This is a genomic window from Nocardia sp. NPDC056611 (assembly GCF_042792755.1).
Lineage (GTDB): Bacteria > Actinomycetota > Actinomycetes > Mycobacteriales > Mycobacteriaceae > Nocardia.
This window is the reverse complement of the sequence record NZ_JBHTVV010000002.1, coordinates 110759-159111: the sequence shown is the minus strand read 5'-3', so window position 1 is coordinate 159111 and position 48353 is coordinate 110759. Positions and strand designations below refer to the sequence as shown.

At 67.1% G+C, this 48353-nt stretch carries 57 protein-coding genes and 2 pseudogenes (1 of these 59 cut by a window edge); 30 read left to right on the top strand and 29 right to left on the bottom strand.

The features are described from left to right. Positions 1 to 91: 91 nt before the first annotated feature. Positions 92 to 313 carry a DUF397 domain-containing protein gene (locus ACFRAQ_RS09075; RefSeq protein WP_357289539.1) on the bottom strand — a complete coding sequence of 74 codons (222 nt, stop codon included), beginning with the start codon at positions 311 to 313 and terminating at the stop codon, positions 92 to 94. A 225-nt stretch (positions 314 to 538) separates the two neighbouring features. Beyond that, on the bottom strand, positions 539 to 1453 hold the full coding sequence (locus ACFRAQ_RS09070) for an SGNH/GDSL hydrolase family protein (RefSeq protein WP_379096405.1): 915 nt from the start codon (positions 1451 to 1453) through the stop codon (positions 539 to 541). A 113-nt stretch (positions 1454 to 1566) separates the two neighbouring features. On the opposite strand from ACFRAQ_RS09070, the gene ACFRAQ_RS09065 reads away from it, so the two are divergent. Beyond that, the gene (locus tag ACFRAQ_RS09065) at positions 1567 to 1731 is read left to right on the top strand and encodes a hypothetical protein (protein ID WP_379096402.1); all 165 of its coding nucleotides are present in this window, start codon (positions 1567 to 1569) and stop codon (positions 1729 to 1731) included. Between the two features lie 15 nt (positions 1732 to 1746). Here the strand turns inward: ACFRAQ_RS09065 and ACFRAQ_RS09060 are convergent. The 3 genes and pseudogenes from ACFRAQ_RS09060 to ACFRAQ_RS09050 form a co-directional block, all read right to left on the bottom strand. After that, positions 1747 to 3400 (bottom strand): annotated as a pseudogene (locus ACFRAQ_RS09060) (AMP-binding protein). Continuing rightward, positions 3390 to 4331: an SDR family NAD(P)-dependent oxidoreductase gene (locus ACFRAQ_RS09055; protein ID WP_379096399.1), complete on the bottom strand. Its 942-nt coding sequence runs from the start codon at positions 4329 to 4331 to the stop codon at positions 3390 to 3392. Before ACFRAQ_RS09055 ends, ACFRAQ_RS09060 begins: the two are co-directional and overlap by 11 nt. Continuing rightward, a complete protein-coding gene (locus ACFRAQ_RS09050; protein WP_379096396.1) occupies positions 4328 to 5647 on the bottom strand; it encodes a TetR/AcrR family transcriptional regulator in 1320 nt (439 codons plus the stop codon). The genes ACFRAQ_RS09055 and ACFRAQ_RS09050 overlap by 4 nt, the downstream gene beginning before the upstream one ends. 216 nt (positions 5648 to 5863) lie before the next feature. Here ACFRAQ_RS09050 and ACFRAQ_RS09045 point away from each other — a divergent pair, with 216 nt between their 5' ends. Further along, positions 5864 to 7027 carry a DUF6236 family protein gene (locus ACFRAQ_RS09045; RefSeq protein ID WP_379096393.1) on the top strand — a complete coding sequence of 388 codons (1164 nt, stop codon included), beginning with the start codon at positions 5864 to 5866 and terminating at the stop codon, positions 7025 to 7027. A 4-nt stretch (positions 7028 to 7031) separates the two neighbouring features. On the opposite strand, the gene ACFRAQ_RS09040 is transcribed toward ACFRAQ_RS09045, so the two are convergent. Then, a complete protein-coding gene (locus tag ACFRAQ_RS09040; RefSeq protein ID WP_379096390.1) occupies positions 7032 to 8630 on the bottom strand; it encodes a GMC family oxidoreductase in 1599 nt (532 codons plus the stop codon). A gap of 352 nt (positions 8631 to 8982) precedes the next feature. Here ACFRAQ_RS09040 and ACFRAQ_RS09035 point away from each other — a divergent pair, with 352 nt between their 5' ends. The 5 genes from ACFRAQ_RS09035 to ACFRAQ_RS09015 all read left to right on the top strand — a co-directional run bounded on the left by ACFRAQ_RS09035 (position 8983) and on the right by ACFRAQ_RS09015 (position 14504). Further along, positions 8983 to 10011, top strand: coding sequence for a fatty acid desaturase family protein (locus ACFRAQ_RS09035; protein ID WP_379096388.1), 1029 nt, complete (start codon positions 8983 to 8985; stop codon positions 10009 to 10011). A gap of 149 nt (positions 10012 to 10160) precedes the next feature. Then, positions 10161 to 10646: a hypothetical protein gene (locus ACFRAQ_RS09030; protein ID WP_379096385.1), complete on the top strand. Its 486-nt coding sequence runs from the start codon at positions 10161 to 10163 to the stop codon at positions 10644 to 10646. A 79-nt stretch (positions 10647 to 10725) separates the two neighbouring features. Further along, positions 10726 to 13428, top strand: a complete 2703-nt coding sequence (locus tag ACFRAQ_RS09025; RefSeq protein WP_379096383.1) for a LuxR C-terminal-related transcriptional regulator — start codon at positions 10726 to 10728, stop codon at positions 13426 to 13428. Between the two features lie 103 nt (positions 13429 to 13531). Beyond that, positions 13532 to 13750, top strand: coding sequence for a hypothetical protein (locus tag ACFRAQ_RS09020; RefSeq protein WP_379096381.1), 219 nt, complete (start codon positions 13532 to 13534; stop codon positions 13748 to 13750). 82 nt (positions 13751 to 13832) lie between these two features. Continuing rightward, positions 13833 to 14504, top strand: a complete 672-nt coding sequence (locus tag ACFRAQ_RS09015) for an LppP/LprE family lipoprotein (protein WP_379096378.1) — start codon at positions 13833 to 13835, stop codon at positions 14502 to 14504. 15 nt (positions 14505 to 14519) lie between these two features. Here the strand turns inward: ACFRAQ_RS09015 and ACFRAQ_RS09010 are convergent, their stop codons facing one another. Beyond that, positions 14520 to 14882: a hypothetical protein gene (locus ACFRAQ_RS09010; protein ID WP_379096375.1), complete on the bottom strand. Its 363-nt coding sequence runs from the start codon at positions 14880 to 14882 to the stop codon at positions 14520 to 14522. A gap of 593 nt (positions 14883 to 15475) precedes the next feature. On the opposite strand from ACFRAQ_RS09010, the gene ACFRAQ_RS09005 reads away from it, so the two are divergent. After that, positions 15476 to 16192 (top strand): AraC family transcriptional regulator ligand-binding domain-containing protein, encoded by a 717-nt coding sequence (locus ACFRAQ_RS09005; RefSeq protein WP_379096372.1) that lies wholly within the window; start codon positions 15476 to 15478, stop codon positions 16190 to 16192. Between the two features lie 47 nt (positions 16193 to 16239). Here ACFRAQ_RS09005 and ACFRAQ_RS09000 read toward each other — a convergent pair whose 3' ends face one another. Further along, positions 16240 to 17268: an AraC family transcriptional regulator ligand-binding domain-containing protein gene (locus tag ACFRAQ_RS09000; RefSeq protein WP_379096369.1), complete on the bottom strand. Its 1029-nt coding sequence runs from the start codon at positions 17266 to 17268 to the stop codon at positions 16240 to 16242. 172 nt (positions 17269 to 17440) lie between these two features. Beyond that, positions 17441 to 17926, bottom strand: coding sequence for a peptidylprolyl isomerase (locus ACFRAQ_RS08995; protein ID WP_357097191.1), 486 nt, complete (start codon positions 17924 to 17926; stop codon positions 17441 to 17443). A 105-nt stretch (positions 17927 to 18031) separates the two neighbouring features. On the opposite strand from ACFRAQ_RS08995, the gene ACFRAQ_RS08990 reads away from it, so the two are divergent. Further along, positions 18032 to 19048 (top strand): TIGR03617 family F420-dependent LLM class oxidoreductase, encoded by a 1017-nt coding sequence (locus tag ACFRAQ_RS08990; protein ID WP_379096366.1) that lies wholly within the window; start codon positions 18032 to 18034, stop codon positions 19046 to 19048. A gap of 26 nt (positions 19049 to 19074) precedes the next feature. On the opposite strand, the gene ACFRAQ_RS08985 is transcribed toward ACFRAQ_RS08990, so the two are convergent. Next, complete coding sequence (locus ACFRAQ_RS08985; protein WP_379096363.1) at positions 19075 to 19638, bottom strand: PadR family transcriptional regulator; 564 nt, start codon at positions 19636 to 19638, stop codon at positions 19075 to 19077. 116 nt (positions 19639 to 19754) lie between these two features. Next, positions 19755 to 20180, bottom strand: coding sequence for a hypothetical protein (locus tag ACFRAQ_RS08980; RefSeq protein WP_379096360.1), 426 nt, complete (start codon positions 20178 to 20180; stop codon positions 19755 to 19757). Between the two features lie 527 nt (positions 20181 to 20707). Here ACFRAQ_RS08980 and ACFRAQ_RS08975 point away from each other — a divergent pair. From ACFRAQ_RS08975 to ACFRAQ_RS08960, 4 genes are read left to right on the top strand one after another with little or no spacing between them, the layout of a single operon-like run. After that, positions 20708 to 20812 (top strand): polyprenyl synthetase family protein, encoded by a 105-nt coding sequence (locus ACFRAQ_RS08975; RefSeq protein WP_379096357.1) that lies wholly within the window; start codon positions 20708 to 20710, stop codon positions 20810 to 20812. Then, complete coding sequence (gene mvk, locus ACFRAQ_RS08970; RefSeq protein WP_379096354.1) at positions 20812 to 21783, top strand: mevalonate kinase; 972 nt, start codon at positions 20812 to 20814, stop codon at positions 21781 to 21783. The genes ACFRAQ_RS08975 and mvk overlap by 1 nt, the downstream gene beginning before the upstream one ends. Beyond that, complete coding sequence (locus ACFRAQ_RS08965) at positions 21773 to 21937, top strand: hypothetical protein (protein ID WP_379096351.1); 165 nt, start codon at positions 21773 to 21775, stop codon at positions 21935 to 21937. The genes mvk and ACFRAQ_RS08965 overlap by 11 nt, the downstream gene beginning before the upstream one ends. A gap of 9 nt (positions 21938 to 21946) precedes the next feature. Further along, a complete protein-coding gene (locus ACFRAQ_RS08960; protein ID WP_379096349.1) occupies positions 21947 to 22570 on the top strand; it encodes an SMI1/KNR4 family protein in 624 nt (207 codons plus the stop codon). Positions 22571 to 22598: 28 nt separating this feature from the next. Here ACFRAQ_RS08960 and ACFRAQ_RS08955 read toward each other — a convergent pair whose 3' ends face one another. Next, positions 22599 to 23828 (bottom strand): acyl-CoA dehydrogenase family protein, encoded by a 1230-nt coding sequence (locus tag ACFRAQ_RS08955; RefSeq protein ID WP_379096346.1) that lies wholly within the window; start codon positions 23826 to 23828, stop codon positions 22599 to 22601. A 132-nt stretch (positions 23829 to 23960) separates the two neighbouring features. Here ACFRAQ_RS08955 and ACFRAQ_RS08950 point away from each other — a divergent pair, with 132 nt between their 5' ends. After that, positions 23961 to 24644, top strand: a complete 684-nt coding sequence (locus ACFRAQ_RS08950; protein WP_379096343.1) for a GAP family protein — start codon at positions 23961 to 23963, stop codon at positions 24642 to 24644. A 43-nt stretch (positions 24645 to 24687) separates the two neighbouring features. Here the strand turns inward: ACFRAQ_RS08950 and ACFRAQ_RS08945 are convergent, their stop codons facing one another. The 4 genes from ACFRAQ_RS08945 to ACFRAQ_RS08930 form a co-directional block, all read right to left on the bottom strand. Further along, positions 24688 to 25047 carry a VOC family protein gene (locus ACFRAQ_RS08945; RefSeq protein ID WP_379096340.1) on the bottom strand — a complete coding sequence of 120 codons (360 nt, stop codon included), beginning with the start codon at positions 25045 to 25047 and terminating at the stop codon, positions 24688 to 24690. 38 nt (positions 25048 to 25085) lie between these two features. Next, positions 25086 to 25490, bottom strand: coding sequence for a hypothetical protein (locus tag ACFRAQ_RS08940; protein WP_379096337.1), 405 nt, complete (start codon positions 25488 to 25490; stop codon positions 25086 to 25088). A gap of 34 nt (positions 25491 to 25524) precedes the next feature. Continuing rightward, positions 25525 to 25881 carry an immunity 51 family protein gene (locus ACFRAQ_RS08935; protein WP_379096334.1) on the bottom strand — a complete coding sequence of 119 codons (357 nt, stop codon included), beginning with the start codon at positions 25879 to 25881 and terminating at the stop codon, positions 25525 to 25527. Between the two features lie 61 nt (positions 25882 to 25942). After that, entirely contained in the window at positions 25943 to 26362 is a 420-nt protein-coding gene (locus ACFRAQ_RS08930) for a DUF4442 domain-containing protein (RefSeq protein ID WP_379096331.1), read from the bottom strand. A gap of 146 nt (positions 26363 to 26508) precedes the next feature. Here ACFRAQ_RS08930 and ACFRAQ_RS08925 point away from each other — a divergent pair, with 146 nt between their 5' ends. Beyond that, positions 26509 to 26967: a hypothetical protein gene (locus ACFRAQ_RS08925; protein ID WP_379096328.1), complete on the top strand. Its 459-nt coding sequence runs from the start codon at positions 26509 to 26511 to the stop codon at positions 26965 to 26967. A gap of 34 nt (positions 26968 to 27001) precedes the next feature. On the opposite strand, the gene ACFRAQ_RS08920 is transcribed toward ACFRAQ_RS08925, so the two are convergent. Then, positions 27002 to 27640, bottom strand: coding sequence for a hypothetical protein (locus ACFRAQ_RS08920; RefSeq protein ID WP_379096325.1), 639 nt, complete (start codon positions 27638 to 27640; stop codon positions 27002 to 27004). Between the two features lie 199 nt (positions 27641 to 27839). On the opposite strand from ACFRAQ_RS08920, the gene ACFRAQ_RS08915 reads away from it, so the two are divergent. After that, positions 27840 to 28673, top strand: coding sequence for an alpha/beta fold hydrolase (locus ACFRAQ_RS08915; protein ID WP_379096322.1), 834 nt, complete (start codon positions 27840 to 27842; stop codon positions 28671 to 28673). Positions 28674 to 28709: 36 nt separating this feature from the next. Here ACFRAQ_RS08915 and ACFRAQ_RS08910 read toward each other — a convergent pair whose 3' ends face one another. Beyond that, complete coding sequence (locus ACFRAQ_RS08910) at positions 28710 to 29168, bottom strand: SRPBCC family protein (RefSeq protein WP_379096319.1); 459 nt, start codon at positions 29166 to 29168, stop codon at positions 28710 to 28712. Positions 29169 to 29311: 143 nt separating this feature from the next. Between ACFRAQ_RS08910 and ACFRAQ_RS08905 the strand changes: the two genes are divergently transcribed. The 3 genes from ACFRAQ_RS08905 (at position 29312) to ACFRAQ_RS08895 (ending at position 31198) form a co-directional block, all read left to right on the top strand. Then, the gene (locus ACFRAQ_RS08905; RefSeq protein WP_379096316.1) at positions 29312 to 29902 is read left to right on the top strand and encodes a DUF4291 domain-containing protein; all 591 of its coding nucleotides are present in this window, start codon (positions 29312 to 29314) and stop codon (positions 29900 to 29902) included. A gap of 200 nt (positions 29903 to 30102) precedes the next feature. Beyond that, entirely contained in the window at positions 30103 to 30615 is a 513-nt protein-coding gene (locus tag ACFRAQ_RS08900) for a nitroreductase/quinone reductase family protein (RefSeq protein WP_379096313.1), read from the top strand. A 241-nt stretch (positions 30616 to 30856) separates the two neighbouring features. Further along, entirely contained in the window at positions 30857 to 31198 is a 342-nt protein-coding gene (locus tag ACFRAQ_RS08895) for a hypothetical protein (RefSeq protein WP_379096310.1), read from the top strand. A 116-nt stretch (positions 31199 to 31314) separates the two neighbouring features. Here ACFRAQ_RS08895 and ACFRAQ_RS08890 read toward each other — a convergent pair whose 3' ends face one another. Next, entirely contained in the window at positions 31315 to 32292 is a 978-nt protein-coding gene (locus ACFRAQ_RS08890; protein ID WP_379096307.1) for a hypothetical protein, read from the bottom strand. Between the two features lie 944 nt (positions 32293 to 33236). Between ACFRAQ_RS08890 and ACFRAQ_RS08885 the strand changes: the two genes are divergently transcribed. Further along, positions 33237 to 33386 (top strand): hypothetical protein, encoded by a 150-nt coding sequence (locus ACFRAQ_RS08885; protein WP_379096304.1) that lies wholly within the window; start codon positions 33237 to 33239, stop codon positions 33384 to 33386. Between the two features lie 321 nt (positions 33387 to 33707). Here the strand turns inward: ACFRAQ_RS08885 and ACFRAQ_RS08880 are convergent, their stop codons facing one another. After that, on the bottom strand, positions 33708 to 33923 hold the full coding sequence (locus ACFRAQ_RS08880) for a hypothetical protein (RefSeq protein WP_379096301.1): 216 nt from the start codon (positions 33921 to 33923) through the stop codon (positions 33708 to 33710). A 245-nt stretch (positions 33924 to 34168) separates the two neighbouring features. On the opposite strand from ACFRAQ_RS08880, the gene ACFRAQ_RS08875 reads away from it, so the two are divergent. Then, entirely contained in the window at positions 34169 to 34390 is a 222-nt protein-coding gene (locus ACFRAQ_RS08875; protein WP_379096298.1) for a hypothetical protein, read from the top strand. Continuing rightward, positions 34336 to 34749, top strand: a pseudogene (locus ACFRAQ_RS08870) (hypothetical protein); the annotation flags it as partial. The gene ACFRAQ_RS08875 and the pseudogene ACFRAQ_RS08870, both read left to right, overlap by 55 nt. Before the next feature lie 15 nt (positions 34750 to 34764). Here the strand turns inward: ACFRAQ_RS08870 and ACFRAQ_RS08865 are convergent. After that, the gene (locus ACFRAQ_RS08865) at positions 34765 to 34911 is read right to left on the bottom strand and encodes a hypothetical protein (RefSeq protein ID WP_379100298.1); all 147 of its coding nucleotides are present in this window, start codon (positions 34909 to 34911) and stop codon (positions 34765 to 34767) included. On the opposite strand from ACFRAQ_RS08865, the gene ACFRAQ_RS08860 reads away from it, so the two are divergent. Together ACFRAQ_RS08860 and ACFRAQ_RS08855 are read left to right on the top strand one after the other, a co-directional pair. After that, a complete protein-coding gene (locus ACFRAQ_RS08860) occupies positions 34889 to 35050 on the top strand; it encodes a hypothetical protein (protein ID WP_379100158.1) in 162 nt (53 codons plus the stop codon). The genes ACFRAQ_RS08865 and ACFRAQ_RS08860 overlap by 23 nt on opposite strands. Before the next feature lie 633 nt (positions 35051 to 35683). Further along, positions 35684 to 35965, top strand: coding sequence for a hypothetical protein (locus tag ACFRAQ_RS08855; RefSeq protein ID WP_379096295.1), 282 nt, complete (start codon positions 35684 to 35686; stop codon positions 35963 to 35965). A gap of 43 nt (positions 35966 to 36008) precedes the next feature. Here ACFRAQ_RS08855 and ACFRAQ_RS08850 read toward each other — a convergent pair whose 3' ends face one another. Then, positions 36009 to 36383: a hypothetical protein gene (locus ACFRAQ_RS08850; protein WP_379096292.1), complete on the bottom strand. Its 375-nt coding sequence runs from the start codon at positions 36381 to 36383 to the stop codon at positions 36009 to 36011. Between the two features lie 255 nt (positions 36384 to 36638). Here ACFRAQ_RS08850 and ACFRAQ_RS08845 point away from each other — a divergent pair, with 255 nt between their 5' ends. The 3 genes from ACFRAQ_RS08845 (at position 36639) to ACFRAQ_RS08835 (ending at position 39953) form a co-directional block, all read left to right on the top strand. Then, positions 36639 to 37331 carry a phosphatase PAP2 family protein gene (locus tag ACFRAQ_RS08845; protein ID WP_379096288.1) on the top strand — a complete coding sequence of 231 codons (693 nt, stop codon included), beginning with the start codon at positions 36639 to 36641 and terminating at the stop codon, positions 37329 to 37331. Positions 37332 to 37422: 91 nt separating this feature from the next. Beyond that, positions 37423 to 38142, top strand: coding sequence for a hypothetical protein (locus ACFRAQ_RS08840; protein ID WP_379096285.1), 720 nt, complete (start codon positions 37423 to 37425; stop codon positions 38140 to 38142). A gap of 923 nt (positions 38143 to 39065) precedes the next feature. Further along, positions 39066 to 39953, top strand: coding sequence for an LLM class flavin-dependent oxidoreductase (locus tag ACFRAQ_RS08835; RefSeq protein WP_379096283.1), 888 nt, complete (start codon positions 39066 to 39068; stop codon positions 39951 to 39953). Positions 39954 to 40063: 110 nt separating this feature from the next. Here the strand turns inward: ACFRAQ_RS08835 and mraY are convergent, their stop codons facing one another. From mraY to ACFRAQ_RS08820, 3 genes are all read right to left on the bottom strand, one after another. Then, the gene (gene mraY / locus ACFRAQ_RS08830; RefSeq protein ID WP_379096281.1) at positions 40064 to 41140 is read right to left on the bottom strand and encodes a phospho-N-acetylmuramoyl-pentapeptide-transferase; all 1077 of its coding nucleotides are present in this window, start codon (positions 41138 to 41140) and stop codon (positions 40064 to 40066) included. Positions 41141 to 41330: 190 nt separating this feature from the next. Continuing rightward, positions 41331 to 41747 carry a VOC family protein gene (locus ACFRAQ_RS08825; protein WP_379096278.1) on the bottom strand — a complete coding sequence of 139 codons (417 nt, stop codon included), beginning with the start codon at positions 41745 to 41747 and terminating at the stop codon, positions 41331 to 41333. Positions 41748 to 41804: 57 nt separating this feature from the next. Continuing rightward, on the bottom strand, positions 41805 to 42551 hold the full coding sequence (locus tag ACFRAQ_RS08820; protein WP_379096275.1) for a helix-turn-helix domain-containing protein: 747 nt from the start codon (positions 42549 to 42551) through the stop codon (positions 41805 to 41807). 180 nt (positions 42552 to 42731) lie between these two features. Here ACFRAQ_RS08820 and ACFRAQ_RS08815 point away from each other — a divergent pair, with 180 nt between their 5' ends. Beyond that, the gene (locus tag ACFRAQ_RS08815; RefSeq protein ID WP_379096272.1) at positions 42732 to 42968 is read left to right on the top strand and encodes a hypothetical protein; all 237 of its coding nucleotides are present in this window, start codon (positions 42732 to 42734) and stop codon (positions 42966 to 42968) included. A gap of 1196 nt (positions 42969 to 44164) precedes the next feature. Here the strand turns inward: ACFRAQ_RS08815 and ACFRAQ_RS08810 are convergent. Both ACFRAQ_RS08810 and ACFRAQ_RS08805 read right to left on the bottom strand, forming a co-directional pair. Next, a complete protein-coding gene (locus tag ACFRAQ_RS08810; RefSeq protein WP_379096270.1) occupies positions 44165 to 44656 on the bottom strand; it encodes a DUF4334 domain-containing protein in 492 nt (163 codons plus the stop codon). A gap of 187 nt (positions 44657 to 44843) precedes the next feature. Beyond that, the gene (locus ACFRAQ_RS08805; protein WP_379096267.1) at positions 44844 to 45674 is read right to left on the bottom strand and encodes an oxidoreductase; all 831 of its coding nucleotides are present in this window, start codon (positions 45672 to 45674) and stop codon (positions 44844 to 44846) included. Positions 45675 to 45774: 100 nt separating this feature from the next. Here ACFRAQ_RS08805 and ACFRAQ_RS08800 point away from each other — a divergent pair, with 100 nt between their 5' ends. After that, positions 45775 to 46350 (top strand): TetR/AcrR family transcriptional regulator, encoded by a 576-nt coding sequence (locus ACFRAQ_RS08800; protein ID WP_379096264.1) that lies wholly within the window; start codon positions 45775 to 45777, stop codon positions 46348 to 46350. Positions 46351 to 46520: 170 nt separating this feature from the next. Here the strand turns inward: ACFRAQ_RS08800 and ACFRAQ_RS08795 are convergent, their stop codons facing one another. Further along, positions 46521 to 47048 carry an AAA family ATPase gene (locus ACFRAQ_RS08795; protein WP_379096261.1) on the bottom strand — a complete coding sequence of 176 codons (528 nt, stop codon included), beginning with the start codon at positions 47046 to 47048 and terminating at the stop codon, positions 46521 to 46523. Between the two features lie 222 nt (positions 47049 to 47270). Here ACFRAQ_RS08795 and ACFRAQ_RS08790 point away from each other — a divergent pair, with 222 nt between their 5' ends. Then, entirely contained in the window at positions 47271 to 47663 is a 393-nt protein-coding gene (locus tag ACFRAQ_RS08790; RefSeq protein WP_379096259.1) for a DUF4259 domain-containing protein, read from the top strand. Positions 47664 to 48045: 382 nt separating this feature from the next. Here the strand turns inward: ACFRAQ_RS08790 and ACFRAQ_RS08785 are convergent, their stop codons facing one another. Beyond that, positions 48046 to 48353 carry the 3' portion of a hypothetical protein gene (locus tag ACFRAQ_RS08785; protein WP_379096256.1) on the bottom strand. 163 nt of this gene lie beyond the right edge of the window, so 308 of the gene's 471 nt are visible here — the last part of the coding sequence; the start codon falls outside the window, past its right edge — the gene reads right to left on this strand; it ends in the stop codon at positions 48046 to 48048.

The window sequence follows — 48353 nt, the reverse complement described above, 5'->3', positions numbered from 1 at the left end:
GGACCTCCTGGTTGCGACCCCTACAAACCCCCACCGCCCCCCCGGGGGGGCGGAGTTCCCCCCCCCAATCCGCTCCGACACCACCTTCACGTCAGTCGGCGAAATCGAATTCGCCGGCCCGCACGCCCGACATGAACGCCCGCCATTCGGATTTCGTGAACCACAGCACCGGGCTGTGGCGATCCTTGGAATCGCGCAGTGCGATCTGTCCCTCGTGGTACGCGACCTCGACACAGTCGCCGCCGCCGTAGCTGAAACTGCTCTTGGCGAACCTGGGCCCGCGACGCTCGCCGCGAATCGTCTTGCGGTTCATGGCCTTCATTCCTTCCCCCGGAGGGGCACTCCCCATGCCCCTACTGTTGAATCGCTGACGACAAGCACAGTGCTATCCGAACCACCGGCAGCGCAACTGAATTCATGCCATCTTGCACGCCGACTCATCGAAATGCTCATGACCGCAATTCTACGGCGACCCACCGACAGAAACGGGTGACGCAGGGACCGCGATAACGGCCCGCACCCGCTACAACGCTGTGCCTCAGCCGCGTTCGATCCGCTGCTGCACGGCGGCCGCGAGCGTCGAGTCGCCGCGCGCGGTGGGGTGCCAGGGGAATCCGAGCAAGTCGGTGCGCGGGTCGAAGGCTCCGGCCACCCAGGAGTCCGCGGCGCAGGCGCCGTGCCCGGCGGTGACCGCCCGGGCGTCGAGGAAGTCCACGTTCAGCAGGCGGGCGGCCTCACGCTGGGCGGTGTCGATCCGGTCCAGGAACCCGGTGACCGCGCCGGCCCGGGGCTGCACCACGTCGACGCCGAGGATGCTCGCGCAGGCGGAGTCCTGGCCGGGGGTGTGGATCTCCGGGTATCCCACGAAGATGACGCGTGCGTTCGGGGCGTAGTAGCGGATGTACTCGACCGCTTTGCGGACCCGGTCGGCGTACCCCTGGCCGGTGACGGTCGCGGGGTCGGGGGTGCGGCCTTGCGCCGCAGCATCCGGACCGCAACCGGCGGCGAGGTCGGCCAGGCACGCCATCGACAGGACGACCGGATGGTCGGTCCCCCAGGCGTCGTTCATGCCGAGCTGGATGGTCACGGCCCGGGTCCGCGGCCCGAACGCGCCGTCGGACGCCGCCCGCTTCACCTGATGCACCAGCGCCCAGCCCGAGGTGTCGATGGTGCCGCCCTGACACGAGGTGTCTTCGACGTCATCCGCCGCCAAGCCCATCCGCTGGGTCAGCTGCGTCGGCCACGAGGTGGCCACATGCTTGCAGCCGGGATCCCCGTCCTTGTTCAGCAGATCGAGGATCTCCCCATTGGCGGAGAAGGAATCGCCGATCGTCACGAGGGTTTTGCCGCCGGGCGCCTCCGCCGTGGCTGACGGCGCCACCGCGCCGAGCACCGCCGCGGTGCCGCACACCGTGGCCGCCGCAACCAACCGCAACCGAGCCGAACTCTTCACTACCCGCGTACCTCGATGCCCTTGTGAAAACCGATTGCTTCCAATTCGAAGCCACTGTAACCGCGCGACGATAGCGTCGAGGTTCGATTGCGAATTCGACCGCCGGCGGCGCGATGGGCGGCAACGCCGTGCTGGCCATCGCCGGCGCGGCGGTTCTCGCCGTCGCGTTGCCGAATACGGTGACAACCCGCATTCCGACCGACATCGTGACTCCGTGGATCGCCTCGACCAGTCGTGGGCAGGACAGCAGGCTCGCGCGGTTCGGATCGGCCATGTGATGTCCGATCCGTCGGTCAGCTCGCGGTGCGGTGGGCGTTGCCGTCGAGTTCGCGGCGCAGGACCTTGCCGCTCGGGTTGCGGGGAATCTCGGTGAGCGCCAGGAATTCCTTCGGCACCTTGTAGCGCTCGAGGTGACGGCGGATATGGGCCTTGAGCTCATCCGCGGGCGGTACCTCGTTCCCGGCCGCGGGGACGAGGTAGGCGCGCAGCACCTGCCCGTATTCCGGGTCGGGCACGCCGATCACGACCACGTCGGCGATGGCGGGGTGATCGGCGAGCACGTCCTCGACTTCCTTCGGGTAGACGTTCTCACCGCCGGAGACGATCATGTCGTCGTCGCGGCCGTCGATGTAGAGCCGGCCGTCAGCGTCGAAATGACCCATGTCGCCGGTGTTCACGTAGCCGTCGACGACTTCCTTGGTGGGGGTGGGCGAGTTCGCGTCGGCGACATAGCCGTCGTAGGCGACGCCGCCGCGGGCGAACACGCTACCGGTCTCGCCGACCGCGGCGGCCGTGCGATCCGGCCGCAGCACCCGCACCGCCACCCCGATCGCGGGCCGGCCTGCGGTCTTCGGGGATTCGGCCAGATCCGCGGGCGTCGCCAGCGTCACCACACCCGCCTCGGTCGAGCCGTAGCCGTTGACGAGGATGGGGCCGAAGGCCTCGATGAACGCGGTGATCGTCGCCGGGGCGATGGGTGCCGCACCGGTGACCGCCAAACGCAGTGAGCCGGTGTCGAATTCGCGGCGACGCGAGACGGGGACCGCCATCAGGCGTTGCAGCATCACCGGGACGCCGACGAAGACGGTGGCGCGGTGATGTTCGATATCGGCCAGGGCGTGCAGCGGGTCGAATCGCCTGCGGGTCACGACCGTCCCACCCAAGGCCAATCCGCCGACGAGGATCGCCAGGCCGAAGCCGTGGAAGAAGGGGCGGTGCGGCCACCACCACGTCGCGGGAGCTCAGCCGCGTCACCGACATGGCGGTGGCGGTCATCTCCGCGATCGCCCGTGCCGGCAGGGGACGTGAGACGCCCTTCGCCAGACCGGTGGTTCCCGAGGTCAGCAGCGTGATCTTCACCGGACCGCGGACCGGGGGCGGTGTCAGATGTGTCTGCCGGGCAAGGGAATCCAGCGACAGCCCGGCTTCATCGTCCTGCCAGGCGAGCACCCGCAGACCAGGTGTCTCCGCGACCATGGTCTCGTATTCCTGGTCGTGCACCAGAATGTCGGGGCGATGTCGTTCCAGGACCCGCGCCAACTGCGCCGCGGGCAGGTCGGTATTGAGGAACACCAGCTCGCAACCGAGTTGCGCCCCGGCCAGGGCCGCCTCCACGAAGCCGCGGTGATTGCGGCACAGCACGGCCAGGGTCCGCGCTCGCGGGCGCAGCGCGTGCAGCGTGGCAGCGATGGCCTCGGAGCGGGCTTGCAGCTCGCGGTAACTCACCGCGCCGCGCTCGTCGACGAGCGCGACCCGGTGCGGGTGGCGGGCCGCCGACAACGCCACCACCATGGCCAGCGATGGCCCGAACTGGTGCAGCGACTTGATGATTCGCGCCGCGCCACCGATCCCGACCGGGCGCAGCGCGCCCGACGCCGCCAGCGGGACCAGTGCGTCGCGCCACCGGAATCCCGCCGTGCCGAGCGCTGCCGACGAGCTAGGCGACATGACGGTCCCCCTTCTCGAGGCGCGCCAGCGAGGCCTCGGTGTCACCGAGGTAGCGGTACAGGCGGGTGGTGAGGATCTCGATCGTGGTCCGCAACAGCGACACCAGCACCGCCGAGGGCCTGCCGTAGACGGGGGCGAGGACGCGCGGCTTGCGCACGATCGCCTTGGCCACCACGTAGCCCGCCTCGCGCGCGGACTGCCCGGGCAACGCGGAGATCCACCCGCTGGGGGCGCTCATCCGGGTGAACATGGATCCGGCGTAGAGCGTGGTCAGGGTGACGCCGTCGGGGCGGGCCTCCATGCCGACCGCCCGCATCCAGATGTCGAACGCAGCTTTGGAGGAAAGGTAGAAGCCCCATTTCGGGGCCACCGGGAACATGACGGCGACCGTCGAGACGTTCACGATGTGCCCGGATCCGCGTTCGCGCATGCCGGGCAGCAGGGCCAGGGTCAACCGCATCGGGCCGATGTAGTTGGCGGCGGTGGTGCTGTTGAGATCCTTGGGCCGGTCATAGGACAGGTGGATGGATCGGCGCAGCGATTTGCCCGCATTGTGGACCAGGTAGTCGACGTGGCCGAAGCGCGAGAGGATCTGCGCGGCAAAGGCTTCGATGGACTCCTCGGATGCCAGGTCCAAGGGGATCGCGACGGCGTGGCCGCCGTCGGCCTCGATCTCGGCAACGATGGTCTGCAATTGGTCGAGCGATCGCGCGCCCAGCACCACGGTCGCGCCCGCGGCGGCCAGCATGCGGGAGGTGGCCTCGCCCAGGCCGAAGGACGCGCCGGTGACCACGGCGATCTTGCCCTGCACCTCGCGGCGCAGCCGATTCTGGTTCTTCAGTCCGCGCGGGCCGATGAGCCAGGCGGCGGCGCGGCCGAGCGGTCCGGCGGCGAGCCGGTTGTTGGGTCCGGCGTCCAGTGACGTCGTCATGCGTGAGGCTCCGATTTCCGATCGGCCAGTGGTTGAACCTGTTCGAGCAGTGCGTTGATCGCACGCGAGGACAGGGGTGTGGCGGGGTCCATCGACAGCACGGACTGGGCTGCTGAGAACAGGCCCGCCATCAGCAGTTCCCGCAGTTGGACGCGGGTGAGGGCGCGGTGCCGCAGCCAGTCGGCGACCGCGCCCTCCACGTAGGCGACCCAGCCCGATACCGCGGTGCGAGCCAGTGCGGTGCCGGGGCCGCCGGTGGTCTCCTGCAGCATCGCGGTGATGAGGCGGTCGAAGTGCTGTTCGTGCACGGCGCGCAGTTCCGGGTCGGCGACGCTGGTCGAAAGCGCCAGCGGCGACCCCTGATTCGCCTCGGCGTGGTCGATGTAGAGGTCCAGGCCCTGGATCAGGCGGGGGACGGCGGGGCCCCGCAGCGCCTGTAGGGAATCCCAGAACTCGGTGTACACCGCCTCGGCGGCCGCCAGGTAGAGCCCGCGCTTACCGCCGAAGTGGTAGTTGATCAGGCCGATGGCGGTCCCGGCTCGCTGTGCGATGTCGGTGGTCGACACCTCGTCGAAGCGTTTGGCGCCGAAGACGGCGCGGGCGGTGTCCAGCAGCGCGGCGCGCGATTCATCGCTGCGCGCACTCGTGGGCCTCGACTTTGAAATTCGTTCAGTTGACCTTTCAACCGAGATGCCGTCCCGGCCACCTTGAACATCTTTCAAAGCAGTCGCCGTGCCCGTCGCCTCCAGCAGCGCGGGAATGAGATTCGCGATCAGGTCGACCGAGACGGTCTCATCCATCGCCCGCTGCACGCTCACCCCGTACGCCGCGCTGAACAGCAGCTCACCGGCTCGTGCGGTCCGCTCCGAGCCCGGCCCGCCCAGCAGTGAGGCCAGCAGGTCCGAGATCGCGGACCGCAGCGCCGCCAGATTGGCGGCCAGCTGCGCCCGCAGCCGCGCGTCCCCCCGGCCGGCCAGGCCGAGCTCGAGCTCCAACCGGGTGGATCGCACATCCTCGACCCGCACCCCGGCCCACTCCCGCACCGCGGCGATCCGCTGCGCAGCCGTCCCCGCCCCCGCACTCAATTCCCTGATGCGCGTGAGATTCTCGGCATGAATCAGCTCGACGACCTCGAGGCACAACTCGTACTTGCTCCGGAAGTTGGAGTACACAGCCCCCTTCGAATACCCCGCCGCCTCGGCCACCTGAGCCAGCGACGTCTGGTCCAGCCCGTCGGCAATGAACAGATCCCGGGCCGTCCGCACCAGATCATCGCGCGTCCGCGCCTTGCTCTCGGGTCGACTCATCCGTGCCATGCACCGAAGATACCACCGGTATTCGAATACCGACAGTCTCGGGATTTGGGGCTCGGGTAGCGGCTACAGGTCGTCGAACCAGTCGACGACACGCTCTGGAACCAATCGAGAATCCGACCCTCTGCGCAGCAGGCGATTCGGGAGCAACCTGCCGAACCGACTATGCCGCAACAACATTGCGGCTCCAGCAGATCTCTTGGTGGCATGCTGGAACACGTGTCGACTATCGCCCTGTACTACCCGTGGATGCGCTTCCGGAACGAGAATTGGCTCAAGCTGGCCATTTTGACCTGGGACTCGGTTGGACGGATTCAGCCGCGGCTCACCATGGACGTGGACTCGGAGCTGGTGACGCAGTTGCGGGCGGAGACGGACTTCCTGTTCGGGGTCGAGCCTTCGCGGCGGGAGATCGTGGCTGTCGCGGATGTGTTCCGGGAGATCGTGGAGTTGGGCGGTGACGATCTGCGTAAGCGATTCTCCTGGCAACAGGCCGTCGAGGAGACCTCCGGCGAGCGGGCGGTATCGGGGCCGCGGGCCGACTACCCGGGTCTGAGGTGGGTGTACGCCGGGCAAAGCGGTCCGAAAATGACTCCGCCGCTGCTCAGTTCGTTCGAGGCGGCGGATCTCGCCGTTGTCGTCGACGAGGACGACGCCGTCTATGTCGGGTTGCATCCCGCGCTCGCCCGGATCTATCTCACCGCGCTGGCCGACGTGGTGTCCCGGCACCGCGCGCTGGCCACGGCCACCGACGATGTGGACGCCCACAGCGCCGTCGGCACTCTGGACCGCCTGTACGAACTCCTGCTCGACGAGGACGTGGCCGTTCCCGCGATCGGTGACGTCGAGGGCGCGTACATCCATCTCGCGGTCGAGGCATCCATCCGGCCCGATCATCTCGAGACGGTCCCGCTGGACACCCTGATCTCTTTCCGGGACCGCTACGGCGGTGAGCTGGCGGCCTTCCGGGCGCACGTCGCGTCCCTGTCCGCCGATCTGGGAACGATTGCCGCGATCGAGGACCTGGTCGTCGCCGAGAAGCACTTGCAGAGCGTCTACAACGCCAAGACCAGGCCCCAGCTGGACGAACTCCGCCACGCGCTGCGAGCCCTGGGCGTCGAATCCGGTATCGGGCTGCTCGGAATCAAGGTCGATATCAGTAAGTCCACCGCCGGCACGCTATTCGGGGCCGGTCTCGCCGCCACCGGCTCTCCGGCGGCGATGGCCGGCGGGACCGCGCTCGCGGTCGGGTCCTATGTGGCGGACCGGAGAAAGGCGCGGCGCGCAGCACACCGCGAGTCGCCCGTCTCCTATCTGCTGGCTGTCGACAAGGAGCTGTCGGGGCGGTCGTTGATCGACCGGATGCGGCGGCGCGGTCGATAGCGGCTCAAGCCAGGATGATCGAGGCGGCGTGTTCGCCGATCATCATGGTGGCGGCGTTGGTGTTGCCGCCGACGATGCTGGGCATGATCGAGGCGTCGGCGACGCGGAGGCCCTCGATGCCGCGGACGCGGAGGGTCGGGTCGACTACGGATCGGGCGTCGGTGCCCATCCGGCAGGTGCCTACGGGGTGGTAGACGGTGGTGGCGCGGTTGGGGATCTCGGCGGCGAGGTCGGCTCGGGTGGGGTAGGTGGGGCCGGGGGAGATTTCGGTGTCCACGGCGGGGGTGATGGATGTGGCGGACATGACTTCCCGGGTGAGGTCCATGCCGTAGGCGAGGGTGTCGAGGTCGTTCTGGTCGGCGAGGTAGTTGGGGTCGATGGCGGGGGCGGCGGTGGGGTCTGCCGAGGTCAGGCGGAGGGTGCCGCGGCTGCGGGGGTAGATCATGGTGACCATGATCGTGAGGGATCGGCGGGGGTCGGGGATGTGGCGGGTGGGGGCGTCCTGGTTGGGGCCGGGGTAGCTCCAGGGGAGGACGTGGAGTTGCAGGTCGGGGATGCCGGTGGTGTAGGGGGTGCGCAGGAAGGCGACGGCTTCGAAGACGCTGCGGGCCAGCCAGGTGGTGTTGTTGCGCAACGATTCCCGGACGAAGGCGCGGGCGAAGTAGGCCGGGGAGGAGCGGCGCACGGCGGTGGGCATGGCGAAGGACATGGGGACGAACAGGTGGTCGTGCAGGTTGTCGCCGACGGGAAGGTCCGCGGCGACGTCGATGCCGAAGGCGCGCAAGTGGTCGGCGGGGCCGACGCCGGAGAGCATGAGCAGATGGGGTGAGCCGAAAGCGCCTGCGCTGACGATGATCTCGCGGTCGGCGTGCAGGATCTCGGTGCCGTCGCCGGTACGGTACTCGACGCCGACGGCCCGGCCGTTGTCGATCACGATGCGCAGGACCTGCGTATTCGCCAGCACCGTCAGGGTTTTCGGCCGGTCGTCGAGGTAGCCGACCGAGGTGCTGGAGCGCAGGCCGTTGCTGTTGCTCTGCTGCAGGATCGAGACGCCTTCCTGTTCGGCCCCGTTGTAGTCGGGGTTGAGCGGCAGGTCGGTGGTCTCGGTGAAGGCCCGCATGAACGATTCGGACGCGGGGGTCAGGTCGCGGGCGCGGATCACCTTGATCGGGCCGGAGCCGCCGCGGAACTGGTTGGCGCCGTCCTCGAAGGACTCGAACTTGCGGAAGCTGGGCAGCACGTCCTCGTAGGACCAGCCGGTGTTGCCCTCGGCGGCCCAGTCGTCGAAGTTGCGGCGGTTGCCGCGCACGAACACCATGCCGTTGACGGAACTGGACCCGCCGACCACCTTGCCGTGGGTCTGTGGGATCCTGCGGCCCAGGGCGTGCTTCTGTTCGACGGTGTAGTGCCCCCAGTCGATGAGCTTCTTGAGCTGGGGCACGCTGTGCATCGGGCCGATCATGCCGGGTTTGCGCATGAGCCGGGAGCGGTCGGAGCGGCCCGCCTCGAACAGGGTGACCGTGGCTCCGGTGTCGGCGAGCCGGCGCGCGATGATGGCTCCGGCGCTGCCGGAGCCGATGACGATGTAGTCCGTAGCAGCCATGATCAGCCCTTCCGCCACACAAGTCTCGTCCCGTCCGGGCCGCGAAACTAGAATGTGTTGCGAAAATACTCGAAAGCGACCGCACAGGAACCCGTTTCGGAGCGCGGATCACGGCGACAGTACTGTCACATCCGGATCGGCTCCGGCGCCGAAGACCACCTGGCGGTCGCGAAACCGTCATGCAGTTGTGTCGCCGCCTCGCACGTTCGTTCATCTGATGGTGGCCGCGGCGCGGCACCCTGGTGCCGGGTACGCGGGCCCGCCACGCACCACGACAGCAGGATGTGCAGAACCCTTGGTAATCCTCACGGAACGACGCCGCCCGGCGGAGCGGGAACAGACCCTCGCCCCGGTGACGCCCGCACCCACGCCCGCCCGCGACGGCGACTACCCCTCGCGCGGCAGCGACTACGCGGCCCTGATGCGGCGCGTGCGGCAGGCGGGCCTGCTGGAACGGCGCCTGCGGTACTACGGGTGGAAAACCGGTCTCACCGTTGGCGTTTTCGCGCTGGGCTGGGCGGCGTTCGCGGCGATCGGCGACTCCTGGTGGCAGCTGGGGACGGCGGTGTTCCTGGCGGTCGCGTTCGCGCAGGTCGCTTTCCTCGGGCACGACGCCGGGCACCGGCAGGTCTTCCGGACGCGGCGGGCCAACCATTGGTTCGGCCTGTTCGTCGGCAATCTGGCGACCGGCGTGAGCATCGGCTGGTGGACGAGCAACCACAATCGCCATCACGCGCACCCCAATACCGAGGGTGAGGATCCGGATGTCGGCGGCATCCTGGCTCACTCCGCGGAGCGCGCGGTCACCGGAAAGGGCTGGCGGCGCTTCATCTTCCGCTACCAGGCGTGGCTGTTCTTCCCGATGCTGCTGCTGGAGGCGGGCAGCCTGCACTTTTCGAGTGTGCGCGCGGTCCTGACCTGGCCCATCCGGAACCGGCTCCGCGAGGGCGCGTTCCTGGCCGCGCACGCCGTTCTCTACCTGTCGGCGGTGTTCCTGGTGCTGTCGCCGGTCAAGGCGCTGGTCTTCATCGCCGTGCAGCAGGGCCTGTTCGGCTTCTACATGGGCTTCACGTTCGCCCCGAATCACAAGGGGATGCCGGTCCTCGCCGAGGGCGACACCACCGATTTCCTGCGCCGCCAGGTCCTCACCGCACGCAATGTGAGCGGCGGCGCCCTGGTCGACCTCGCACTGGGCGGCCTCAACTACCAGATCGAGCACCATTTGTTTCCCTCCATGCCGCGTGCCGCCCTGCGCTCGGCCCAGCCGATGGTCCGAGCCTTCTGCGCCGAGCGCGCTATTCCCTATGCCGAAACCACGCTCCTCACCTCCTACGCTCAGGCCCTGGGCCACTTGAACTCCGTCGGCCGTCAGGTGCGTTAGGCACCCGCCACGGACAGAACTGGTCAATTGTCTGAATTCGGTCATGGAACGCGGTTCCGGTTGCGAGAATCCCGGGACGATCGGTTTGCCCGGTCGTAGCACGGTCCGGACGACGGCGTCCGGACCATCGCGATGATCAGGAGTAACCGATGGCAGCGCTCGATCAGATCCCCGATCCGGTGGTGACGGTCGAGTCGGTGTTGATGTTCTGGCTGACTCGCGGCGATACCGTCGCGATACTCGGCGCGACGCGGCTGCGGGACATGCGAACCCAGGTGGACGCGTTGGTTCGGCGGTTCGGTGGCGTGGCGGCGGCCGAGCTGACCCCGGACCGGGTGCGGGCCGCCTACTGGCTCGACCCGGCCACCGATGCGGCCGATCTGGCCGCGGGAGCCGAAAGGGCGCTGCTGCAACTGGCTTTCGCGACCGCGGTCGAATCGCGCTTGATAGCGGCCAATCCCCTACTCGGCCCGCTGGCGCCGGAGTCGGCCGCCTACGCGACCCCGTCCGATCGCGACCAGTTCGACGGTTGGGCCACCCGGCCCCGCGGGGTTCGTTTCGGCTCGGCGAACGCGCCGCGCGGCGGCTATCTCCCACCACGCGGCCGGCTCGCCGCCGCGCTGGCTCGGCAATAGCCCAGGACCAGCGGCGAACACCATGCCCTCGAGCGCCGCCGACACCGAGTAGACAGCGTGGCCATATAGGTTGGGGGACATGCTGTATGGCCGCGCACACGAGGAACAGCGGATCAGCACGCTGCTGAACCGGGCTGTGGACGGTCAGAGCGGCGCGGTGGAGATCGTGGCCGACGCGGGTGGCGGGAAGACAGCGCTGCTGGACCGCGCGGCGGAGCTCACCGGCGGCGACTGGCGGGTACTGCGCTGCGCGGGCGTGGAGGGCGATTCGGAGCTGCCGTTCTCGGGACTGCAGGAGTTGCTGATGGCGGCCGGCGGTCATGTCGACGCCCTGCCGCTGGACGCCCTGCCCGGCCCGCAGGCCGATGCCCTGCGGGCGGTGATCGGGCTGCGGGTCGCGACCGAGCCGATCGACCGCTTCCTGGTCGGCCTGGCGACCCTGTCGCTGCTGGCCGAACTGGCCGAGGGCGGCCCGGTGCTGTGCACGGTCGACGATGTTCAGTGGCTGGATTCCGCTTCGGCGCAGGCACTTCGGTTCGCGGCGCGCCGACTCGGCGCCGAGGGCATCGTGATCCTGTTCGCGAGCCGCGCCGAGGCGGTCCTGCCGGGCGTGCCCGGCCTTCATCTGCCGCCGCTGGACACCGCGGCCTCGGCGCGGCTGCTCGCCGACAACTGGCCGGGGCTGCGCCGCGATATGCGGGAGCGGGTTCTGCGGGAGGCAGCGGGGAATCCGCTGGCGCTGCTGGAGTTTCCGCGAATGGATCTGGACGCGCTGCCGGTCGGGCCGCTGCCACTGCCGCATCGGTTGTCCAGCGGCTATCGGCAGCAGATCGCGGAGCTCTCGCCCGCGTCGCGCACCGCGTTGCTGGCGGCCGCGGCGGAGACGGCCGGTGATCTGCGACTGGTGCTGCGCGTGCTCGACGCCCTCGGCGTCGACCCGGCGGGCATCGCCGAGGCGGAGGCCGCGAGCCTGATCGACGTTACCGCGCAGGCGATTCGGTTCCGCCACCCGCTGGTGCGGGCGGCGGTCTATCACGGTGCGTCCTTCGCCGAGCGCCAGCCGGTGCACGCCGCACTGGCCGCCGCGTCCGACGATGACCCCGATCGCCGCGCCTGGCATCTGGCGGCAGGGACCGTCGGCCCGGACGAGGAGATCGCGGCCTTGCTGGAATCGGCGGCGTTTCGCGCTGTGGACCGAGCCGGTTACTCGGCGGCCGCGGCGGCCGTGGAGCGGGCCGCCGCCCTGACTACCGATCTCGAAAGCCGCAACCGCCGAATACTTCTGGCGATCGAATGGGCCGCCGCCGCGGGCGCCTATCACCGTGCCGCCGAACTGGGCCGGTCGGCCGTCCAGCTGCCGCTGGCTCCGGACGAGCGAGCGCGGCTGGGCTGGGTGAAGGCGCTGATCGCGTACGAGCAGGGCGACCTGCGCGGGTCGCAGGATTCGCTGTTCGCGGCGGCCGAGGAGGTGGCCGCGATCGACCCCGAGCGCGCCGGACCACTGTTCATGGAGGCGGCCCGCTCGTCCTGGGTGCTGGGTGATCCCGCGCCCGCCTACCACGCGCGCGCCCGGCTGGCAGAGCTGCGCCTGCCGCCCGAACAGCGGTCGGCGTTCCTGCGCGCGCTCGACGGAGCACTGAATTTGCATTCCGGCGAGCTCGCCGAGGGCGTCACGCGGATCCGGGCCACCATCGCCGAGAGCCATCGTTCCGACGATCCGGCGCTGATGCTGGCCGCGACCGGGCAGGCCATGCTGATCGGCGATCTCGAGGACGCCCACGCGCTGGCGCAGCGGTTCTCGGACACCGCGCAGTGCCAGGGCCGGGTCGGGCGGTTCTCGACGGGGGCCGTCTACGCCGGTGCGGCGGATCTGATGCTGGGCCGGCTGTGGGAGGCCGAGGAGAAGGTGGCGCACGCCGTGCGGGTGTCCCGGGACATCGGTCAGCTGAGCGAGATCGGCTTCGGCGAAGGCTATCTCGCGCTCATCGCCGGGATTCGCGGGGATGAGCCGCGCTGCCTGGAACTGCTCGATCACCCGCGCCGATCGCACGGGCAGGACAATTTCATCAACTACGTCAACCACGAATGGGCGCGGGCCCTGGTCGATCTCGGGCACGGGCGCTACGAACCGGCGTTGGATCGCCTCGACACCCTGCACCGTATTCCGAACCGGATCCGCGGCCACTGGCTGCACCTGCTGCGCGATCTGGTGGAGGCCGCGGTGCGCGCGCGCCAACCCGAACGGGCGGTCCACGCGGTGGAGGAGATCGAGCGGTGGTCGGCAGCACTGGGTTCGCCTTACGCCGAGTCGATCTCGGTTCGCTGTCAGGCCATGCTGCGCTCCGACGGCGACGCCTACGCGCGGGCGCTGAAACTGCAGGCCGCCGAGGGACTCTGGTACGACCACGCCCGAACGGCGCTCCTCTACGGTGAGTGGCTGCGCCGCGAACGCAGCATCGGCGAGGCCCGGACGCAGCTCCGCGCCGCAGCCGAGACCTTCGATCGGCTCGGTGCGATTCCGTGGGCGGCGCATGCCCGCAACGAATTACGCGCCGCGGGCGATATGGCGCGCCGCCCGGAGACGCCCCTGGCCGTGGAGACTGCCGCGTTGACGCCGCAGGAGCTGCAGGTGGTCCGGCTCGCCGCGGGCGGTGCGACGAACAAGGAGATCGCGGCCAAGCTGTTCATCAGCCCGAAAACCGTCAGCCACCACCTGTATCGGGCTTTTCCCAAGCTCGGCGTCAGCAATCGCGTCGAGCTGGCCCGGCACACGTCCTTGTGACCGGCACGGAGCGCCCTATCGGTAAGAAATAGGGCATTCGTCCGATGGACGCCACGGACCCCGGTTCCTACTGTCGACGATAGGTTGGCGAAAGGGTAGGAACATGATTCGAAAGTCTCTGGTGGTTCTCGCGGCCGGCGTGCTGATCGGCGCGCCCGCGACCGCGACGGCCCAGGCCGCACAGCCCGAATCGGTCGCGGGCGTACAGGACGTGGCGATCAGCACGGGGTCCGCGGGCGCAGACGTGGTGATCAACGGTTTGATCGCGGCGATCTTCGGGCCGAACGAACCAGGCAAGTGCAAGTTCCCGTACTGCTTCTGAGCGATATCGCGGTCGCGGAACAGACGACCGATCGAGGAACCCGGGCCCCGCGGCCCGGGGTTCTCATCTGAAAGGACCACCCGTGAAACGAATCATCGGAATCGCCGCGGCGGCCGCCGCCGTGAGCCTGGCGGTGGCGGGCTGCCAAGACGAAGTGACGACGCCCAGCGGTGGATCGCAGCAACCCGCCACCACCGTCAGCGCGGCGGGATCCGCGCCGGCTACCGTCCCCGCGCACTCGCCGGAGAATCCGCCGCAGTCCCAGGGTAATCCGACACAGTCCCAAGGGAACTCACGACCGCCGGCGGACACCGCGCCCGCCACCGCGGCCAACGGCCGGTGCGTCAGCCTGACGTCGCCGGTGGTCACGCAGGCGCTCGCGACACTCGGCGGCGGCGTGGGCGGGGACGGGTTCTATGCCGAGAGCGGCACCGACGCGGCCGTCGGCTCCTGCCCCGCGCTGCTGTGGGTCCGGGCCGGGACTCCGCACGGCACCGCCAGTTCGCCCTGGCACGTGATGCTGTTCAACCACGACGGCTACCTGGGCACGGCGACCCAACGGTCCACCTCCTACACGAGCGTCGTCGGATCCTCCGATCGCACGGTGCAGGTGCAGTACCGCTGGCTCGCCGGGAACGACGCGAACTGCTGCCCGTCGGGCGGCCCGTCCGTGGTGACGCTCACCCTCGGATCCGACGGGCACAGCGTCACTCCCGACCGCGACTTCCCCGCACAGGCCATCGCGCCCAAGTGAGCCCGGGCCCGCCGATCAGCGCGCGACCGTCCGCAGGTGCAGGCCCTCCGGTTGTAGGCTCCGCAAGCGGCCAATCGGACCGTCGTACCAGTCGTCAATCACGAAAGCCCAGGTGAACCAGCCCGCCAGTGGCTCCAGGCGGTCCTCGCGGACGAAAGGGCAAGTGCGAGCGATGAGTTCGCCGAGCCGGGTGCCCGCCAGCCGCTGCCGCTGCCGGGTGGTCTCGACCGGACGATAGCTGTCCGCCCAGTCCAGGATCAGGCTCTCCAAGCGGTTCGCGTAGCGCGAAACACGCACCGGCAGAGCGAGAATCGGATGCCCCCGGGGCGGCAGGGTATCCAGTTCGGGCACACTGACCGGGATTTCGGGCGCGGACATGACGGCCTCGATTCGAATCGGCTGTGACGCGGCGATTGACACGACTCGACCGCTGCGAAGGTGAATGTGGGGATGCCGCAACAGGTTTCGATACCTATCCGCGGTCGTCTGGGCCGTCCGGCGGGCGTTCATCGATCACCGTGCGATGAAATAACTGTAAGGTTGCCAGAATCTTTTCGCCAGTGCGCTTTCGGTCACGAGACGTTGGTATTGGGACAACTCCGCGTGTCCCGGCGACACCCCGGTGCATCGCGCCGCTCCCCCACCGCGCACCCGCGTTCCTCCCGGCGCTGGTCCCGATGAGATCGATTTCCGGCCCACGGGTGGACCACTTCGGACATCCGTGCGTGCCAGGCCCGCCGACACAGGATGGCGCGATCAGCGAAGCCTTGGCGCAATCGGGGCTGGCCGTGTTGCCCGCGATTCACGAAGCTGGAAGCGGGATCCGGGCGCACCGGCCGCGCCGCGGGTGTACCCGGAGACCTCCCACCGTTCCGCCGCGCCAGGTGCGTCAGCCGGGGCGGCGGTGGCACTCCCGAGGACCAGAGGCAACACCGGTGATCAATCACAGGCCGGCCCAGCGTCGGTATCGCATGCGCCCGATCTTCAGTACCGCACTGCTGGTGGATTTCGCGCTGGGTCGCGGCCTGTCGATCGCATCGATCCTGCGGCACACCGGCATCCGCGACGTGCAGCTCGCCCACCCCGGCACCGAGATCACCTTCACCCAGCACGTGGCGGTGATCCGCAATATCGTGCACGGCATCGGCGACGAGGCGGGTTTCGGCCTGATGGCGGGACTCACCTGCCATCCCCCGCAGATCGGCGCGATCGAGCGCGCGGTGATGAGTCAGCCCACGGTCCGGCAGGCGTTCGAGGTGGCGATCCGGTTCGCGGAGCGGTCCTGCTCGCTCGCCCGCCACACCATCGAAACGCGCGGCGACGAGATCGAGCTGGTGCGTGACGATTCCATGCTGCCCGTCGAAATCCGGCGTTTCGCCCTGGAACACGACATCGGGGCGCTGGTCAGCATGCAGCGCGACGCGGTGCAGATGCGCCGGCCCATCAAGCGGGCCGAGACCACAGTGGCCGCGGATCCGGTCTACGAGGGCATCGCGGTGGTGCTCGGCGTCCGCGACCTCATGTTCGAGGCGCCCCGCACGGCATTGGTGCTCGACCCGCTCCTACTGGATATGCCCATGCCGCAGGCAAATCCGCGCTTCGCGGGCCTGTACGCGGTCCGCGACGACGGCCGAGCGCACCGCCATCCAACCCGCATGCGCTTCGACGACGGCCCCGGGCGGCACTGATCACGGTGTCCGTCACGCTGAACGCCGTGCCGGCCACGCTGGTCGCGTCAGGAGTGTCCCGCCAGTACAGGGCCGTCCGAGACGCGGCGTTCGGCGATGGACTCCCATCGGCGGGCGGCCCGCCGAATCGCCTGTGGGCCCGAATATCCCAGGATTTCGGCCTGTCTGGCGCGGCCCAGTTGCTGCCCGGCGGTGTCGGCGCGGCGTAGTCGTTCCAGTCGTGCGCGGTCGAGTTCCTGCCGCCAGGTGGTGCCCGCCTCGGTCAGTCGGCGCTGTAAGGTGCGGCGGCTCACCATGAGTCGTCGTGCGACGGTGGCGAGCGAGGCGTCGCCGGCGACGAGGGCTTCGGCGAGCGCCTCGGATACCTGATCCACCCAGGCGCTGGCCAGCGGGGGCGGCGGCGGGACGGTGGCGGCGACCTTCTCGAGGATGGCGTGCAGTACCGGGTCCGCGGTGGTGAGCGGTACGTCCATATCGGCGGCGCGGAAGGTGATGGAGTCCTCCGACGCCCCGAACTCGATGGCCCGGGTGCCGACCAAATCGTGCAGATCGGTGTGGTTGCGCGGGGCCCGCTGCCGCAGTCGGACCCGGACCGGGTCGAACGGCCCCGCCGCGACTCGGCGGGCCCGCCCGCGCAGGGAGACGACCGCCCACAGGTGGGTCAGGTCGCGGGCGGTGTCGTCGCCCTCGATGATCTCGAAGCCGAAGGTGACATCACCGTTGTCCTCCGCGGTGCGGGACAGCCGGTGGTTGGTGGTGATATCGCTGATGAACGGCCCGACGGTGGCCAGGCCCTCCCCGATGGTGGCCGAGGTGGAGAACAGGTAGTCGCACAGCCCGCCCGCGCCGAGGGTGAACCGGCAGCCCACCCGGGCGGGGACCAGCGGATCGTCGAGGGCGCGGGCGGCCACGTCCCACAAGCGCGCGTAGGCCGAGCTGGGGACCTGGATATCCCCGTCGCCCATGGACCAGTGCGGGATGCCAGCCTCTCGGAGCAACCAGTCGGTATCCAACCCGTTCGCCGTCAGCTCGGTGATGGCGAACCTGTGCAGGGACAGGCGATACGTGGTCTCCAAGATTCCTCCGGCCGCGCGCACAGGACCACTCGTTGCTTTCGCAGAACGTAGTCACAGACCGCGTGATCCGGGGGCGACATCGGCCGATTGGCCGAAAAACGAACCCTGTCGGCCGCACCGGATTTCGGAGGATTCACCGGGCCGGTTCGTGGCGAACCGACCCGGCGCAGGATCAGTGGTGGTGGTCGTCGTCGCCGTGCGGGTGGCCGTGGGCGAGCTCGTCGGCGGTGGCGTCGCGCACGTCGACCACCTTGACCGCGAAGTTGAGCCGCTGACCGGCCAGGGGGTGGTTGGCGTCGATGATGACCTCGTCGCCGTCGACCTGCTGGACGACCACGATCTGGGATTCGCCGTCCGGGGCCTCGGCGTGGAACTCCATGCCCGGCTCGAGCTCGTCGACGCCCTCGAACATGTCCCGCGGCACGCTGCTGACCAGTTCGGCCAGGTAGTCGCCGTAGCCGTCCTCGGGCTCGACCACGACGGTCAGCTCGTCCCCGGTGCTCTTGCCCTCGAGCGCCTGCTCCAGGCCCGGCACGATGTTGTCCGCGCCGTGCAGGTAGATGAGCGGCTCGTCGCCGACGGAGGTGTCCAGCACCTCGCCGTCGTCGGCCGTCAAGGTGTATTCGATGGAGACGACCTTGTCAGCGGCGATCGACATGGGTGACCCTTTCGCAGAGGAATGCGGACCGCGCAAATGTAACCCGGACCCACCGGTTCGCTACCGTCGGCGTCGACAACACGCGACACCCGAGGAAGACGGCCGATGAGAGTTTTCGCAGCCCTGGATCCGCGCCTGCCCCTGTCGCAGGTGCCCGCGGTGGCGCGCCGGATGGAGGCCCTCGGCTTCGACGGCATCCATATTCCGGAGACGATCCACGACTCCTTCGCGGTGGCGCTGCTGGCCGCCGAACACACCAGCCGCATCACGGTGCGCACGGCGATCACGTTGGCCTTCGTCCGCTCCCCCACCCTGGTCGCCTACAGCGCGTGGGATCTCGCGAGCTTCTCGGGCGGGCGGTTCGAACTGGGGCTGGGCACCCAGATCAAACAGAACATCGAAGACCGGTATGCCATGCCTTGGACCGAACCGGTCGGCCGGATGGGCGAGTACGTCGAGGCCGTGCGGGAACTGTTCGCGGCCTTCGCATCCGGTGAATCGGTCCGCTACGAGGGCGACCACTACCGGCTCACGCGCATGCAGCCCTACTTCAATCCCGGGCCCAGCGAGATGGCCGCCCCTCCGGTGCTGCTGGGCGCGGTCAACACCGGAATGTGCACGCTGGCAGGACGACTCGCCGACGGCGTGATCACCCACTCCACCAACGCCGATCCGGGCTATCTGCGCGACGTGGTGCGACCCGCCCTGATGGCGGGTGCGGTCGAGGGCGCGCGGGCCACGCCCCCGATCTACGCCTCCGCGCCGGTCGCCACCGGTGCGAGTGCCGAGCTGGTGAATCGCGAACGCGAGCGGATGCGCCGCCTGCTCGCGTTCCTCTACTCCACGCCGTCCTACAAACCCACGCTCGTCCGGCTCGGCCTGCCCGAACTATTCGACCGGCTACGGGAACTGACGCGGGCGCAGCGGTGGGACCGGCTGTCGGCGGTGATGACCGATGATGTGCTGGACACCTTGCTCGTCTGCGGCGATTACGCGGCGCTGCCAGGACTCCTGTGGGAGCGTTACGGCGGGCTCGCGGACGGCGTCGTGATGGCGGCTCCCGCCGACGACGGGGCCGACGACCGCCTGCGGAAGGCCATCGAGGAACTCCGGTCGAAGTGAAGCGCACCAGGGCCCGCGCGGAAACCCTACGCGCGGGCCCCGATTCGCCGTTCGATGACAGACAGCGCGAACTCGGCCCACCGAATGTTCTCCTGTTCCAGGGAGATTCCGCGCAATAGCGTCAGATACGGCCCGACCCGGTCGACTTCGGCCAGGTAGGCCTGTTCGCTGCGCCCGTCCAGCATCCGGGTGCGCAGCCGTTCGTAGCGGGCCAGCCGCGCCCGCGACCATTCCTGTTTGGCGGCGACGGCGGCTCGCACCGCCGGGGCGTCCTCGAGTTCCATGGCCTGGACCTTCACCATCATCTCGTCGCGGATGGCGGTGGGTTTGGCCGGCTCGGAAATGAATTCGCGCAACGCGGCCCGTCCGGCGGGGGTGATGGCATGCAAGCGTTTGGTGGGGCGGCGTTCCTGTTCGACGACGCGGGTCTCGATGAGCCCGTCGGCGGCCATCCGCTCGAGTTCCTTGTACAGCTGCTGCGGGGTGGCGACCCAGAAGTTCGCCACGGGGGCGTCGAAACCCTTGGCCAGGTCGTAGCCGGAGGCCTCACCGTCCAGCAGGGCGGCCAGCACCGCGTTTCGTAGCGCCATCAGGTCAGGCTAACTGATCAATTAATTGACTGTGCGCGGCCGATGCAGGCCCGGAGGCTCAGCCGATCCGGGCCCGGAGGCGCGGCCGTGCGCCGCACCCCCGGGTTCGCGGCGCGCTACTTGGCCGAGAGGCTGCTGAGCAGGCCGGCGAGCGGGTTGCTCGCGGACGAGCCGGTGCCGGGGCCGGGGATCGGGGTGCAGTCCACGACGTCCACGGTGATGGTCTTGGTGCTGATGACTTCCTGGGTCGCCTTGAGGGTGTGCGAGCCGACGGTGGTCGGGGTCCAGGAGAAGACGGCCTGGCTGTTGGAGACCTTGGCATTGCCGACCGAGGCGTCGTTGTCGCTGAGGGAGACATCGAACAGGAACGAGGTCGGGGTGACGGCGACGGTCACGGTGGTGGCCTTGTTGAGGCAGACCTTGGCGTCGCTGACGGTGATCGAGTTGACCAACGCGCTGGCGTTGGGGGCGGTCAGCGCGGCGACGGCGGCCGCTGCGCCGATGGCCGTCGCGCCGATGCCGGCACGGTGGGAATTCTTCATGAAAGTGTGCTCCTCACTTGTCGCCCACAACTGCGTGAGCGATGAGAAACGATAGTGCTTCACTGCCGCTGACGAGGCGATTTCCACGCATCCCCGGGATCGTCGACCGACCCGCCGAGGCGAATTATGCGCGCGGAGCATTCTTCTCATGCGTAACCGTGCGTAGCGGTTGGTTTGCTACGCCCCTAGCTTGAAGTCCATCTCGCTCCACCCCGCTCGTGCTCACCCGGCCCCGGCAGGAGTTCGTAGATGGACACTTCGGTTCACCGCCCGACCGATTCCGGCCACCGTGCCGCCGATTTGTCGGCCCGCACTCAGCACACCTGCGATCCGGTGCTGCGCGAGGCGGTGAGCCGGCTCCCCGAACCGCTGCACGCCATGATCGGCTACCGCTTCGGCTGGCGGGACCGCGACGGGCAGCCCGGCCGCTTCCGGGCGGGAAAGTCCTTGCAAGCGGCCCTGACTCTGTGTGCCGCGCAGGCCTGCGGCGCGCGGGACCTGGATGCGGCGCTGCCCGGGCGGCGGCGGTGGAGCTGGTCCACAACTTCACCCTCATCCACGACGACATCATCGACGACGACGGCACCCGCCGCGGCCGCGACGCCCACGCCGCCACCCATCGGGAACTCTGATGGCGGTCGTACCTGCCCGCCACCGGGTCGGTGACGGCAGCGCCCACGCGAAAGTCATCCTGATCGGTGAACACACGGTGGCGCACGGCAGTGCTGCCGTCGCACTGCCGATGCCCGCCATGACCGCGCACGCACGAGCCGCACACGCGTCGAACTCCGCTGCCGCGCGGCTGGTTCCGGAAGGGCGGCCCGGAGTTCTCCGCATCGGCGGTCCCGGCTTCCGCCCCGGCACCGGTCCGGAGCTCGCCGTCGTCGCGGCCCTGCGGCGCTGGAAGATCACGGGCACGCCGCTCACCGTGCGCACGGACACCCGTATACCCGTGGCGCGCGGCCTGGGCTCGAGTGCGGCCGTGACCGCGGCGGCCGTCCACGCCACCGCCGCATTGGTCGAACAATCGCTCAGCGACACGGATCTGGCCGCCTTCGTCCAAGTCGGTGAGCAGCACTCCCACGGGCGGCCCAGCGGCGTCGACGCGGCGGCCGCGGTCTCACGCGGCCCCATTCAATTCCGAGCAGGCGTCCATGCGCCCATCCCGATCGCTGGGCGGGCCCTGCTGCTGGTCGCGGACACCGGTGTCGGCGCGGGCCCCCGAGAGGCGGTCGGCATCGCCTCGGCGCGGCTGACCGGACAGAGCGGGCTGCAGCTGCTCCGGTCGGCAGAGCAGCTGACCGAGAACGCCATTACCCAACTGGCACAGGGTGATTGGACGGCAGTCGGGCGGTCGCTCACCGCGTTCCACGAACTCCTCGCGAATCTCGGCGTCAGCAGCCACATCCTCGACCGGGGCGTCGCGGCCGCGCTGGAGGCGGGCGCACTGGGCGCGAAGCTGACCGGCGGCGGTCTCGGTGGATGCCTGCTCGCCCTCACCGATCACCCGGACACGGCGACCGGTATTCGCGAGCGGCTCCACCATAGCGGCGCCCGCCACGTGTGGACCCTTCCGATCGAAGGAGCCCGAAATGACCACTGAAACAAGCACTCTCGACACAAACCCGGGCCTGGACACCTCGGGGCGCCGCGTATGCATCCCGGCTGGACCGTCGACGACGTCCTGCACCGGCCGTGGTCCGGGCCCCGATTTCGACTTCCACACCAGAGTGCCCCGCTACCAGGCGATCTCGTAGGAGTACCGCGTGCCGTCACTCGATACGGGGTCTGCGTTCTCCAGAATCCTGGGCTGGATGGAGGCCGGTTCCCTGGGCATTCGGGAGCACTTCCGCCCGCCCGCGTCCCGGGCGGCGCTGGCGAATTATCGCGCGGCTTTCGGGCTGCCGCTGCCGGATTCGCTGGTCGCCATGCTGTCGGTCGCGGACGGTACCGACGACGTCGGCGACTTCTTCCTGCACCGGCTGCTGGGGGTCGAGGAGATCATCGCGATCCAGACGGTGCAGGAGCGCACGGCCGAGTCCTTCCGCCGCGCGGGCGTCGACTGCGACCGCTGGGTGCACTGCCCCGAACCGGGCCCGGTGTCGCGGAAGTTCTGGAAGCCCGGGTGGGTGCCGTTCACCGCGGACGACGGCGACTGCGGTTTCGCGGTGGACACCAGCCCCGGGCCGTTCGGCACCGCGGGCCAGGTCATCACCTACGGACCCGACCCGGCCGTGCGCGCGGTGATCGCGCCGTCGCTGGCCGGGTTCTTCGAATTGATCAGCGCGCGACTGGATCTCGGGTCGGCGCTGGTGGACCCGCACACCGGTGCGGTGTCGCTGTGCACGCCCGCGGGCAGCGCCAACCTCATCGAGACACTGATGGGGTGAGCCCGCGAGCGTGCCGCTCGGCGACGGCCTAGCCGGCGAGCAGACCCTTGGCGATGTGGGTCACCTGGATCTCGTTGCTGCCCGCGTAGATCATCAGCGACTTGGCGTCACGGGCGAGCTGCTCGACCTTGTACTCGGCCATGTAGCCGTTGCCGCCGAACAGCTGCACCGCCTCCATGGCGACCTCGGTGGCCGCGCGCGAGGAGTACAGCTTCATCGCCGACGCCTCGGCCAGGGACACCTTCTCCCCCGCCGCGGTGCGCTCGATGGCGTTGAACACCATGTTCTGCACATTGATCCGCGCGATCTCCATCTCGGCCAGCTTGAGCTGGATGAGCTGGAACTGCGCGATCTCCTTGCCCCACAGCTTGCGCGACTTCGCGTAGTCGATGCTGAGCCGGTGGCATTCGTTGATGATGCCCAGCGCCAGCGACGCGATGCCGATCCGCTCGGCCGCGAACGACTCCTTGGCGCTGTCCTTGCCGTCGCCCTTGGCCGGGGTCTCGGTCTCGCCGAGCAGGCGGTCCGGGGTGATGCGGACATTGTTGAAGAACATCTCACCGGTCGGCGAGGAGTTCATGCCCATCTTCTTGAACGGCTTGCTCTGCGTGAAGCCCTCCATGCCCTTGTCGAGCACGAAGGTCAGCACCTTGCGGTCCCGCTTGTCGACGCCGTCGCCCTCGTCCAGCTTGGCGTAGACGACGGTGACGTCGGCGTACGGGCCGTTGGTGATGAAGGTCTTCTGACCGTTGAGGATGTAGTCCTCGCCGTCACGCCGCACGTACGACTTCATGCCGCCGAACGCGTCCGACCCGGAGTCGGGCTCGGTGATCGCCCACGCGCCGACCTTCTCGAACGTGACCAGCTCCGGCAGCCACCGCTTCTTCTGCGCCAGCGTGCCGCGGCTGCGGATGGTGCCCACGGTCAGCCCCAGGCTCACGCCCATCGAGGCCACCAGACCCAGGCTGATCCCCGCCAGCTCGCTATTGAGGATCACCCCCATGCTGCCCGACCCGCTGAACCCGCCACCCGACTTGCCGGGCTTACCGGTGTTCCCGCCCTCTTCCTTCGCGAACGCCTTCTCCAGCCCTTCCTTCGCCAGCTCGTCCAGCCCGAAGGTGGCATACAGCTTGCGAATGATGTCGAAAGGCGGCAGCGCCCCACTCTCCAGCTGCTCGACGTTGGGCTTGATCTCCTTGTCGATGAACCCACGCAGCGCGTCGCGGAACATCAGGTCTTCGTCGGACCACTGGTACATGTAGTGAACTCCCGAGGGCTCGCGGAACGGTTACCCCCGAATATAGAACACGTTCTACTTCGACTGAACGCCGCACGTGAGCTCATCGGGGCGATCCGGGTGAGGTGGCCGGTCTGTATGGTCGGTTGGGTCATGCTGATCTTCCTACTGGCGCTCGCGGGGTTCGCCTTCCTCGATTCCCTGCACGTGTTGAACATAGGGATCACCGCCGCGGTGGTCGTCGACAGCCGGCTGGGCCGTCGCTCACCGGTTCCCGGGGCTTTGAGCTTCATCGCAGGACTCTTCGCTGTCACAACAGCATTCGGGATCTGCACCGTATTGGGGCTCGGCTTCCTGACAGACCTCATCCACTTCGACATCACGCCGACCATTCGCTATTGGGCCGAACTCGTCATCGGTGCGCTCCTGCTGATCCTCGGCGCACTTCGACTACCGAGCCACACGGCCAACGAAATCCCGCCCTGGGCCATCGAGGCCAGACGCCGACCGCTACTCCTGGGCTTGATCGGAGCCGCGATCGGCCTCGCCCAGGCGCCAACCGCAGTCCCCTACCTGGCCGCACTGGCGATGCTCTCGATCCGAGAACCACGACCGACCCTGTGGCCCCTGATCGTGGCCGCCTACTGCCTCATCGCCCTGGTACCACCCCTCCTGGTGCTGTTCGCCGCGACCCGCCGCTCAGCCCGCGTACAGCGGTTCTACCGCGGTTTCGTCCGCGCCCTGACCCGATTCGGTCCCTTGTCGATTCGAGTCCTCTTCGCGCTCTTCGGCGCCGCGCTCGTCGTGGACGCACTTCGGAACTACTCGTCCTTGTAGGGTCCACTCCGGATCGCGCCGAAGATCCGCGCGGTCACGCCACTCATGCTGCCGCGATCTCGATGACGAAGATCGAGTTGCCGTCCGGATCGACGAACGGAGCTTTGCGACCGGCCGCACCGTCCGGCCCGACAAGAATGAACGGGCCCGGATCGACACCGCGTGAGCCGATTTCGGTCACGGCGGTCTCCAGGTCGGGGACGGCGATGTTCACCAGCGCCCGGCCGGCGCGCTCGGGGTCGACCACGATGTAGACGAAGACGGTGTCGCCCAGCTGCCACATCGCTTCGATCCCGGGCGTCACCACGACATCGGCGGCTCGACCGAACAGGCGGGTGTACCAGTGGTCGGCTGCCGCGAAATCCGTGACCGCCAGGCCGAAGAACAAGGCGTTCGTGTTCATGACTCGACCAATCAGCATCGGAGGGGCCGAACAGTGCGTCAGTCGATCGCGGTCTCGTGGACGGAGTGCCACCGGTAGCCGTCCGGTTCGGCGGTCAGCACCGCGGTCACCCGGCGGGCGGCGCTGCCGGTCCGGCTGTGGTGGACTTCGAGGAAGCGAACGACGACCATCCCGCCCGCTCGGTTCAGCTCGACAACCTCGTCGATCTCGATCCGCAGACCAGGCACCGCATTCCGCGCCGTGCGCAGGCCCGCGAGGAGCGCCTCGCGCGCAACCACCGACCCGTCGGTACTCACCATGGTGAACCCCGCATCCTGCGCGCCGGCGAAGCGTTCGAACACCTCGAGTTCCGCCTCCCTACCCAACCAGGCCGCGAGATCGTCGTGCAGGTTCTGAATCGCGAGGCCGAGGTCCACGGTGCTGACTGCGCTGTCGTCGCTCACACCAGCGATCGTACGGACGGCGCGCCGTCACCGGTCAGTCGAACCACTCGGGGTCGCCGCCCGCGATGAACCCGGACAGGACCGTCGAGTCACGATGCGCCTCCTGCAACAGCGCCCCGAGCCGCTGAAGCGCCTCCGCGTCGTCCCCATAGGCGACGAACATCCCAGCCTCGGGGTCGTAGTTGAGCCGATCCGCCAGCTCGGGCGCCCGCATCGCCACCGCGGACCGCGCGACACCGGACCAGCCGTAACCGCCACCGTCGTAACCGAACTCAGCGAACACGGCCTCGGCGGCGAGCATGTGGTTGTCGGACAGCATCAGGCAGTAGTGCCCGGGCCTGTGGTCGTACTCGAAGAACACCAGCGGGGCGAAGGTCTCACGATCAGTCACGGCCCGGACCCTAGCGGAACACTCCGACATCGTGCCGCGGCGCGACTGGTCCTGACAGCAACTACTGCGCGATCTTCCGGACGTAGAGCGTCTGGTGTGCGCGAGCGACCAGGGCGCCGTTCGAATCGACGATCCGGGTTTCGTGTTCGGTGATGGATTTCGAGCCGTCGGCGGTGGTGCGGCGGATGTCGTCCATCAGGTCGCGGGGCATCAGCATCGTGGAGCGGACGGTGCCGCGGCCGGGGGCGACGAACTCGATGTCGGCGGTGGTGTTCCAGATCCGATAGCCCTGGCCGAGTTGACCGTTGGCCATTATTCCGAAGAACGGGTCGGTCATCGCGAACAGGGACCAGCCCGGTGCGGCGCCGTTGTGGTTGGAGTTCCAGCGGCGCACCTTCAGGCTCACCTCGGTGGAGGTCCAGTCATCGGCGAATCGGTCGACGCGCACTCCGAGGAACAGGAGAGACGGGGCGAGGTTCATGACCGTTCGGAGCCTGCGGGGTGTCAGGACGGCTGCCGGGATGGTCCGTCCTTCTAATCCCCCTGGTTTGAAACGCATTTCGCCACCCTACCGACCGGACCGGTGCGTAGATCGGTTCGCGGTCGGGAAGGCCGTACCCTTCGGACATGACGCCGAGGGAACTGTTCTTCCAGCTGGGAGCTGATCGCCGACGGCAGGTTCACCTGTCGCTGTGCGAGGACGCGCTGCCGGCTTGGATCGACTACACCCGGGGCAAGCGTGCCCAGCTTCGCTACCGTGACTCGGTTGTCGGAATGCGGCATCAGGTCGATGTCGAGCTTCCGGCCGACGCGCTGCTTTCCGCCCGCGCCGGTCAGGATCTCGCGGATGTCGGGAGCCGGTACCTCGAGCCCATCGCCGCGCTGCAAGACGACGACCTCACTTTCCCCGACCCGGTCGAGTTCGCGTATTACGCGATGTACAACTGCTTTCGCAAGTACGTCGGCGGCGATGACATCTCGGATTGGCTGATCGTCAACCAGGCCTTGTCGGTTCACGACGACAGCGAAGCCGCGTCACGTCTCACGCGCGCGATCGGCGACATCGATCCAACCGTGCGCGGGTAAGTCGAGTGACGCGGATTCCGCCGGCCACACCCGGTCAGTTCCGGGCCTGGAAGATTCCGTCACGGGCGAGCCAGACCAGGGCCGGGGTGCCCAACTCGTCGAGCCAAGCCGGGGGCTGTGCGGCGGTGAAGGCCGCGGTCATCGCCTCGAACCAGGCCGCGAATGACGGGAAGTCGGGCACGGCGTCGGCCTCTTCCTCCCACGCACCGTCCGCGAGGTAGCGCGCTCGCGGCTCGTCCTGATGGTGGTAGTAGACCGGGTACTCGCCGTCCGCGCCGGGCTGCGCGACATCGAAACACCACACCGCTTCATACCCGGCTTCGGCGAAACCGACCAGGTGATTGGTCGACAGGCACCGTCCCGGCTCGCGACTGACCCCCTCGGGCAGGTGCATCAGATCGGCGTTCAACTCGACCAGCTCCCCCTCGTCCACGAGAACGAACTCGCACTCGAGGTCCTCCTCCTCCCGAACGCAGCGCAGCCGATTGTGCTCCGCCAGCAGCGCCCGGTAGCTCGGCGGAACCGACCACTCGACGGCACCGAAGTGCGGCTCCAGCAGGGTTTCTCGGGCCTGGACCGCATCGCTCGACGCGGGATCGGACCCGTCGAGATCGAGCAGTCCCGCCGAGGCGGCCCGCCGCAGATCCAGCAGCGCGTCGCGAGGTGTAGCCATTTGTCTGACTCCTGGTGTCCTTGGGTACGTTTGCCCGCGGCCAGCTTAGGTCTTCCGAGCGGCTGGCGCCGGGACTGGTGAATCATCGCCCCCACCAGCGAGATCTGCGTGCGGCGATGAGTTTCGACGCCTCGCCCCGTCCACACCACCGAACACGCGAACCACGATCGCGCATCGACGAAACGAAAGGGCCTCAGCCATGGAGACCATCACCACCCCTGCCGGAATCGAGCTGGCTTTCGACCGCTACATCGGTGGGGACGCCGGGACGGTGATCCTGATCGGTGGCGCCTTCGGTGAGCGGAAGTTCTCCAAGATGGTGAAATTGGCTGAGCAGCTTGCCGAAACGTATCGCCTGACCGTCATCAACTATGACCGGCGCGGCCGCGGCGACAGCGCCGATACGCCGGGCGAGTACAACGTCGACAACGAGATCGACGACATCGCCGCGCTGGTCGAGGCGGTCGGCGGCTCGGCGGCATTGTTCGGCTGGTCCTCCGGAGCCGGTCTCGCGTTGCGGGCCGCGACGCGGGTGCCGGGGATCGATCGGGTGGTCGCGTTCGAGCCGCCCTTCGTCGTCGACGACGAGAACTTCGTGCCCTCACCCGATCTGCAGGACCGGCTGCACGAGCTGATCGCCGCCGACCGGCGCGCGGAGACCGTCAAGTTCTACATGACCGAGGCCATGGGTATGCCGCGCTTGTTCACCGCGATCATGCGGTTCACGCCGATGTGGAAGAACATGCTCGCCACCGCACCGTCGACCGCCCACGACTGGGCCGTGATGGGGCCGTACATGCGCGGCACGGCGCTCGACGCCGCGGACTGGAGTGGGGTCACCGCACCGACCCTGGTCATCTCCGGGTCGAAGAGCGGCGCCCTGCTGCGTACCGGCGCGGCGGCGATCGCGGCGGTGCTGCCCAACGCGATTCACCGGGAGGTGCCGAAGTTGAGCCACAACCCGAACATCGGGCTCCTCGCCCCGGTCGCGGGCGAGTTCCTCACCGGCACCGCGACCACCGGCATTCACTGACCCGCAAGTGGTTCGACCAGAACGATTACGGCCCGCTCATTCCTCCTCGGCCAGCGCCGCGAGCCGATCCACCGATCCCTGCAGCATCTGCGAGGTGGTGGCTCGCGCCCTGACCAGACGCTTCTCATCGGCCAGATTGGTCCAGTCGTAGGTGTGCCGCACGCGGGTCCGGTTGTCGCCCAACGGCTCCAGCTCCCAACGCCACAGGTGCCCGGGCGGCTGCGCGCCGGGTTCCGAAGGCAGCCAGGCGATTCGGCGCGACTCCTCGAATTCGACGATCAGGTTCTGCCGGACGACTCCGTGGGTGAGGGTCATCTCGAAGACGTCTCCGACCGCCCGCACCCGTTGCCCGGGCGCGGCGTCGGCGAGATTGTCGTTCCCGTCCCAGCGGGGCTGCTGCGCGGGATCCGCGATCAATGCGAAGATCCGTGCGGCCCCGGCGGCTACCTCACGCTCGGCGGACACGACTGTTCTGGGTTTCCCGCTGTCGCTCATACCCCGATCGAACCACTTCGGGGGTCGCCCACCGTCGTTGGGGAAGCCGGCATGAGACCTCGGTCCGTCAGGGTGGAGGGTGCCGGGCAGTGCTGGAAACTCACTGGTGACCGTTCACGCTCGCCATTACTGTTGCGCGCGTTATGAACCAGTACGAGATCCGCGCCGACTTCGACCGCGACACCATCGTCGTCTATCAAGCGTTCAACGACGCCATCGCCACCGCGGCCGTCGGCGCGCAACGGTTCATCGAGCCCTTCTCGCTCAACCGAATGACCTGGATCAAACCGTCCTATCGGTGGCTCATGCACCGCAGCAACTGGGCCCGCAGCCCCGGACAGGAACGCATTCTCGCCGTTCGGATCACCCGCGCCGGATGGGAGGAGGCACTCGAGAACGCGGTGCTGACCAGCCCGGAGCGACGGGTGTACGCCGATGCCGCACAGTGGCGGAACCAGTTCGAGAACGCGATCGTGCGAGTCCAGTGGGATCCGGAGTATTCGCTCCGCAATGTGAAACTCGACCACAGGAGCATTCAGGTCGGCCTGTCCCGCACCATCATCCAGCGCTACGTCGACGACTGGGTCGTGGAGATCCGAGACCTCACCACCCTGACACACAAGATCTCCGCGCATCTGCGCGAGGGGCGGGTCGATCGCGCCAAAGATCTCCTGCCCCCGGAAAAGCGCTATCCACTCACCGAGCATCTGGCGAAAAAGGTTGGTGCAGACTGATTTGCTGGAGCGGAGGCGCAAGTGATCATCGTCGAGTTCTCCCGCCACGAGGACGACCCAGATGACCTGGGGCCGACCGGATTCGACTTCGACTCACGGGCTATCCAGCGTTGCGCACAAGCCGATCAGTGATCCTCCCGCGCTCGATTTCTCGTTGAACTAGGACCTGGTGTGTCCTATATCCCCGACAGACTTGAATCATGAGCGACATCGAATCGACTGCGGGACATCCAGATCAGGCCGACATCACCGACTACGACGATCCGAACGCGCCATGGAACCAGGCATGGGACCAGGAAGGTGGCATCGCCAACTGGAACGATGATGTGATCAAGGAGTTCCGGGAGAACTCGGGCAAGGTGGGCGGCGCATACGCGGGCGGCGACCTCATCCTGCTCACCACCACCGGAGCCAAGAGCGGCAAGCGGCACACGACTCCGCTGGGACCCCTCTACCGGGACGACACCATGTACGTGAGCTCGTTCATCGAGGACAAGTACCCGGCCTGGTGGCACAACATCAAGGCGAATCCGCGGGTCACCATCGAGCTCCGAGACAAGACCTACCAGGCGACCGGCGAGGTGCTCGAAGCCGAGGACTACGACGAGTTCGCGGCCTGGGTGCTGGCCAACAACCCGCTGCTCGCGGATTTCCAGTCCAAGATCGACCGACCGATCCCCTTGGTCGTGCTGACTCTCGAGGACGAGAGCTGAGCGCTCGCGCGGCAGACTGATGAACCACCTCAGCAGACGGGCTCCACGACCATGGGCACGATCGGGGTACCGGCAGGATCGAACAAGTCCCGACCACACGAGTTGCACTCGCCTTCACCAGGCTTCGCTTCCATCTTGGGTAGCTGCCACACGCGCGGTCCAGCAATGCCTTTGGCCCGCCCGCACACTCGCACCAGCGGCGGAGGAGTGTTTTCGGGCGAGCTGAGATACCAATCTCCGGTTGATCTTGGCGGAGCTCGCCGCCGAAGATGGCTTGATGCAGGGCATACGCTTCGTGCGGCGGGTGGACGGATTGACCTACGAGTTCGTCCGCGACGGGGACGCACACGGTTACCCGTCATACAAGCGAGTCGACCTCGACATACGCTGCCTGCGCCTTCCCGATTTCGGATGGGCGGTGTGCACGTCGGATGGCGCAGTGTCGAGTCGTCCGTTCGACGATGCCGGGCGGGGTGCCTTTCCGCCCGAAGGAGTCTGGGTGAGCTTCAAGGGAGATCGCTCGTTCGTCTACGACCTGGTCTACCCCACTGCTCCGGTGGCGGCGGACGCTGAAGGTACATAGGACGACGCATTCCGGGCCGCAGTCAGAGTCCGCCAGTGGCCGGTCCGAACAGCCTTGTCAGCGGCATGTGCGGACATCCAGATCAGCGCCGCCGATCAAACACCCCTGCCAGCGCGTTACTCGCTACGAGATACCGTGCCCCGAATCTGAGGCGTGTTCGTTCTGTCGTAGTCGTCATAGATGTAGGTCGCCGAAACCACCCGGCTACTGCCGGTCTCACACTTCGGATCGCGTATGCGAGTAAACGCGAACCCGTTGCCTGTATTAGGCCGAGACAGCAGCACTTCGGCTACCGGCGGACCCGACCGAAATGGCAGCTCGTCTCGGAACGAGATCGCGGTCGGCGGGGTGGTTTCGACGCTGCCTTTGCCGTTACGCAATGTGACCACGACCCCGAACCGAATGTCGGGCATATCCTTCGGCGGATACGACTGTGTTCTCGCGTCGCCCTTGCAGACGGTCGCCCGTCCCTCGTCGGTCCAGTCCGACACTTTCCTGCCGCAATGGGGGTCGGTGACGAACCCGGCCAGGACACCGGACGGAGTGCCACTGCCCGCGATCAGCGGCGGAATCGTGACCCAGGCACTGACGAGAATGGCGACCGCCAGCACTGCTCCGCCTCGAAACGAAGTGACACGCGTCCGACCGGATCGGTTGCTATACAAGTGCAAGAAAGCTGCGGCGAACGCTACGGCAACTGCGAAACACGCAGCGCCGAAGCTCGTTTCGAGGCGTCCGGGTAACTCCCGCTTGTAGTCGGACAAGTACAGTTGGGTTCCCACCCACTGAGCGAACAAACTGGCAACTACCCCACCCACCATGGTGCCGCCAGGCGCGAACCGGTATGGCAACAGCCCGAACATGCCAGTGACGGCCAGCACCGGGCTGATCACCAGCAGGAACGGCCAATAGACCGCGAGGTTGGCCTCGAAGCGGTCGCCCGCCTCGAGCGCGAACCGTGGATCCACTCCCCGGCCCGAGAACAGTCCGAGCCCGATCGCCGCCCACGCGAGAGCCAGCGCGCCGACGGCAACGACCTGCAATAGGTACGCGAAACTGCTCCAGCGATTCCACGGTTTATCACGAACCAACACGCGGTCACTGTATCGACGAGTTGTGTCCGATCCGTCGACCAAGTGTGGAGAGATCGTGTGGGTCCGGTAGAGACTCCAAAGTCGCAGAGCCCCAACCATTCAAAGGGCCATCCGCAACTCGGCATGAGCGTGCAGAGCTCAGCAAGGCTGGCGGCGCGAAGCAGCTGGGAGACGGGACCGGCCGCGATCGGATCGGCGGAGACAGTGCAAAGGTTATTCGGTTCTGGAACACGAGTTGAGGTGTGAACAGGGCTTTTCAATGGACGGGTTTCCGAACACCTGGCCTGCGGAAACGCGGATTGATCCGGCGAGGTGTTCGGGTTCGGCTAACGATCGTTTTCCGAACGGTGAACCCAGACGCAGTTCTTGGGCGGTGGCTATCGAAGGTCCTTCTGTCCTGCGTTCACGAACTCGCTGTTCAACTCGTCTAACTTGACCGCCAGAGTTGAGATGGCGGTCATCGTCCCCGGTCCCGGTGCCTGATCACTGTCCTGATCAGGTCGAGGATCTCGCTCCGCACGGCTCATGCCGCTCCTCAGTCAGGGCAATCGATGGGGCTCCATTCTGCCACCGCAGGCCGGCCCGACCGCCGACCTTACGCATTGCAAAGGAGCCACCCGTCTATGACCGATCTGGCCGGACTGGTCGCCACCCTGCTGACGGTGATCGTGCTGGTCATGATCGTCGGCCCAGCCGCACCTCGCGGCGGCCGGGCGGATTTGTCGTATCGGCGCTGAAGCTCTGGCGTCACAACGCTTGACCGACGTACCGGGGCGGTCTGTCGACCGTTTTCCGAACACCCTTCGGCGAATCTCGCCCGATGGTCCCTCGGGGCTCTGCCGCCGGTGCTGGTTCGGGTTCGGGCATTCGTCTGATCGCTGGGATGGAGCGGTGACACGCTTAACGGGTAAGGACTGACCATCGAGTGCGCAAAGGAGATCGTTATGACCCAACCGGGCTCGTCCAATCCGGACCCCTTCGCGGCAGGAATCAACGAGTTCTCCGATTGGACCGAGGAGGAGAGGAACGACATTCTGAGGTCCGACCAGGCGCTCAGCCCAGACGACACGGAAGTGGACGGCGATCCACTGTAGGTGGGTGACGATCGGGCATTTACGTGCGACGGATGATCGTTTTCCGAACGCGGCGGCTATTCGTAGATGCCGAACGTTGTGGCCAGCGGGACGCCGACATGCATCCCGCCGAGCCACCCGCCTGACCTGAACACGCCCGATGGGGTGGCCCCGCCGCCATGCGGTGCCACCCCATCGATTCACGTGGAGACGCAATCTAGTTGGTGTTGATCTTCAAGCCGGGGTTGTGCGCGAGGATCATCTTGATCGGCTGCCCGTAGACGTGGTGGGAAGCCTGCCTAACCTGCAATGTGCGTGTGCCGGCGGTCGACGGAGTCCAGTTCAGCATCTTGATGCCGGCTTGTGCGCCAGCAGCAGATCGGTGGTCGGCTCGACTTCGCCCGGGGTGTAGCCGTGCATGCGATACACCTCCGGCGACCAGTCCCAGCGGCGGGTGGCGAACCAGAACTGGAAGCTGCCCGTGCGTGGACCTGCCACCGTCGCCGGATCCGACTCCGGCGTGGGGGTTCCTGCTGGAGATTCCGAAGAAGCGCTCACCATCCGATTATCAGACCTGCACACGTCTCAGAGGCAGGCCGTCCTGGGCTGGGCTGATCGTTTTCCGAACAGCCCGACCGCCATCGGAAGGGCCGCGGGTACCCCCACAAATCGCCGCCCAACCCCATGGAATTCGGGGCTCTCGGCGCACTGAATCCGCCGGATGTTTTGAAATGGAAATGATTAACTCTTCACCGACGGGGCCGAGCGGTTCGGGCCCGCGCTCGATCGAAGGGTTCACCTGCATGCGCACTTTCCTTGCGGCAGTCGGCATTGCCACCGCGCTGACCGTCGGAGCCGGGCAGGCGGTGGCCGCGCCGCCGGCCTTCGCCGACGCGCCAGCCCCGGTCGCGGAGACCGGTTCCTCCAGCGGGTCGGTCGGTCTCCTCAACTTCCCCCTCGCCCTCCTGGCGTGCATATTCACGCCTACCGGTTGCACCGCCAACACGGGCGGCGGCAACGTGTAGCACCGCCGGCGTACACCTACGAATGGAAGTACGACGGAATCCGCTGCCTGGCATGGATTTCCGACGGCGTGTGCCACATGGTCAGCCGCAACGGCAACTCCCTCAACGCGGCCTTCCCTGAGATCGCCCAGGCCTTGACGGCGCTGGCGGCGGGCCGGGAGATGACCCTCGACGGGGAGCTCGTGGCCCCCGACCGTGGCGGGGTGCCGCGGTTCGACCGGATCGGGCGCCGCCTGGGCGTCGCGCGGCCGAGCCGGTCGCTGATCCGCATCGTGCCGGCGTGCCTGTACGTGTTCGACCTGCTGGGGTTCGGTAACCGCGACCTGCGCACACTGCCCTACCTGCAGCGCCGCGAGCACCTCGAACAGCTGGGCTCACCCCACGGCGCGCTTGCCGATCACGCCCTCGATGTCGTGTTCGGCGGCGACCTCCAGCATCCGCGAGACCGGGATATCGCGGTAGGACGGCGACAGCAGGACCGGGCCGGTCGCCGGGGAGATCCCGCGCTCGATCACGGCCACCGCGCACTGGGTCGCCCCACACCTCGTCGGCGATGTCGCCTACCGCGAACGCACCGCCACCGGCCTGCGCCACCCATCGTGGCGCGGCCTGCGCTTCGACCTCTCACCAGCGGAAGTCTCGATCCCCGAGCGCAACTGATCTCCCACAGCGTGCACCTGGCCATCGTTTTCCGAACGCGGTGGCGCGACTGCTCACCCGGTCCCGGCGGTGGCCTCAGCGTCGGTGTACTACTGGTGCGGATGTGCTGGTGCCGATCAGGTGACGCCGAACGCGGGCCTGCCCTCGACGTCGCCGGCGGGGTCGGCCTCACCGCACCGAGCCAGAGGTGCGGCGGCGCGCGGTACGCGCTGCGCCGAGCCGCTGGCCCCGAGTAGCACAGGATGGGAGAGATGTCGAGGACGGCATCGTCCGCTGAGTATGTCGCGCCCTCGCGTTCACGCGGGAACGGCGGATCGCCGCCATATCAACGGGTCCCCGAGCGGGTCGTTCAGCTCGAGGTCGCGCCGGGCCGGGATCGGAGGTCCGATACGAAATCTCCTCCGCCGCAGCCCGATACGCGGAGCCGTAGAAAAAGCAATCGAATTCGATCATCGAATTCGGGGGCGGAATGAAGATCAAATAGCTTAACCTCGGCAAAGTCCGCTGTTTGCCAATTGTTAACGATGATTATTCGCACAGAACCAGGGGTGGTTTTTCTGGTTTCTTCTTCATAACATTTTGGTGTGCGTCGTGATGGCGTCGTTATCTGGACTGTGAAAGGAAGCTCCCTACATGTTCTCTCGCAAGATTGTTGCCGCCGCGACCCTCTCGGCCGCCGCCCTGTTCCTCGGCCCGGTCGCGGCGGCCTCCGCTGCCGGTTCTCCCGCCACCGGCGCGGGTGCGGCAGGCTCGTCCTCTGGTTCGGCTGACGCCGGCTCGTCCTCGGGTTCGGCCGGCTCGTCCTCCGGTTCTGCCATGCTCGACTCCGGCAGCTCGGCACTCGACAACGGCAGCCACGCCATCATCAACATCCTCAGTCTGATCAACGGCACCGCGGGCCAGTCCGGCTCCTGATTCGGGGGTGCGATGCCCGGCTCTGAGGTATCCGACGCACCCTTCAGCATGATGGTGGGCCGGGAGGGGTGCGCGACCTCCCGGCCCACCAGGTGCTCATGTCACGACCAAACCGATTGCTGTGTCGCTGATTTCGCGTAGCCGTCGGCGTGTCGCCGGATCGTCTGCCTGTGTGTGCGGATGGCTCTGTCGGGTGCCGTTGAAATACCTGCCTGTTGTTGAAATACCTGCCTGTTGTCTGGGCCAGGCTTGGATCGCAGATCAGGCGGAGAGTGGCGTTTGCGCCTTCGGCGACGGTGCTGATCGGTGTGACACCGGCTTCGCGCACCATGGTCGTCGGCATGAGGGTTGCGGGGTGCAGGGCATTCACGGTGACACCGGTTCCGTCGAGTTCCTCGGCATAGTCGATGGTTGCCATGATCATCGCCAGCTTGGCGCGGCAGTAGGCGGTGCCCGCTGCGGCGCGCGACCGAAGCGGTCGTCGTCGGCTGGCTGCCCGGCCACGCCGGCGGCGAGGTGTTCGGATCCCTGCTCATCGCCGCCCACGACCAAGACGGGCAGCTGGTGCTCCTCGGCGCGGTCGGGACCGGGTTCACCACACGCCGCTGGCCATCGTTTTCCGAACGGCGAACTCTCAGGGTTGGCCGGATGCTCGTGTGGCATGGTCACGACCATGACGACGCGTGCGGGTTGGTGGTCACGACCAGGACTGGTATCGATCACGATGATGGTCGTGCTGGCGGCGTGGGTCGCCGCGATCGGGGAGCTGACCGACAATGTCGTCGATCGCGATGGGTTGACCCGCATCGACCCGGGCTGGCTGGGCTGGGTCATCGCGCACCGGGCGCCGGACCTCACCTCGATTGCCCGGGTGCTCAGCAACCTCGGCGACACGACGTCCATGCTCGCGGTGGCGCTCACCGCCACCGCTGTGCTGGCGTGGCGGCGGCGGTGGAACGAGGTCGCCACGGTGATCGCCGCGACAGCGGGCGCCGGCGCGCTGGTTTTTGTCGGCAAGCATGTGGTGGGCCGGTCGCGTCCACCGGAGGTCGATCACCTCGTGACCGAGACCAACCAGTCCTTTCCGTCGGGCCACAGCCTGAGCTCTCTCGTCGTGCTCGGCGTGGTCGTCGCCATCGCGGTGACCCATCTGCGGGTCCGGGCGCTGCGAGTGGTCCTGGTCGCCCTCACGGCAGGATTCGTCGCCGCGATCGGATGGTCGCGGCTGTACCTGGGCGTGCACTGGCCCACCGACATCCTCGCGGGCTGGCTCGTCGGCGGACTCTGGCTCACCGCCTGCCTGATGACAGCGCGTCGAATCCGACGCGGCCACACCGACTCGCCGCTGCAGACCACCCCGGCGTAGGCGATCAGGGGCAGGTGCCGAACTCGCCGCCGCGAGTCCGACGGCCGATGCGTCCACTACGACCTGGGCGGTGGCCGGGCAGTGCACCGAGATGGAAGTCACCATCGGCAAGAACGCTGATTCCGTCTCCTCCGCAGGTACCGGGAGGTTCGTCGTCCTCGGCGATGACCGCGAGCTCATCAGCGAGGAGGTGATGGCAGCTGATCCTCCCCCGACCAATTCGCGTCGACATCTCCGGCGTGATTCGCCGCTGGCCCTGCCGCACGGCCCGATCCTGCTCTCGCCGTCCTACCGCGGAATACCGGTCTCGCGGATGCTGGAAGTCGCCGCGGAACACGACATCGAAGGCGTGATCGGCAAGCGCATCGACTCTTATCCGGACGAGAGTCCCTCACTCTGGCCAGACTTGGTCGCGCGATTGATCTTTCACCGTGCCGCGCTGGCCGATCCACTCAGCGCCGTATGCGGCATTTCAGTGCGTCACGTCAGCCGCTCAGTCCGGTGCCCGCCCCACCACCGACGGAGCAATCAGCGATCCTCCCGCTGGCGTGGACTTATTCACCACATGTTGTTCTCGGGCATAGAGACCGGCAGGTTGCTTTCAGGAACCGAGATCGAGCAGGCCGAGATCTTGACCACCGCGCAGAGAACAGTGGCGACAGTCTCGGCCGAACCCGAGGCCGAACCCGAGGCTGAACCGGTCGACAGCGGTTCGGCTGCGGCCAAACCCGTTCCGGTGGTGAGGACCGCGGCGGTGAGCACGACGAGGGCAAGGATACGACGCATGAGTATTCCCCGATACTTGATGTGAAGCAGTTGCGCTTCGCAAGATACTGCCTCACCGACATGCGCCACTCGGTATTCGCAGTTGCGGACGTTCCATACACACGAACACCCCGAAATGATCTCGGGGCGTTCGATCTTCAGCTGGACCGTGCCAGCCGCTCCGGATCGACCCGTAAGCGGCATGAGCGGATGGTTCCGTAGCGCCTGAATTGCCTGCGTCAGCGACCAGATCGAATGGAGTGCAACCGTGTACGCACGGCATTTCTTCAGAGGCTGACCCGCTCAGCCCGCCCCACGGCGTCAGCTCGCACTGAAGCTGTCCCCTGCGGAGATGCCGCCCCTCGTGGACTCAGGGAGGGGTCCGCTTCTGTATTCCTCGAGATACGTGATGCGCCACTGTTGCCAATCCAGATACTTGTCACCGGCCTTTTCCCGGTAGCGCCGATACTGGTACCGCTTTGTCCTTACCAGGGACTTCCGCGCGTCGCGGGCGGCTTGACGAGCTGCCCGCTCGCCCCGTTTGCGTTCCGCGTCTGTGAGTTCCACCGGCGGATCAGCGAAGACTCTCGATCGCATCCAGCGCATAGTGGGCCATCCTCGGTTCGAGATGCTGGGAGTGTCTGCCCAACAACCAACTCGATGGTAGCGATCAAGGAAATCAGACGCTATCGGTCAATCGCCCTAATCATGTTGTGGGGCAATGCGGAACGCAGGAAGGGGCCCGTGGCGGCCGATCAAGGGCGAAAGCCGTTGCGACTGATGACGGCGACGGCATTTCGGGGATCGGCACAGCGTCGATCGATCTTCGAAGCCGGAGTCATCCACACTCTCAACTCGGCATGAGCGCGCGCTGTTGGGGGCCGAGTGGCGCTCAGACGGTTGGTGGGTATCTCCCGTCTGAATTGGGATCGCGTGACGGGAGCCGGGTGGCTCTGAGAGGGTCTCCACATGAAGATCGGTGTTGCACTTCCGCAGATGGCTCCCGGGTACGGACCGGGTACGACGGTCGACTGGGCGCGGCGAATCGACGCGGGCCCGTTCTCGAGCGTCTCGGTGGGCGAGCGGGTGACGTTTTCGAATCCGGAGATGGTCGCGACGCTGGGCGCCTGTGCGGCGGTGACAGAGCGGGTGCAGGTCTTGGCGAACCTCTGGGTGCTTCCACAGCATCCGGTGGCGATGGTCGCCCAGCAGATCGGCACGCTCGACCAACTCGCGAACGGCCGCCTCGAGGTAGCGGTCGGCGTCGGCGGTCGCGAACACGACTACCGTGCTCTCGGCGCTGATTTCACGAGACGGCACCAGCAGCTCGATGACAAGGTCGCCGAGCTGAAAGCACTGCTCGACGGCAAGCCACCGTTCGAGGGCGCCGACCCGGTCGGTCCAGCGTGCGTGCAGCCGGGCGGACCGATCATCCTCGCCGGTGCGATGGGTCCGAAGGCGATGCGCCGGGCGGCGCGGTGGGCCGATGGCATCTCCGGCTTCAGCATCCCGGGCAACGCCGACGAGATCGCCGCAGCCGGCGAGCTCGCCGACCGTTGCTGGGCCGAGGCCGGTCGTGCGACGACCCCGCGCAAGGTGAGTGGCTGCTTCACCGCCCTGGGCGTCACCGACGCATCAGAAGCGTTGCGCTCCTTCACCGCTCGCTACCTCGGCTTCCTCGGACCCAAGCTGGCCGAGGTGATCGCCACCTCGGCGCGGGCATCGAGTCCGGAGGTACTCGCCGACATTCTTGACGGCGCGGAGCAGGCCGGGTGCGACGAGTTCATTCTGGTCCCGGCCGTCACCGACCTGAACTTCCTCGAGGTGGCGACCGACGTGGTGGCCGCACGGTCCTGACGCTCACGCGCAACTCGGTGTGGGCTCAGGCGGACGTTCCGCACCGCACCGGGTTCCGGCGGTCCGCTGGCCGGTTCGGTCAGCGCGACCAGCGGCAGACGGGTGCGCGGTCAGCCAGTGACGGAGAGGTGCTCGCCGTAGAACAGCATCAGGCCGGCGGCCGCGGACAGTCCGGCGAGGAGCCAGAAGCGGATGGAGACGGTGGTTTCGGGCCAGCTGCTGAGTTCGAAGTGGTGATGCATCGGCGCGATGCGAAACAGTCGCCGACCGGTTTTGCGGAACACCACGATCTGCAACAGGACCGAGAGGATCTCGGCGCAGAACAAGGCGCCGATGACCACCATCAGCAGCTCGGTGCGGGTCGTGATGGACAGCCCCGCGAGCAGTCCTCCCAAAGCGAGAGATCCGGTGTCGCCCATGAAGATCTTCGCCGGCGCCGCGTTCCACCACAGGAAGCCCACGCACGCCGCTGCCGTCGCGGCGCAGATGAGCGCCAGGTCCAGCGGGTCGCGCACGGTGTAGCAGCCTGCGCCGGGGCGAGTGGTGCAGGCATTGAGGTACTGCCAGAACGTAATCAACACGTAGGCGCCCAAGGTCAGGGCCATGGATCCCGCGGCCAGCCCGTCGAGCCCGTCGGTGATGTTCACCGCGTTCGACCAGGCGACGACCAGGAAGCAGGCCCACAGTACGAACAGCGCCGGCACGAGCGACAGCCAGCCCACATCACGCATGATCGAGATGTGCCGGCTGGCCGGAGTCAGCCCGGTGCTGTCGGGGAATCGCAGGGCGAGGATGCCGAAAACGATTGCGGCACCGAATTGGCCGACGTATTTGCCCTTCGCGGTGAGCCCGAGGTTGCGCCGCTTGTAGAGCTTGATGAAGTCGTCGAGGAACCCGACCAGCCCCATCGCCGTGGCCAATCCGAGCACCAGCAACCCTGAGGCCGTCACGCCCGGCGCGTCATAGCGCAGCCCGATCAGATGCGATCCCAGATAACCGGCCCACATACCGGCGACGATGGCGATGCCGCCCATGGTCGGCGTGCCGCGCTTCGACTGGTGGCTCGAAGGGCCTTCCTGCCGGATCTCGTGGCCCATCTTCGCTCGGGTGAACCAGCGAACCAGCAACGGCGTCAAGGTGATCGACACCGCCAAGGCAATCGCCACCGCAAACAGGATCTGTCTCATCCGCCCCCACCGATCCGCTACCGGGCCCTACGACCCGGCAAATCCGATACGAACACAAACGGTATGGATGGTAGCGAGGAAGAGGGGATGAGCGCGCAGTCACTCAGCGGCACCCACGCCGCGATCCGCGCCCCGGGGACCTTCCGCGGCCGAGGGCTCCGCGCCCGACGACGCCCTCCGGCCGGTGTAGTCAGCGCGCGTCGCCGTCCTCGCCCAGGGCGCCCGCGTTGTAGGCCAGCAGCTCCCAGCAGTGGCCGTCCGGGTCGTCGATCGCCCGGTTGTACAGCCAGCCCAGGTCCTGGGCCTCTCGTGGTTCGGTGGCACCCGCGGCCAGCGCCGCATCGGCCAGGCCGTCCACTTCTTCACGCGATCCGGCAGCCAGCGCGTTGATCACTTCGATCGGACCATCGGCCGTGTCGCGCTTGGTGAAGGTCGCGAACGTCTCGCGCGTCATCAGCTGCACCACGACCGCGTCGGCGAAGACCACCTGGGCGGAGGTGTCCCCGGTGAAGTCCGGATTGATCGTGCCTCCCATCGCCGTGTACACCTTCGTGCTCGCGTCCAGGTCGGTGACCGGCAGGTTGACGTAGATCTGCGTGAGTGCCATGACGTGCCTCTCCAAGGATTCTCGGTGTGCCGGGCGTTCCCGGCGACACCACAAAACCTAGGGGCGTACCTCGACCTCGGTCTTGTACAGAAGCGACAGCATCTCCTCGCCATCGGCGTGCTGCAACTGGGATGCCGTGCGGCCGATGAACCGGGTCATCGAGCGCGCGAGGTGCGGCTGGTCGTGGTAGCCCGTCCGCTGCACCACCTCGATCGCCGGGATCCCCTGCTGCAGCAGCAGAACGGCCTGTCTGGCCCGTTCGATCTGCCTGATCGCGCCCTGCGTCAGCCCGGTCGCCGCAGCCACTCGCCGCTGCACCGACCGAGGTGTGACCAAAGTTGTCGTCTCACCGCGAAGTACATCGGTGACCAGCGGATCGCGCACCAGCAGCCCAGCGCGAACCAGGCGGTCCGCAAAGACTTCCGCGTTGTCGTAGGCAGGGATCTCCCACTCCTCGCCCTGCAACACGAACGAGCGCGACGTGGTGTGCGAACTCGACACCGCGGTGTCGACCAGCGCCGGCACCGGCATCGGCGCCAGGAACGCACCATGCCGAAAGATGATCCCGAGCGTTTCGCCCGTACCAGGCCCCAGCTCTAGCACCGTAGGACCGGTCTCCGGGCCGCGGACTGAAACGTGCGTCTCCCCACGGTCACGCCAGACGACGAGCTCCCAGTTCGAATTCGCCACCGACCGCATTCGCCCCGCTACCGTCCCCGCAGCCGACCCGGCCAGATAGACCCGCTCGACATAGGGAGAATCGGACAGGCGCTGCTCGACGCCACCGGCCAGCTCGACGCTCACGACCAGAAAACTAACACCGGCGGCCGTCCACCGCCGCGCGAGGCTTCGCTCCCAGCCACAAGAATGTGGCGGGATGGGTCAGCACTGCATTCATGGAGTATCTGCCTGAATGGTGCGCCGCCGTAGTATTGGTCCCAGCTACCACGGCGTGGCCGAACTAGCGAACGGCGGAGGCGAAGTATGACCGACGAGGAGATCGTCGTCTCGTTCGCCCTGACCAGACTGGATAACGCGAACAACGAACTCGATCTGGAAGACGTTGCCGCCCTGGTAGTACGCCGCCTAACCCCCGATCAGATGCTCGACCTCGCCACCCGCAACCTCGCTGCACGAAATGAGCTACGGGGAGCATTGTTCGAGTCCGCGGTCGAGCACGTGCTCAGGATCGTCCTGACGGCCCGAGGGCCTGTCGACTAACGAATCGACGCAACAGCAGAGGGCCGTGAACGCCCACTCCCGGTTCAGCACGTAGGACAGCACGACGGCCCTGTGGACTTCTGGCTTTTAGGCGATTACATCGGGGTCCCTCCATGCGTGTAGCCACCTCCCCAGAGCTTCAGGCCTTATGTGTTGGAAGCCCAGAGGGGGAGGTGGCTACAGCTGTGCGTTGCGAGGGAAGCAAGGGAGAGAAGTTCACCCCCGCAACGCCGGTTGCCTACCTGATGTAGTTGGCGTTAGCGACATTACACACGGCGATAGCAAATGCATAGCTAATATTGACTGCAATCTGCGGTAACTCGACAAGAGAAAGTTGTTGCAGCGCTCCGCGTTCGGATCCGGGCCGGCCAATGATTGCCCAATGTGGCAGAACCGGGCTTCGGGTGAGCAGGCGGGTTCGCGAATAGGATCGGTGTGTGGAGTTCGAGGCGGTCTACTCGGTTATCTATCGGGCGGTTGACGACGGCAGCGATGACCCGGACAACCCCTATGCCGGTGTGCGATTCGTCAGGGAGGGCGAGCCGCTCGCGCATGCTGCGGAACCGCCCGAGCGCGTCCCCGTTTGCGGAGCGACCACAAGGTTCATCGTTCCGGGTTTGCCCTGGTCGGATCCTGTTTGGCGTGAGTACCGACGTTGCGCGGAATGTGAGGTGTTGCGCCCGTTGTAGCGGGTGTTCGTGTCGGACCATGATGGCTAGCAACCCTTATCGGTAGACCGCCCGCTGACACGTCGATCTCCGAGTACCCAGGGTCGTTGGGCCGGCCCGCTCATCGGTTAGTCGCGGATGTTCCACCCGCCTCGGATCCACACGGCCAGTTGATTTTCCGATGCTGGCGCCGGCCGGTTCGGTCAGCGGGTATGCGGCGTGACAGGGTATTCGAACGTCGTCGCCGAGTGGCACATCCTGGAGGGGTTTTGTCGGGTTTCACCTCCACCATGTGCCACTCGGAATCCGACAGTGGTGGATGTTCCGTCGGCCTTGGATCGGCATGTCCCAGTTGATCTTCGGATGATTCGCGCTGACGTTCTGCACCGCACCGGGATCCGGCCGTCAGCGCCCTGCGCTGGCCGGTTCGGTCGGCGCGATATGCGGCATTATGGTGCGTTGCTGAGGTGTGGCATGGACCGTACGGTGCCGGCCAGGCCGGTGGCTCCAAACTTATGGGATAAGTACCTAGAGCCGCTCGAGATAGAAATATGCGTACCGGCCGTTGTCGAGGGCGTTCTTGCCGTCCATGATGCCCATTACGGCGTCGTCGTCGATCTTCTTGAAATGGTCGTGAACGGGCTGCGCGTCGAAGACCATCGTCGCGGTGACCTCGCCACGGAACTCCTCCATCCAGAGGCTGCCTTCGCCGTTCTCGGTGTTCGAATACTTGTTGCCGTCGGCGTCGACACAGATCAGAGGCTGCACGTCGGTGGCCGAATTGAAGGTCTTGCCGAACCAGTTGATCTGGGCCAGCGTTCCGTTTTCGCGATGGCCGGTGTCGAACTCGCCACCCTCCCATTCACCGATCATGAAGTCGACGGTCGCGGGCTCCAGCGTGGCCCAGAACTCGTCGAGGTCGGCGTCGGGGATGAGGAAACGCCGTGGTCCGGTCACCAGGCGCTGTCCGGCGCGCTCCTTGAGCTCGGAGAATTTCTTGCGGGCCGGATCGTCGCTCACGGTGCTCTCCCATCCAACGGCGGAGGCTCGAATTCACGATACCGCCAGGCACCGGAGCAATCTACTGGCGAACTCATGGCCTGGCCGAAGCGAAGTCGAGCATGCGGCGTTGTCATTGACGCCGGTGCAACCTGCTGTGACGAGCCCGCGCGCTCGCAACAACCCTCATGAGATGGCACATCCACGGTCAGTTGCGGATTCCGGTGGCGCGTTTGATGATCGCGTCGAAGGCGCGGTCGGGCAGAAGCCATTTCGCGAAGATCAGCGGGCGGGCGCCGAAGCCGACGGTGTAGCGGGTCTTGGGGCGGCGGGCAGTGACGGCCTTGCCGATCGCGTCGGCGATCACCTGGGGCGGAGAGTTGCGCCTGGCGTTGGCTTCCGAACTCAATAAGGTGGCTACGGCCTGGGCTTGGGAGGCGTACGCGGTGTCGCCGGAGACCTTGCGCAGGTTATTGGCGGCGATACCGCCCCATTCGGTGGCGATGCCGCCGGGCTCGATCACCACGACGTTCACCCCGAATGGCCGTGCTTCCAGGCGCAGGCAGTCGCTGAGTCCTTCGAGGGCGAACTTGGTGCCGTGGTACCAGCCACCGAGCGGGGTGTAGATCTTGCCTCCCATGGAGGTGATGTTCACGATCGTGCCGGAACGCTGTTCGCGCATGTGTGGCAACACCAGCTGTGCCAGCCGCGCCGCGCCGAAGACGTTGACCTCGAACTGATAGCGGGCCTCATCGAGAGGCACGTCCTCGATGGCGCCGTAGGAGCCGTACCCGGCGTTGTTGACCAACACGTCGATACGCCCGGTCTCGCCGATGATCCGTGCGATACCCGCGGTCATCGACGCGTCGTCGGTGACGTCCATGGCCAGCGGGCGGATGGCGTGGTCGGCGAGTTTCCGCAGGCGGTCGACGCGCCGGGCCGCGCCGTAGACGGTGAAGCCGAGGTCGGCCAGTGTGCGAGCGGTAGCTTCGCCGATGCCGGAAGAGGCTCCGGTGACGAGAGCGGTCTTGGTGGTCATGCTGCCTCCCAACAGTAAGATGAACTGTGGTTCATGTTCTATGATGAACCTCGGTTCACGTTATTGGCAAGTACCGATCGACCACGGTGAGAGACATTTCATGACCCAGCCGAGAACCCCACGCTCCGACGCGGTCCGCAACCGGACCAAGATCCTGTCCGCGGCCCGCGAACAGATCACCGCTCACGGCACCGAAGCGGGCATGGACCAGATCGCCGCGGCGGCAGGGGTCGCCGTCGGCACTTTGTACCGGCACTTCCCGACGAAGACCGATCTGGTCGCGGCCGTGGTCATCGAGTACGTCACCCATGTCGCCGATGACGCAGAGGCCGCTTGTGCGCGTGTGGAATCCGGAGCGCGCGCACTGGATGAGATCACCGGATTCCTGGCTGGAGTCGTCGAGTTGACCGCCACCAACCAAGCCGCCAAAGCCGCCGCACAAGCCCTGGGCGCGGACCCCGCCGCCAAGGCTGAGGAAGACCGCGCCACCACCGCGCTGGCAACTCTCATCGAAGCAGGCCAGGCAGCGGGCGACATTCACCCCGACGTGACGGTCGGCGACATCTATCTACTGTTCTCCGCCGCCCCGACCGGCCAACCACATACCACCCGCGCTCGATGGCTCACCCTCGTCCTGCCCGGCCTGACGACCCATGCCCGGACCAGCAAACCCTGACACGCCCAGATGGGGTAGGACACGCCAAACTTGGTGCGGTCTCGAGCGGTCATCACAACACTGGGCCTAACCCATTGTTGCGCTATCCCATTGAGACCACAGCCAGACGTTTCGCGTTTCGCTGTGGGCCAACGGAGTTGCCGCGCCACCATCGAGTCGCGCGACCTGGGCTACCGGATCATGGCGCCGATTGTTTCGACTCGATCCGCCAGGGGGCCGCTCAACTCGATCACCGGAATGTCGGCGAGGAGGTGCAGCGGGTCGGCGTAGGCCAGCTCCAGGAGCGTGTCGTTGACCGTGCGGCGCAGACCGAGCATCTCCGGCGGGGGCAGGAGTCGTTCGGTTTCGGGGGTTATGGGCACCAGGACCAGGAGATCCAGTGTGGCCAAGGCATTGTGGATCGCAGAGGTACTAACGGCGGACTCGATGTCGAGGCCGGTCGCCGAGAGATAGGCCAGGAAGTCCACAGGGGTTCGGTCGAAGACGGATCCGGCCGGCTCGCTGTTCAGCAGTTGGATCGAACGGGTCAGCTGGGCTCGATAGTCGGCGCGCGAAGGCGGGTATTCGAAGTCGTAGCCCTCTTCCTCGAGGAGGACATACGGTTCCTCGATCGGCGTGAGTTCGTCGAAGCGGGAACACAGTTCGTGAACCAGTGTCGTCTTGCCGGTTCCATGCGGTCCCGATACCCCGATACGCATTCGACTCCTTCGATTCGATGTTGTACCGACATCGAACCAGCACGACCGGCTGATCTGGCGGCTGCGTCACGCCAGCCGGTCAGGTCAGCGCGACCAGCATTGGCGGGCGAGCCGCCGGCGCGGGACGAGAATCCTTCTCTACACGCCAGAATCGACGTGCTTCGGGGCATGGGGATGTTGCTAGGCTGGGCTCGCCAAAAGTATTCGGGCGGAGAGGTTGTCATGGGTGTCTGGGGTCCGGGGAATTTCGACAGCGATACCGCCGCGGACGGGCTCGGGGAGCTGACCGACCACATCATCGGCAATATCGCCGAGCAATTCCAGGATCCCTCCGACGACACGGCATTGGAGCCCGATGAGTGGGGCGGGGACATGGTTCCCGCCTGGCTGGAGATCCTCATCGGGATTGTCGAACCCGCGCGAGTCGGTGCGAGCTTCCCCTCGGTGGCGGTGCTCGGTGAGTGGCGCGAACGGTATCTGCGGGCGTGGGACGAGAATATCGACGACCTCGGCCCCGACGATGACTTCAAGACGCAACGGCGCGCGGTACTCAGCGAAACATTCGACCGAGCCATAGCGTTGGCTACGACTCGTGAGGAAGACCAACGCATCTAGAGGCCTTCTTGATCCGAGAATATGGTCGATCCGAATGATGTACGACCCCAACTGAACTCGCCCCTCCCTGCGTTACGCCGCAGACGAAGCCACTGCACACAAATGTCGTCTGACGCGCCCCTGAACCATCCCGCTCGAATTCCGAGGGCTATGACTAACCGGGGTCAAGCGGATGCGGCGGAGAGCCGGGCCGCCTCGCGTCTCGAAGCTGCAGCTACGCGCTTCTCGCCTTCGAGGCGGGCTCGGATCGCGGCGACCGAGTGGGGGTTCGGAGGAGGGCGGTGGAGGAAATGGCGCCGGACGGGGCCGGAGAAGCAGAGGGACAGAACGATGAACGTTAGTGCAGTGGTCGCGATTTCGGTGAACATGGGAGCCTCCCGGGCTAGGACGGGTACGTGCGGGGCGATTCGCGGAGGGCGATTCGGAGGGCTCGGAGGACTGTGCTGAGGGGCTGGAGGGTTTCCCACTGGGGGTATCGGAACCAGAGAGGCTCGGTTCCGCCGGGACGGCGAGGGGTGGGGAGGGCGAGGTCCCTTCCTGGCGGGAGGAATTCGCAGTGGGCGCGGGTGCGGAAATCGTTGGCGGGGAGGGTGATGTCGAGGTGGGTGGGGGCGGCCAGGAGGATCAGGGTGCCGGCGCCGGGGTGTTCGTCGAGGATGGGGGTGGTTCGCTTGGTCCAGAACAGCTCGT

What these genes read in the sequence shown, in the direction of transcription:
- ACFRAQ_RS08900 (WP_379096313.1), top strand. Translation starts at nt 30,103, where the DNA reads ATGAGCGACATCGAATCGACTGCGGGACATCCAGATCAGGCCGACATC.
- ACFRAQ_RS09065 (WP_379096402.1), top strand. Translation starts at nt 1,567, where the DNA reads ATGGGCGGCAACGCCGTGCTGGCCATCGCCGGCGCGGCGGTTCTCGCC.
- ACFRAQ_RS08845 (WP_379096288.1), top strand. Translation starts at nt 36,639, where the DNA reads ATGACGACGCGTGCGGGTTGGTGGTCACGACCAGGACTGGTATCGATC.
- ACFRAQ_RS08840 (WP_379096285.1), top strand. Translation starts at nt 37,423, where the DNA reads ATGGAAGTCACCATCGGCAAGAACGCTGATTCCGTCTCCTCCGCAGGT.
- ACFRAQ_RS09030 (WP_379096385.1), top strand. Translation starts at nt 10,161, where the DNA reads ATGGCAGCGCTCGATCAGATCCCCGATCCGGTGGTGACGGTCGAGTCG.
- ACFRAQ_RS09025 (WP_379096383.1), top strand. Translation starts at nt 10,726, where the DNA reads ATGCTGTATGGCCGCGCACACGAGGAACAGCGGATCAGCACGCTGCTG.
- ACFRAQ_RS08885 (WP_379096304.1), top strand. Translation starts at nt 33,237, where the DNA reads ATGACCCAACCGGGCTCGTCCAATCCGGACCCCTTCGCGGCAGGAATC.
- ACFRAQ_RS09010 (WP_379096375.1), bottom strand. Translation starts at nt 14,882, where the DNA reads ATGTCCGCGCCCGAAATCCCGGTCAGTGTGCCCGAACTGGATACCCTG.
- ACFRAQ_RS08995 (WP_357097191.1), bottom strand. Translation starts at nt 17,926, where the DNA reads ATGTCGATCGCCGCTGACAAGGTCGTCTCCATCGAATACACCTTGACG.
- ACFRAQ_RS08835 (WP_379096283.1), top strand. Translation starts at nt 39,066, where the DNA reads ATGAAGATCGGTGTTGCACTTCCGCAGATGGCTCCCGGGTACGGACCG.
- mvk (WP_379096354.1), top strand. Translation starts at nt 20,812, where the DNA reads ATGGCGGTCGTACCTGCCCGCCACCGGGTCGGTGACGGCAGCGCCCAC.
- ACFRAQ_RS08980 (WP_379096360.1), bottom strand. Translation starts at nt 20,180, where the DNA reads ATGAAGAATTCCCACCGTGCCGGCATCGGCGCGACGGCCATCGGCGCA.
- ACFRAQ_RS08800 (WP_379096264.1), top strand. Translation starts at nt 45,775, where the DNA reads ATGACCCAGCCGAGAACCCCACGCTCCGACGCGGTCCGCAACCGGACC.
- ACFRAQ_RS08955 (WP_379096346.1), bottom strand. Translation starts at nt 23,828, where the DNA reads ATGTACCAGTGGTCCGACGAAGACCTGATGTTCCGCGACGCGCTGCGT.
- ACFRAQ_RS08985 (WP_379096363.1), bottom strand. Translation starts at nt 19,638, where the DNA reads ATGGCGCTACGAAACGCGGTGCTGGCCGCCCTGCTGGACGGTGAGGCC.
- ACFRAQ_RS09005 (WP_379096372.1), top strand. Translation starts at nt 15,476, where the DNA reads ATGCGCCCGATCTTCAGTACCGCACTGCTGGTGGATTTCGCGCTGGGT.
- ACFRAQ_RS09075 (WP_357289539.1), bottom strand. Translation starts at nt 313, where the DNA reads ATGAACCGCAAGACGATTCGCGGCGAGCGTCGCGGGCCCAGGTTCGCC.
- ACFRAQ_RS08950 (WP_379096343.1), top strand. Translation starts at nt 23,961, where the DNA reads ATGCTGATCTTCCTACTGGCGCTCGCGGGGTTCGCCTTCCTCGATTCC.
- ACFRAQ_RS08790 (WP_379096259.1), top strand. Translation starts at nt 47,271, where the DNA reads ATGGGTGTCTGGGGTCCGGGGAATTTCGACAGCGATACCGCCGCGGAC.
- ACFRAQ_RS08965 (WP_379096351.1), top strand. Translation starts at nt 21,773, where the DNA reads ATGACCACTGAAACAAGCACTCTCGACACAAACCCGGGCCTGGACACC.
- ACFRAQ_RS08795 (WP_379096261.1), bottom strand. Translation starts at nt 47,048, where the DNA reads ATGCGTATCGGGGTATCGGGACCGCATGGAACCGGCAAGACGACACTG.
- ACFRAQ_RS08920 (WP_379096325.1), bottom strand. Translation starts at nt 27,640, where the DNA reads ATGGCTACACCTCGCGACGCGCTGCTGGATCTGCGGCGGGCCGCCTCG.
- ACFRAQ_RS08930 (WP_379096331.1), bottom strand. Translation starts at nt 26,362, where the DNA reads ATGAACCTCGCCCCGTCTCTCCTGTTCCTCGGAGTGCGCGTCGACCGA.
- ACFRAQ_RS08915 (WP_379096322.1), top strand. Translation starts at nt 27,840, where the DNA reads ATGGAGACCATCACCACCCCTGCCGGAATCGAGCTGGCTTTCGACCGC.
- ACFRAQ_RS08875 (WP_379096298.1), top strand. Translation starts at nt 34,169, where the DNA reads ATGCGCACTTTCCTTGCGGCAGTCGGCATTGCCACCGCGCTGACCGTC.
- ACFRAQ_RS08850 (WP_379096292.1), bottom strand. Translation starts at nt 36,383, where the DNA reads ATGGCAACCATCGACTATGCCGAGGAACTCGACGGAACCGGTGTCACC.
- ACFRAQ_RS08925 (WP_379096328.1), top strand. Translation starts at nt 26,509, where the DNA reads ATGACGCCGAGGGAACTGTTCTTCCAGCTGGGAGCTGATCGCCGACGG.
- mraY (WP_379096281.1), bottom strand. Translation starts at nt 41,140, where the DNA reads ATGAGACAGATCCTGTTTGCGGTGGCGATTGCCTTGGCGGTGTCGATC.
- ACFRAQ_RS08825 (WP_379096278.1), bottom strand. Translation starts at nt 41,747, where the DNA reads ATGGCACTCACGCAGATCTACGTCAACCTGCCGGTCACCGACCTGGAC.
- ACFRAQ_RS08905 (WP_379096316.1), top strand. Translation starts at nt 29,312, where the DNA reads ATGAACCAGTACGAGATCCGCGCCGACTTCGACCGCGACACCATCGTC.
- ACFRAQ_RS08910 (WP_379096319.1), bottom strand. Translation starts at nt 29,168, where the DNA reads ATGAGCGACAGCGGGAAACCCAGAACAGTCGTGTCCGCCGAGCGTGAG.
- ACFRAQ_RS08945 (WP_379096340.1), bottom strand. Translation starts at nt 25,047, where the DNA reads ATGAACACGAACGCCTTGTTCTTCGGCCTGGCGGTCACGGATTTCGCG.
- ACFRAQ_RS08815 (WP_379096272.1), top strand. Translation starts at nt 42,732, where the DNA reads ATGACCGACGAGGAGATCGTCGTCTCGTTCGCCCTGACCAGACTGGAT.
- ACFRAQ_RS09020 (WP_379096381.1), top strand. Translation starts at nt 13,532, where the DNA reads ATGATTCGAAAGTCTCTGGTGGTTCTCGCGGCCGGCGTGCTGATCGGC.
- ACFRAQ_RS08990 (WP_379096366.1), top strand. Translation starts at nt 18,032, where the DNA reads ATGAGAGTTTTCGCAGCCCTGGATCCGCGCCTGCCCCTGTCGCAGGTG.
- ACFRAQ_RS09050 (WP_379096396.1), bottom strand. Translation starts at nt 5,647, where the DNA reads ATGGCACGGATGAGTCGACCCGAGAGCAAGGCGCGGACGCGCGATGAT.
- ACFRAQ_RS09055 (WP_379096399.1), bottom strand. Translation starts at nt 4,331, where the DNA reads ATGACGACGTCACTGGACGCCGGACCCAACAACCGGCTCGCCGCCGGA.
- ACFRAQ_RS09040 (WP_379096390.1), bottom strand. Translation starts at nt 8,630, where the DNA reads ATGGCTGCTACGGACTACATCGTCATCGGCTCCGGCAGCGCCGGAGCC.
- ACFRAQ_RS08855 (WP_379096295.1), top strand. Translation starts at nt 35,684, where the DNA reads ATGTTCTCTCGCAAGATTGTTGCCGCCGCGACCCTCTCGGCCGCCGCC.
- ACFRAQ_RS08805 (WP_379096267.1), bottom strand. Translation starts at nt 45,674, where the DNA reads ATGACCACCAAGACCGCTCTCGTCACCGGAGCCTCTTCCGGCATCGGC.